Source organism: Candidatus Cryosericum terrychapinii (assembly GCF_003570925.1).
Taxonomy (GTDB): Bacteria; Caldisericota; Caldisericia; order Cryosericales; family Cryosericaceae; genus Cryosericum; species Cryosericum terrychapinii.
The window spans coordinates 1-49,136 of sequence record NZ_QXIS01000012.1; the positions used below are offsets into that span (position 1 = coordinate 1).

The 49,136-nt window shown below is 55.4% G+C and carries 50 protein-coding genes; 7 read left to right on the forward strand and 43 right to left on the reverse strand.

Annotation, left to right across the window (positions count from 1 at the left end; all coding sequences use genetic code 11):
• The coding region (locus SMC7_RS02110; protein WP_133298274.1) for a GntR family transcriptional regulator at nucleotides 1-342 on the reverse strand (342 nt) is incomplete at its 3' end.
• 305 nt (nucleotides 343-647) lie between these two features.
• Between SMC7_RS02110 and SMC7_RS02115 the strand changes: the two genes are divergently transcribed.
• On the forward strand, nucleotides 648-2,744 hold the full coding sequence (locus tag SMC7_RS02115) for a WG repeat-containing protein (RefSeq protein ID WP_119088732.1): 2,097 nt from the start codon (nucleotides 648-650) through the stop codon (nucleotides 2,742-2,744).
• A gap of 144 nt (nucleotides 2,745-2,888) precedes the next feature.
• Here the strand turns inward: SMC7_RS02115 and SMC7_RS02120 are convergent, their stop codons facing one another.
• From SMC7_RS02120 to SMC7_RS07350, 26 genes are all read right to left on the reverse strand, one after another.
• Complete coding sequence (locus SMC7_RS02120; RefSeq protein WP_119088733.1) at nucleotides 2,889-3,758, reverse strand: metallophosphoesterase; 870 nt, start codon at nucleotides 3,756-3,758, stop codon at nucleotides 2,889-2,891.
• Nucleotides 3,759-3,927: 169 nt separating this feature from the next.
• The gene (locus SMC7_RS02125; protein ID WP_119088734.1) at nucleotides 3,928-5,226 is read right to left on the reverse strand and encodes an acetyl-CoA hydrolase/transferase family protein; all 1,299 of its coding nucleotides are present in this window, start codon (nucleotides 5,224-5,226) and stop codon (nucleotides 3,928-3,930) included.
• A gap of 63 nt (nucleotides 5,227-5,289) precedes the next feature.
• The gene (gene fabG / locus SMC7_RS02130) at nucleotides 5,290-6,075 is read right to left on the reverse strand and encodes a 3-oxoacyl-ACP reductase FabG (RefSeq protein ID WP_119088735.1); all 786 of its coding nucleotides are present in this window, start codon (nucleotides 6,073-6,075) and stop codon (nucleotides 5,290-5,292) included.
• A 14-nt stretch (nucleotides 6,076-6,089) separates the two neighbouring features.
• Entirely contained in the window at nucleotides 6,090-7,280 is a 1,191-nt protein-coding gene (locus SMC7_RS02135) for a thiolase domain-containing protein (protein WP_119088736.1), read from the reverse strand.
• 47 nt (nucleotides 7,281-7,327) lie between these two features.
• Complete coding sequence (locus tag SMC7_RS02140) at nucleotides 7,328-8,278, reverse strand: branched-chain amino acid ABC transporter permease (RefSeq protein ID WP_119088737.1); 951 nt, start codon at nucleotides 8,276-8,278, stop codon at nucleotides 7,328-7,330.
• A complete protein-coding gene (locus SMC7_RS02145) occupies nucleotides 8,278-9,150 on the reverse strand; it encodes a branched-chain amino acid ABC transporter permease (RefSeq protein WP_119088738.1) in 873 nt (290 codons plus the stop codon). The genes SMC7_RS02140 and SMC7_RS02145 overlap by 1 nt, the downstream gene beginning before the upstream one ends.
• Nucleotides 9,147-9,854: an ABC transporter ATP-binding protein gene (locus SMC7_RS02150; RefSeq protein ID WP_119088739.1), complete on the reverse strand. Its 708-nt coding sequence runs from the start codon at nucleotides 9,852-9,854 to the stop codon at nucleotides 9,147-9,149. Before SMC7_RS02150 ends, SMC7_RS02145 begins: the two co-directional genes overlap by 4 nt.
• Nucleotides 9,841-10,587, reverse strand: coding sequence for an ABC transporter ATP-binding protein (locus SMC7_RS02155; protein WP_119088740.1), 747 nt, complete (start codon nucleotides 10,585-10,587; stop codon nucleotides 9,841-9,843). Before SMC7_RS02155 ends, SMC7_RS02150 begins: the two co-directional genes overlap by 14 nt.
• A gap of 76 nt (nucleotides 10,588-10,663) precedes the next feature.
• Nucleotides 10,664-12,241 (reverse strand): ABC transporter substrate-binding protein, encoded by a 1,578-nt coding sequence (locus tag SMC7_RS02160; protein ID WP_207798697.1) that lies wholly within the window; start codon nucleotides 12,239-12,241, stop codon nucleotides 10,664-10,666.
• A gap of 40 nt (nucleotides 12,242-12,281) precedes the next feature.
• Complete coding sequence (locus SMC7_RS02165) at nucleotides 12,282-13,649, reverse strand: TetR/AcrR family transcriptional regulator (protein WP_119088742.1); 1,368 nt, start codon at nucleotides 13,647-13,649, stop codon at nucleotides 12,282-12,284.
• A gap of 6 nt (nucleotides 13,650-13,655) precedes the next feature.
• Nucleotides 13,656-14,414 (reverse strand): alpha/beta fold hydrolase, encoded by a 759-nt coding sequence (locus SMC7_RS02170; RefSeq protein ID WP_119088743.1) that lies wholly within the window; start codon nucleotides 14,412-14,414, stop codon nucleotides 13,656-13,658.
• Between the two features lie 12 nt (nucleotides 14,415-14,426).
• Nucleotides 14,427-15,416 carry a 3-oxoacyl-ACP synthase III family protein gene (locus tag SMC7_RS02175; RefSeq protein ID WP_119088744.1) on the reverse strand — a complete coding sequence of 330 codons (990 nt, stop codon included), beginning with the start codon at nucleotides 15,414-15,416 and terminating at the stop codon, nucleotides 14,427-14,429.
• A 24-nt stretch (nucleotides 15,417-15,440) separates the two neighbouring features.
• Nucleotides 15,441-16,415, reverse strand: coding sequence for a 3-oxoacyl-ACP synthase III family protein (locus SMC7_RS02180; protein ID WP_165845063.1), 975 nt, complete (start codon nucleotides 16,413-16,415; stop codon nucleotides 15,441-15,443).
• Nucleotides 16,416-16,669: 254 nt separating this feature from the next.
• On the reverse strand, nucleotides 16,670-17,089 hold the full coding sequence (locus SMC7_RS02185) for a ferritin-like domain-containing protein (protein WP_119088746.1): 420 nt from the start codon (nucleotides 17,087-17,089) through the stop codon (nucleotides 16,670-16,672).
• 234 nt (nucleotides 17,090-17,323) lie between these two features.
• Nucleotides 17,324-17,731 carry a YlqD family protein gene (locus SMC7_RS02190; protein ID WP_119088747.1) on the reverse strand — a complete coding sequence of 136 codons (408 nt, stop codon included), beginning with the start codon at nucleotides 17,729-17,731 and terminating at the stop codon, nucleotides 17,324-17,326.
• 5 nt (nucleotides 17,732-17,736) lie between these two features.
• The gene (locus SMC7_RS02195) at nucleotides 17,737-18,009 is read right to left on the reverse strand and encodes a KH domain-containing protein (RefSeq protein WP_119088748.1); all 273 of its coding nucleotides are present in this window, start codon (nucleotides 18,007-18,009) and stop codon (nucleotides 17,737-17,739) included.
• A gap of 30 nt (nucleotides 18,010-18,039) precedes the next feature.
• The gene (gene rpsP / locus SMC7_RS02200) at nucleotides 18,040-18,309 is read right to left on the reverse strand and encodes a 30S ribosomal protein S16 (protein WP_119088749.1); all 270 of its coding nucleotides are present in this window, start codon (nucleotides 18,307-18,309) and stop codon (nucleotides 18,040-18,042) included.
• Nucleotides 18,310-18,337: 28 nt separating this feature from the next.
• Nucleotides 18,338-19,651: a signal recognition particle protein gene (locus SMC7_RS02205; RefSeq protein WP_119088750.1), complete on the reverse strand. Its 1,314-nt coding sequence runs from the start codon at nucleotides 19,649-19,651 to the stop codon at nucleotides 18,338-18,340.
• A gap of 9 nt (nucleotides 19,652-19,660) precedes the next feature.
• Nucleotides 19,661-20,083: a hypothetical protein gene (locus SMC7_RS02210; RefSeq protein ID WP_119088751.1), complete on the reverse strand. Its 423-nt coding sequence runs from the start codon at nucleotides 20,081-20,083 to the stop codon at nucleotides 19,661-19,663.
• A gap of 57 nt (nucleotides 20,084-20,140) precedes the next feature.
• Nucleotides 20,141-21,112, reverse strand: coding sequence for a signal recognition particle-docking protein FtsY (gene ftsY, locus SMC7_RS02215; RefSeq protein ID WP_119088752.1), 972 nt, complete (start codon nucleotides 21,110-21,112; stop codon nucleotides 20,141-20,143).
• Nucleotides 21,112-21,903 carry a ribonuclease III gene (gene rnc, locus SMC7_RS02220; RefSeq protein WP_119088753.1) on the reverse strand — a complete coding sequence of 264 codons (792 nt, stop codon included), beginning with the start codon at nucleotides 21,901-21,903 and terminating at the stop codon, nucleotides 21,112-21,114. The genes ftsY and rnc overlap by 1 nt, the downstream gene beginning before the upstream one ends.
• Nucleotides 21,900-22,889 (reverse strand): phosphate acyltransferase PlsX, encoded by a 990-nt coding sequence (gene plsX, locus SMC7_RS02225; protein ID WP_119088754.1) that lies wholly within the window; start codon nucleotides 22,887-22,889, stop codon nucleotides 21,900-21,902. The genes rnc and plsX overlap by 4 nt, the downstream gene beginning before the upstream one ends.
• Before the next feature lie 3 nt (nucleotides 22,890-22,892).
• On the reverse strand, nucleotides 22,893-23,105 hold the full coding sequence (gene rpmF / locus SMC7_RS02230) for a 50S ribosomal protein L32 (RefSeq protein ID WP_119088755.1): 213 nt from the start codon (nucleotides 23,103-23,105) through the stop codon (nucleotides 22,893-22,895).
• Nucleotides 23,106-23,127: 22 nt separating this feature from the next.
• A complete protein-coding gene (gene leuS, locus SMC7_RS02235) occupies nucleotides 23,128-25,602 on the reverse strand; it encodes a leucine--tRNA ligase (protein WP_119088756.1) in 2,475 nt (824 codons plus the stop codon).
• A 59-nt stretch (nucleotides 25,603-25,661) separates the two neighbouring features.
• A complete protein-coding gene (aspS, locus tag SMC7_RS02240) occupies nucleotides 25,662-26,966 on the reverse strand; it encodes an aspartate--tRNA(Asn) ligase (RefSeq protein ID WP_119088757.1) in 1,305 nt (434 codons plus the stop codon).
• 131 nt (nucleotides 26,967-27,097) lie between these two features.
• Nucleotides 27,098-27,238 (reverse strand): hypothetical protein, encoded by a 141-nt coding sequence (locus tag SMC7_RS07350; RefSeq protein WP_165845064.1) that lies wholly within the window; start codon nucleotides 27,236-27,238, stop codon nucleotides 27,098-27,100.
• A gap of 170 nt (nucleotides 27,239-27,408) precedes the next feature.
• Between SMC7_RS07350 and SMC7_RS02245 the strand changes: the two genes are divergently transcribed.
• A complete protein-coding gene (locus SMC7_RS02245; protein WP_119088758.1) occupies nucleotides 27,409-28,275 on the forward strand; it encodes an alpha/beta fold hydrolase in 867 nt (288 codons plus the stop codon).
• A gap of 48 nt (nucleotides 28,276-28,323) precedes the next feature.
• Here the strand turns inward: SMC7_RS02245 and SMC7_RS02250 are convergent, their stop codons facing one another.
• On the reverse strand, nucleotides 28,324-28,911 hold the full coding sequence (locus tag SMC7_RS02250; protein WP_119088759.1) for a nitroreductase family protein: 588 nt from the start codon (nucleotides 28,909-28,911) through the stop codon (nucleotides 28,324-28,326).
• A gap of 16 nt (nucleotides 28,912-28,927) precedes the next feature.
• Entirely contained in the window at nucleotides 28,928-29,395 is a 468-nt protein-coding gene (locus tag SMC7_RS02255; protein WP_207798698.1) for a redoxin domain-containing protein, read from the reverse strand.
• Between the two features lie 394 nt (nucleotides 29,396-29,789).
• On the opposite strand from SMC7_RS02255, the gene SMC7_RS02260 reads away from it, so the two are divergent.
• On the forward strand, nucleotides 29,790-30,248 hold the full coding sequence (locus SMC7_RS02260) for a WD40/YVTN/BNR-like repeat-containing protein (protein WP_119088760.1): 459 nt from the start codon (nucleotides 29,790-29,792) through the stop codon (nucleotides 30,246-30,248).
• A gap of 164 nt (nucleotides 30,249-30,412) precedes the next feature.
• Complete coding sequence (locus SMC7_RS02265; protein ID WP_126850706.1) at nucleotides 30,413-30,826, forward strand: hypothetical protein; 414 nt, start codon at nucleotides 30,413-30,415, stop codon at nucleotides 30,824-30,826.
• Nucleotides 30,827-31,501: 675 nt separating this feature from the next.
• Here the strand turns inward: SMC7_RS02265 and SMC7_RS02270 are convergent.
• The 9 genes from SMC7_RS02270 to SMC7_RS02315 form a co-directional block, all read right to left on the reverse strand.
• Nucleotides 31,502-31,819, reverse strand: a complete 318-nt coding sequence (locus SMC7_RS02270; protein ID WP_119088762.1) for a 2Fe-2S iron-sulfur cluster-binding protein — start codon at nucleotides 31,817-31,819, stop codon at nucleotides 31,502-31,504.
• Nucleotides 31,820-31,823: 4 nt separating this feature from the next.
• Entirely contained in the window at nucleotides 31,824-33,470 is a 1,647-nt protein-coding gene (locus SMC7_RS02275) for an FAD-binding protein (protein WP_126850707.1), read from the reverse strand.
• On the reverse strand, nucleotides 33,470-34,639 hold the full coding sequence (locus SMC7_RS02280; RefSeq protein ID WP_165845065.1) for a M24 family metallopeptidase: 1,170 nt from the start codon (nucleotides 34,637-34,639) through the stop codon (nucleotides 33,470-33,472). Before SMC7_RS02280 ends, SMC7_RS02275 begins: the two co-directional genes overlap by 1 nt.
• Nucleotides 34,636-35,775, reverse strand: a complete 1,140-nt coding sequence (locus SMC7_RS02285) for a M24 family metallopeptidase (protein ID WP_119088765.1) — start codon at nucleotides 35,773-35,775, stop codon at nucleotides 34,636-34,638. The genes SMC7_RS02280 and SMC7_RS02285 overlap by 4 nt, the downstream gene beginning before the upstream one ends.
• Nucleotides 35,768-36,307: a 3-isopropylmalate dehydratase small subunit gene (gene leuD, locus SMC7_RS02290; RefSeq protein WP_119088766.1), complete on the reverse strand. Its 540-nt coding sequence runs from the start codon at nucleotides 36,305-36,307 to the stop codon at nucleotides 35,768-35,770. Before leuD ends, SMC7_RS02285 begins: the two co-directional genes overlap by 8 nt.
• A 33-nt stretch (nucleotides 36,308-36,340) precedes the next feature.
• Nucleotides 36,341-37,597: a 3-isopropylmalate dehydratase large subunit gene (locus SMC7_RS02295; RefSeq protein ID WP_119088767.1), complete on the reverse strand. Its 1,257-nt coding sequence runs from the start codon at nucleotides 37,595-37,597 to the stop codon at nucleotides 36,341-36,343.
• Nucleotides 37,598-37,627: 30 nt separating this feature from the next.
• Nucleotides 37,628-38,164, reverse strand: a complete 537-nt coding sequence (locus SMC7_RS02300) for a 3-isopropylmalate dehydratase (protein ID WP_119088768.1) — start codon at nucleotides 38,162-38,164, stop codon at nucleotides 37,628-37,630.
• 61 nt (nucleotides 38,165-38,225) lie between these two features.
• Complete coding sequence (locus SMC7_RS02305; RefSeq protein ID WP_119088769.1) at nucleotides 38,226-39,497, reverse strand: aconitase/3-isopropylmalate dehydratase large subunit family protein; 1,272 nt, start codon at nucleotides 39,495-39,497, stop codon at nucleotides 38,226-38,228.
• 699 nt (nucleotides 39,498-40,196) lie between these two features.
• The gene (locus SMC7_RS02315) at nucleotides 40,197-41,660 is read right to left on the reverse strand and encodes an SLC13 family permease (RefSeq protein ID WP_119088771.1); all 1,464 of its coding nucleotides are present in this window, start codon (nucleotides 41,658-41,660) and stop codon (nucleotides 40,197-40,199) included.
• An 868-nt stretch (nucleotides 41,661-42,528) separates the two neighbouring features.
• On the opposite strand from SMC7_RS02315, the gene SMC7_RS02325 reads away from it, so the two are divergent.
• Complete coding sequence (locus SMC7_RS02325; RefSeq protein WP_119088773.1) at nucleotides 42,529-43,455, forward strand: LysR family transcriptional regulator; 927 nt, start codon at nucleotides 42,529-42,531, stop codon at nucleotides 43,453-43,455.
• A 199-nt stretch (nucleotides 43,456-43,654) separates the two neighbouring features.
• Here SMC7_RS02325 and SMC7_RS07600 read toward each other — a convergent pair whose 3' ends face one another.
• The 3 genes from SMC7_RS07600 to SMC7_RS02345 form a co-directional block, all read right to left on the reverse strand.
• Nucleotides 43,655-43,846, reverse strand: coding sequence for an IS3 family transposase (locus tag SMC7_RS07600; protein WP_413814580.1), 192 nt, complete (start codon nucleotides 43,844-43,846; stop codon nucleotides 43,655-43,657).
• 166 nt (nucleotides 43,847-44,012) lie between these two features.
• The gene (locus tag SMC7_RS02340) at nucleotides 44,013-44,303 is read right to left on the reverse strand and encodes a transposase (protein WP_119088776.1); all 291 of its coding nucleotides are present in this window, start codon (nucleotides 44,301-44,303) and stop codon (nucleotides 44,013-44,015) included.
• Nucleotides 44,304-44,379: 76 nt separating this feature from the next.
• Nucleotides 44,380-44,586, reverse strand: a complete 207-nt coding sequence (locus tag SMC7_RS02345; RefSeq protein WP_207798699.1) for a hypothetical protein — start codon at nucleotides 44,584-44,586, stop codon at nucleotides 44,380-44,382.
• On the opposite strand from SMC7_RS02345, the gene SMC7_RS07605 reads away from it, so the two are divergent.
• Entirely contained in the window at nucleotides 44,568-44,726 is a 159-nt protein-coding gene (locus SMC7_RS07605) for a stalk domain-containing protein (RefSeq protein WP_119088778.1), read from the forward strand. The genes SMC7_RS02345 and SMC7_RS07605 overlap by 19 nt on opposite strands.
• Before the next feature lie 245 nt (nucleotides 44,727-44,971).
• Nucleotides 44,972-45,961, forward strand: a complete 990-nt coding sequence (locus SMC7_RS02355) for an A/G-specific adenine glycosylase (RefSeq protein ID WP_119088779.1) — start codon at nucleotides 44,972-44,974, stop codon at nucleotides 45,959-45,961.
• Nucleotides 45,962-46,074: 113 nt separating this feature from the next.
• Here SMC7_RS02355 and proC read toward each other — a convergent pair whose 3' ends face one another.
• On the reverse strand, nucleotides 46,075-46,887 hold the full coding sequence (gene proC / locus SMC7_RS02360; protein WP_119088780.1) for a pyrroline-5-carboxylate reductase: 813 nt from the start codon (nucleotides 46,885-46,887) through the stop codon (nucleotides 46,075-46,077).
• Between the two features lie 89 nt (nucleotides 46,888-46,976).
• Nucleotides 46,977-49,136 (reverse strand): PAS domain S-box protein (locus SMC7_RS02365; protein ID WP_126850708.1); only part of this gene is annotated, 2,160 nt, incomplete at its 5' end.

Here is a 49,136-nt window from a genome sequence, read left to right on the forward strand (position 1 = left end):
AAGTCGTTCAATGAGGTCGTCAATCGTGAGGCCGGCGTTGCGAGCCTCGATGACCAGCATTTCCACCATGTGTTCCAAACGTTCTGTCTCGACGCCGACCCTGCCTTCCCGTACAAACGTTCCCTTGCCGCTGACGGTCTCAACCATACCCTCGCGCTCCAGGTCCCTATATGCTTTGGCGACTGTGTTCGGATTGACAGCCAGCTTGACGGCAAGTTCACGTACCGTAGGCAGCTGGTCGCCCGGGTGCAGAGTACCAAGAGCTACACCATTCCTGACCAGCTGAATGATCTGGAGGTACACGGGCACACCATCATACGGGTTCACATAGAATTCCATCATCACCCCTTATTGTACTATTACGATAGTACAATACGCAGGGTTGTCAAGAGTTGGCTGAGAACGGCGGAAAATCAGAACGAGGGGGAAAGTCCGGTCGTATGGGAAGCGAGTGCAGTCACTTGACGGAGAATGCCCCTGGCATTTCGGGTATTCTGTCCTGCCGATTAGCAAGAACATCGCCACCGCGTTACACTCATGTCAGGGAATGTGAGGACGACCCTGTCCGAGCCGCGGTACTACTCTGATTGTCGTTGGGGATTTTGCAGGAGAGCCGCAGTCCGTGTGATCTTCTGAGGAGGTATTCGATGTTTTGTCCAACGTGCGGGAAGGAAATCCCTGATGATTCAGTCCTCTGTCCCGCATGCGGGGCGAAGTTAGCGGGTGACGACAAGAAACGCGGATTCAAGGTCAGAATCATTCTGCCGGTCGTCCTTGTCCTGGTGCTGCTAGCCGCATCTCTTGCCATGTATCAAGTGATCAGGGCACATACTGGTATGACCCAGAAGGTTGCATCGCTTATCCCTTACAGGAAAGGCGATAAATGGGGATTCTGCGATTCAAGTAAAAAAATCGTAATACCAACCGTGTATGATGAAGTATATCCTTTTAGTGATGGGCTTGCGCGAGTTAATGTCAGCGGAAGTTATGGTTTTGTTAATACTGCTGGAAGCGTAGTAGTACAGCCCGTCTACGATCTTGCAGGAGATTTCAGCGAAGACGTTGCCTGGTTTGCAAGCGACGGCAAATACGGTTTCCTAGATAAGAAGGGGAACGTTGTAATAGAACCCGTTTACAGTGTTGCGAACAACTTCGAAGGGGGACTTGCCAATGTTATGCTTGGGAATATCGAGAGTCTCATAGATAAACACGGGAAGACGGTAATTCCATTAGTAATACCGGCTATTGATTGGAACAGAGGAGTCAGTGAGGGTCTTGTACGGGTAGAGACTCTTCCGAAGGACGGTTACATTGACACAAAAGGGACAGTAGTGATTCCCGCTGTTTATGATTTTGCAGAAGAATTTAACGAAAACCTTGCAGTTGTCTGTCTCGATGGAAAGTATGGTTTCATCGACACTAAAGGTACCATGGTAATTAAACCTGCTTACGAAAATGCATGGCAGTTTCAAGAAGGTCTTGCGGCAGTCAAGCTCAATAATCAATGGGGGTTTGTCGATACCAAGGGAAATCTGGTAATACAACCTCTCTATGAGGATGTAAGTCAATATTATTCATTCTACCCGGGCTTTAGCGATGGACTCGTGGCCGTGGAACTAAATGGACAATGGGGCTACATTGATACTAAGGGGAAGATGATCCTATATCCTGTCATCAATCCAGGAAGTTTCAGGGATGGTCTTGCTCCCTTTGGTCCTGGTGGAAAATGGGGTTTTATCGACAAAAAAGGAAACGTGGTGATAAAACCGGTCTATATCTTTGCAAAGAGTTTTAGTGAAGGACTTGCGCAGATTCGTACTGGTGGCAAGAGCGGTTTCATCGACGAAAAGGGGAATATGGTATTACCACCTATCTACGAAGACGCAAACGATTTTCATGAAGGCATTGCAGCGGTCAAAATCAATAAAAAATGGGGCTGGATCGATACCAGGGGGAAGATCGTGATACCGGCAATCTATGACAGCGCATGGGATTTCAACAACGGCGTGGCGCAGGTAGATCTGAATGGCAAGCGGTGTTACATCGACAAGAAAGGGAATCTCTCAACGCAACCTTTCCTTGGCTATTTCTACGATGGTCTTGCAAATTACTACGTTGGATCCAAGTACGGTTTTAGAAACACAAAAGGGAACATAGTGATACCCTTGCTTTATGAAAACGCAAATGACTTTTGCGAAGAGCTTGCAGCGGTCAAACTCAACAATAAATGGGGCTTTATTGACCAAAAAGGAAACATGGTAATACAACCTCTTTATGATGAAGCAGAAGACTTTCACGAAGGTTTTGCAGCAGTTGGACTCAGCGGTAAGTTTGGTTATATCGACAAGAATGGAAACGTTGTGATACCATTAACTTATGAATATGATTATGCGCACTGGTTTCATCTTGAAGAGTATGCACGACCATTTAGCGAAGGCTTCGCGGCAATTCTGGTTAACCATAAATGGGGTTTCATTGGAAAGAATGGGAAAAGGGTAGTAGAACCCGTCTACACTTCGATGAGCGATTTTCGAGATGGTCTTCTTGCTGTCGGCCTCAATGGGAAGTACGGCTTCGTTGACAAGAATGGAAAGGCAGTCATAGACCTGACCTATGACAAGGTGGAGGATTTTGAACACGGTATTGCGCCTGTCTATCGATTGGTTTACTCCGGTCCTCCAGGTGACGACTACGACACTCTGGGTTACATCGACACCAAGGGCACTCAGTACTGGGAAGATTGACAGAACAAGGGGAAGATCCCTGCCTCGCGAATAGTTACTATTGGTGCGCCTGTTATGGTACAACGTAGTCAGATGGAGGAGCCGAGGGAGCAGGGACCTCTTGCTTCCGAGAGGGTTCACTTGTGGTCTTCAGAGTAGCCTTTGTTACAGGGGCCTGGCCACTGTCACAGGTTTCTTGAGGGTCAGGACTGTCAACTCGGGCCGGCACAGGAACCGTATGGGAAGATGGCTCATACCCATCCCGGCGTTGACATAGAAGAACGTATCACCCAGCTTGAACAGCCCGCGCGCGAAACGTGTGCCGTATCGTGAAGGAACACGCACAGCACCGATGAACGGGAGGCGGACCTGGCCTCCGTGGGTGTGGCCGGCAAGAACCAACCGTGCAGCAGGGCGCTGTGCCAGCTCCTCGAACGCCTCGGGAGCATGCGTCAGCACCAGCGCGAATGCGGTGTCGGGGACTCCCCTGAAGCTGGCATCAAGATCGGCATGCCCAAAGTAGGGGTCGTCCGTGCCGACCAGCCACATGCGGTCACCATGCCGATGCAGTACAACGTTCTGATTTGCGAGGACCCGAGTACCGGTCTCCGCCTGGATGCGCTTGTGCCACGCCGCAATGCTCCGTTTTGTCGGAAAAGCCCGATGGTCCCAATTCCCAGGTACGACAACCACCGGTCCTCCGGCGGCGGCCCAAACCTTGCTCAGGAATGCGAGACAGGCCGATGTCTCCTCCGGGCGATCGACCAAGTCGCCCGTGATGACGACAAGCGATGGATGCTCTCTCCTGATGACGTCGATTGCCGTGCGGTAAGCCCGCGAAATATGGTGGAGGTGCAGGTCCGACAGCTGCACGATCTTCATGCCGTCGAAACCGGACGGCAACCATGGAGACGCGACCGTCAACCGAGTGACAACCAACTGAAACGGCTCGAGCAGAAATCCCTCCGTGAAGGCTGCGCCCGCGAGTGCACCGCATACGATACCCGTTGCCCTTCTTGTCGCTACTCTGTTCACGTGTTCTCTCTCCAGTGGCCGAGGTTGAAACGCAATACTGCGAGTATAGCGGTACAACAAAGAAGGGGCAACCGTGCAGAGCGAAAACCATGATGGCGGCGCTAATGCGCCGCCATCATGGTACAGGGAGGAGGATGACAATATCACCTCCTGCGTCGTTCGTCGCGCACTACAGCACGCCGAGCTTCTTCGCCTCCAATGACAGACTCTCTCTGAACTTCGGATGCGCTATCGCGATGAGGGCAAGCGCGCGCTCCCGCACACTTTTCCCCTTCAGATGTGCTACACCGAATTCTGTGACGATGTAGTCGGTATCCTGACGGGGTACCGAGACGAAACTACCCGGACTCAGCATCGGTACGATGGTCGAAATCTCATCATTCTTCACAGATGACCGCATCGCGATGATTCCTTTTCCTCCCCGCGACAATGTGGCGCCCCGGTGCATATCGAGCTGCCCACCAGTACCTGTATAGTGCCGGTACCCGATGGACTCGCTGCACACCTGTCCCGTCAGATCCACCTGAAGCGACGTATTGATGCTTACCATGTGGTCGTTTTGGGCGACGACGTATGGGTCATTCACGTACGAGCCTCTCAGGAGTTCGACGCCGACATTCTCGTCGATGAACTCGTAGAGGGCCTCACCACCCATGGCGAAGGTACCGACAATCTTGCCCTTGTGAAGCGTCTTCTGGGTATTGTCGATGACTCCAGCCTTGACCAGGTCGACGATGCCGTCAGTGATCATCTCGGTGTGGATCCCCAGGTGCTTCTTCCCCGACAGGAACTTCATGATGGCGTTTGGGATGCCCCCGATACCGATCTGCAGTGTAGCCCCATCGTCAATAAGTTGTGCGATGTTCTCGCCAATGCGCTGCTCGACGTCCGTTGCCTGAACGGCAGGGACTGTCAGGAGCGGAGCGTTGTTCTGCACCAGCAAGTCGACGTCGTCAACGTGCACCTGCGTATCTCCAAACGTCCTCGGTAAGTTCTCGTTGATTTCCAGTACCACAAGGTCAGCATTTTCGATCATGTCCTTTTCGTAGACGAGACACAGAGACAAGGACATGAACCCGTGGCTGTCGGGCGGCGTTGCCGTCCCGACAAACACATTGATTGGTTCCGCCTGGATCTTCTCCCGTCCAGCATTGTGCAAGTTGTTGGGGATGAACGAAACCAGTCCCTTCTTGTAGAGCTCACGTTCAGAGTTGCCGAAGTACCAGCTCTCCATCCTGAATGGAGCATCGGTATCGGCTCCAACGTCAGCCAGAAATGGGTAGTCCCTGAGCAGAAGGCAGGATATGACCTTCACGTTGTGGACACGCTCCCGGATACCATGCAGCGACGACAGGAACCCCTGTGGCTGGGCCGCCGCCATTCCCACGACAACCGTGTCATTGGACATTATCCTGCCAAGCACCTCGTCCATCGAGACGAGCTTCTTCATCCAGGATTCCTGCTGCATCGTTCCCTCCCTTGAGATCAATCTGCTCCGTGTTTCAGTCAACGTGCTGCCCGCCGGCCAAGTTCATGTCCCTAGGACGATGCCCCCGTCCACAGCCAGCGTTGCGCCGTGAATGAACGCAGCCTGGTCGGACGCCAGCCACACGTATGAATTTGCGACATCCTCAGGAGCCCCGATGCGTCCTACGGGCGTGTGGGCGACCATTCCTTCCAGGACCTTCTCCGGCATTGCTGCAACCATATCCGTCATGATGAACCCAGGGGCAACGGCGTTCACGCGTATCCCGTACTTGCCCAGCTCGCGTGCCCACGTCTTCGTCATTGCGATCAGGCCAGCCTTGGTCGCCGCGTAGTTCGTCTGTCCAAAATTGCCAAAAGCTGCGACCACCGAGCTGGCGCTCAGGATGACGCCATGCCCCTGTTTGATCATGTAAGGAGCAACAGCCCTCGTTGCAACGAACACGCCTCTCAGGTTGACGCCGATGACAGCATCGAAGTTGGCATCCGACATCGTCCCGGTAACGACCCCTTCCTTGAACTTGACCAGCTGACCATCGCGGGTGATGCCGGCGTTGTTGACGAGTACATCAATATGGCCCCATGTCTCGACAACCTCAGCAACTGCTTTCTCCACGGCCTCTGCGTCGACAACGTTGACGGCCTGGAACATCACAGGAGTGTCCAACTGCTTCAGGTCAGCCAGCGTCGCCGCCCCTGCCTCGGCATTCATATCCCAGATGCTGACGCGCGCTCCCTCCTCGGCGAATCGTTTCGCCGTCGCCCGGCCGATGCCGGCAGCTCCGCCCGTGACGATGACAACCTTGTCCTGCAGTCCATATCCCTTTGTCATGGCTTCCTCCCTCTCTACTTGACGCGTTTCAGTACTGATGCAAAGTTGCTGACGTTCGAGCCGCCGACGTTCATGACGACCCCTACCTCCGGATTCTTCGCGCCGAGGCCAAGTGGACGGCCCTCAAGCTGGCGCGCGACGTAGACGTGCATCGACACGCCGGTGGCTCCTACGGGGTGTCCCTTGCCGATAAGACCTCCACTGAGGTTGATTGGGCAGCCACCGTCCGGCTGTACGACGTCGCCACGCTCGATCAGCCGGCCCCCGTCGCCTTCTGCACACAACCCCATTGCCTCATAACTCAACAGCTCATTGATTGTGAAGCAGTCGTGGACTTCTGCGCAGTCAACGTCTGATACGGTGATGCCGGCTTTGCGGTAGGCTGACTCGACAGCCATCCTGCCGGCAACGTTGTGCCACAACTCGCGTTTGCTGGACTGCATGTGATCGGTGACAAGCACCTGTGAACTGATCTCCACGACATTCTGCTTAAGAGCCTTGACGTCTTCGACAGGTCCCAGCACCATGGCAGCCGCTCCATCGCTGACCAGAGAGCAATCCGTCAACTTGAGCGGGTCGGCAACGAGAGGGTTCTTTTCAGATACGTGCAGTGCAAACTCCAGACTGCTCGGCTTCGTGTACATATGCGCAAGCTCGTTGTGTGTCGCGTTGTCGCGGTTCTTGGCATGCACCATGCCCTGCCACAGGTCCATCTGGTCGTCACTGTATCCGTAGTGCTCGCGGTATGCCTTCGACCACATACCGAACAGGCCCGGGAACGTCATGCCCTTGCTCCCCTCTTCTGGCCAGTACGATGCCATGGCAAGCGCATGAGTAACGCCGTCCCGGTCAAGCGATGTCATCTTCTCAACCCCGATGACCAGTACAAAACGAGCCTCCCCCGCGCCGATGGCCAGACGCGCTGCACGCACAGCGGCAGAGCCGGAAGCACATGCCGCCTCCTCTTTGACACATGGCTTGTAGAGCAATGCCGGGTCGATTTCGACCGCCCATGGGGCCAGGTGTTCCTGGTTGTTGAACGACCCTGAGCTGAAGTTGCCGACCCACACCCCGTCGATGTCTCTGGGATCGATTTGTGCATCTGCAATTGCTCCACGCCCCGCATCGGTAATGAGGTCATACACACTCTTGGTTTCCAGCTTACCACACTTGGAACAATAACTGCCTAGAATTCCGACACTCATGGTGTCCCCCTTTGTTCCGGATTGTATTTCGCCGTGCGCCTGCTGCGTTACAGTTTCAGACGAGTCTGTACGCGCGTGACCAACTCCGACAGACCCTTGGGCAAGAACACGACTGAACCGATGATGCTGAGACCGAAGATGACAGTGGCGAGGTACGTCAGCTTGGCCCCGATGATCAGAGGAAGCATGACCCAGAACAATGCCCCCAGAATGGGACCGATGATCGTGCCCAAACCGCCGATGATACTCATAGAAAGCAACCCGATGGAGAATGTCAGCCCAAAATTCGTCGGATGCAGGTACGAGATCGTGAACGCATACAGTGCTCCTGACAGACCAGCGATACATGCCGCAAAAATAAAAGTGATCAACTTGTAAGCCGCGACGTTGATGCCCATTGCCGCAGCCGTCATCTCCGAGTCGCGCACAGCACGCACCGCCCGTCCGCTGCGACTGTTGAGGAAATTGCGGACAGCAAGGAACACGAGCGTAAGAACAACGACAAAGAAGTAGTACCTGGATGCGTCAGAGGCAAGCGTCCATGGTCCAAGCCGGAGCGATGGGATGTTGGACAGTCCATAATCTCCACCCGTAATGGCGAGCCTCTTGATGACATCGGCAACGGAACTCCCCAGCGCCATCGTCGCCACCGCCAGGTAGAACCCGGACAGTCGCAGCGATGGGAAGCCGATGACAAGTCCAAACAAGCCCGCACCGGCTACGCCGGCGACGACGGCCAGGAACATGTTCACGTGGTAGGACATGACCAGCACGGCCGCTGTATAGCCACCGATAGCCATAAATGCGGCATGCCCCAGCGAGACAAGACCCCCAAACCCCATAAGCAGATTAAGTCCCTGTGTTGCCAAGGCATACAACATGGCGATGTTCAGGTAACCGATAACCGATGGCTTCGTCCGGAAGACCAACGGCACCATGAGTACAAGCACAATGAGCGCCGCGTTAGCTGTCAGTCGTCTGCGCCTTGAAGGAACCATCAGAACCTCCTCTGCTGGCGTTTGCCAAACAGTCCCTGTGGCATGACCAGCAGGACGATGACCACAACGATGAGCATGAAGCTGTCCTTGATGGCCGGGAACTGGTAAGCGACAAGGTTCTCCACGACGCCGATGATAAGCCCTCCGACAGCAGCGCCGAACACGGAGTCCATACCGCCGAGGACGATGGCTGAGAAGGCCTTTACCTGGATGAGGCCCATGAACGAGGGTTCCAGCGAGAATCTTGGGACAATCAGCAGGGCCGCCAGCCCTGCGAGTGCACTTCCAATCGCCCACACCAGCATGTAGATCGACGGTGTGGGGATTCCCAGCACACGAGCTGCATATTCATCCTGTGAGATGCTGCGTGCTGCGGCACCCTGTTTGGTCCGATACAGGAACAGGTAGAGGACACCGAATACGATGATGGTCGCCAGCAGCACGACAATGTCCTGCCTGCTCAGGACCACCGGTCCCAGCTTGATAGAATCACCGGCTACAAGTGGTGGGAAGAGGCGCGGCTCAGTGTTGAACAGAAACGCGGCAAGACCCTGGAAGACCAGCGACAGGCCGAGCGTCAGCATAATAAGCGAGAGGTGGGACCGCGAGCGAACAGATCGCATCATGAAGCGTTCAACGATCAACCCAATGAGAGCTCCTGCGACGACGGTCAGAACGAGAACGAGGGAATAGGGTACCTTAGCCGTCGTTATCATGAAAAACGCCAGGTATGTGACGAACATGCCAGTGTCTCCCTGCGCGAAGTTCATTACGTTAGTCGTCTGCAGAATGACGACTATGCCCATACCCACGAGAGCATAAACTGCACCAGTTGCCAACCCACGGAGGGCGAGGTTCGCCAAGATGTTCATTGAATCCCTCCAAGATAGAGCTGCTTGACCATATCATTCGACGCAAGGTCGTGAGCCGTGCCTTCAAGCGCAATGCGCCCTGTTACGAGGATGTAGGCCCGGTCGGCCACTTCAAGAGAACGCTTGGCGTTCTGCTCGACCAGGAGAACAGAGACCCCTGACTCCCTGAGATGCACCAGCGTTTCAAACACGGTCCCGATAATCTTCGGCGCGAGGCCCAATGACGGCTCGTCCAACAGCATCAGGCGCGGATTCGGCATGAGCCCGCGAGCCAGCGCCAGCATCTGTTGCTCACCGCCTGAAAGCGTGCCACCTGCCTGCCTGCGGCGTTCGGCAAGGATACTGAACATGGTATACATGGCCTCGAGCCTGCTCTTCTGCTGGCTGCGCGGCATAGTGTATGCTGCCAGCAGCAGGTTCTCCTCTACCGTCAGGTCGGGGAAGATGTGTCGCCCCTCTGGAACATGGGAGATGCCGCATCGGACGACCTCGGCGGGCGACAGTCCATTGAGGAGCTTATCGTCAAACGTCACCGAACCCTTGCGTACCCGGATGAGTCCCGTGATGGTTCGCAGCAGGGTCGTCTTGCCGGCCCCGTTGGCACCGAGCACGGCGACAATTTCTCCCTTCTCGAGACTGATCGTGACATGATTCAGGACATCGATGGGTCCATACCCCGAAACTACTTGATCAACTCGCAGCATGGATTTCCTCCCCAAGGTACGCCTCGATCACACGCTTGTCCGCCGAGATCTGGGCGGGCGTTCCTTCGGCGATCTTCTCACCAAAGTCCATCACGGTGACTGAGTCCGAAATGTCCATCACCAGTTCCATATCGTGTTCAACAAGAAGGATGGTCGTTCCAGCGTCGCGCATTCTCTGAATAACACCTTTGAGCGTACCTTTCTCAGACGTCGGGATGCCCGCAGCAGGCTCGTCAAGCAAGATTAGCTTGGGGTTGCTGATGAAGGCACGCGCCAATTCCACTGTCTTGAGCGTACCATATGGCAGGACGGCAGCATACGTCGGAGAGAGCGAACTTAATCCAAAGAAGTCGAGGGTCTCGGCGAGCCGCTGTCGCGGTTCCCCAGACAGTCCAAGCAGCTCCGCCACAAACCGACTCTGCGTCTTGCTGTGCGCTCCGACGAGGATGTTCTCCCGCACCGTCATGCTGGGGAAGATGCTGAGGTTCTGGAACGTACGGGTCACCCCGATCTCTGCAAGGCGATAGCGTGGCAAACCACGCAACTCCCTTCCAGCGAACTGGATGCCTCCCGTATAGGGCACGACCTGGAAGATAGCGTTGAACACGGTCGTCTTGCCCGCTCCATTGGGACCAATGAGCGCATGAATCTCGCCTTCCTCCACTGTCAGGTTAAGTCCCTTGACAGCGACGACTCCTCCAAACCGAACAGTCAGGTTTTCGATTGCCAGCATGATATCCTCGCTTTGTGTCCGGGGGCCGAAGCCCCCGGACAGGATGCCACCACTTGGGTGGCCTGTTGCAGCAGTACTACGGCTTCAGGACGCTGATCCAGTCGCTGACTTTGACCAGTGCTCCCTTCTGAATTTGCATGAAGAACAGGGAGTACTTACCCGAATGTGCCGTCGGACTATAGCTGATATCTTTGGCGAGGACCCCTGACCAGCCGTCAAAGGTCTCTAGCGCCCACACCAGGGCTTCGCGTGTCGGATATGGTCCTGCCCTGCGCACAGCCTCCGTGAAGACTTCAGCGGCGACCCAGCCGGCACACGCGTACGCATACAAGGCTTGGTTGCCGTTCGGGTAGTACTTGTTCCATATCGAGAAGAACTTCACGACGTCCGGGTTCTTGGCATCCGAGAAGTCTACCCAGCCGGGTACGTAAACGCCCTCTGCGGCATCTGCTCCGGCAGTTGCAGCGATGCTAGCGGCGACATAGGAAAGGAGGATCTTCTGGGTAAGCCCAAGTGATTTCGCAGTCTTGACGGCGAGGCCGGCGGTTGCGACGGAGCTCGAATAGAAGATGAGAGCATCTGCGTTGCTAGCCTTGATCTTGAGCAGGTACGCAGTGAAATCGGTCTCGGTCACAGGGAAGGGCGATTCAAGAACAATGGTACCGCCGAACTTGGCGGCGCCCTGCTTGGTTCCCGACAACCACTCGTTGCCCGCCTGATCGTTGCTGTAGAGAACCGCGATGTTCTTAAGACCGAGCGTGGTGCTGGCATATTTCGCAAGGACCTGGCCCTCGTTGATGTAGTTGGGCTGAACTGCAAACACGTATTGCTTGGCCGGAATCGACAGTGAGGACAGGCCGGATGCCTGGTAGATGAACGGCACCTTCTGCTCGTTCAGATAATCCACGACGGCAGCGCAGTCAGGACTACCAACACCTCCAACCACGGCAAACACTTTGTCCTCCGTGACAAACTTCTTGACAACGGTCACGGTGTTGGCCGGGTTGAACTGATCGTCCACGACCTCAAGGCTGATCTTGCGCCCATTGACGCCGCCAGCGTCATTGACCATGTCGAAATAAGACTGCATGCCTTGCGAGAACGGAACGCCAACCACGGCGTACGGTCCCGTCTGCACAGAGAACGAACCAATAAGAATCCGGTTCCCTGTGATCCCGGGGACCACGCCTGTCGTCGCGGACTTGATGGAAATGGTCTTCGCCTGGGAATCATAGTAGACGGACAAACCAAAGGCCTCGCTGATGAGACGCACAGGCACCATGGTACGGCCCGCCTTGATGTAGGGAGCTGCTTCGAGCGACTTGGTGTCGGATCCAATAATAGCTTTCTTCGAACCGATCGTCAGGTTGACTTCGACGTCGCCAAGTTTGATCGTTACTGTGCGCGAAGCTGGAATCCATTCCACTGTGGCACCGTAGGTCTCCGCGATGAGACGAACAGGGACGAACGTACGTCCATTGATGATCTCGGGTGCAACATCCGAAGTGAGAGGAAGCCCGTTGAGAGCATATTGCTTGAACCCAACCTGCAGCACCATGAAGAAATCCTTGGTTTCGGCGCTGGCCGGCCGCACGCCCGCAAATAACCCGACGACGAGGGCAATCGTAAGTGCTAGTGATAATACCTTCTTCATTGTCATGCCTCCTGTTCCGTAAGAATGAGACGCCACACATTCAGTCGTTCTGTCTACCGGACGCGGCCACTCTATGGGCCGTGTTCGCTCGCCCGCGTCTGCCAGTCAGTTTCACCCCCTTGCGTTGATCGTTGTCAGCTTTCGAAGCCGCCCGACGGACCGCTCCTTCAAGTCCGTGCAGAACAAGTCGTACAGAACTTGTGAGCGCAGCAGGTGACACCTCGGCATCGAGATGGTCACTCCACAGAACCCACCGCAAACCCAACCAGTGACCCACGCCCATAAGAGCAAGCGCGGTGATCTCAGGATTGCCCGGCCGAATCTCGCCCGCCACCATGGCTCGCTCCAGCACAATCGTGTATGGTTCGGACAGCCGCGTGTAATACCATCTGCCGAGGTCTTTGTCGACAAACTCCGCCTCGCGGACGACACGATATGAGTCCCTATGCTCCCGAATGTAGTTGCAGAAGGACTCAAGTGCCGCCACCTCGATGATGCGCCTGTCACTGAGGCCCCGCACCGCCTGGGCCGTGTGGCGCCGAAGGCCCTCGTTGACTTCGACGACCAGTCGTGACAGCAGCTCCAGCTTGGACTCAAAGTACAGGTAAGTCGTCCCGGGCGCAACCCCCGCAGCCCGGGCAATGCTGTAGATATCGGCATTCCAGTAGCCCTGATCACCAAAGATGTGCTCCGCAGCTGTCAACAGGTTCTTCTGGGTACGCTCGCCTTTCGACAGGCGCACTTCGGGTTCCCGCCGAGGGGAAACTTCGGGAAGCCGCACGAGACCTTCCGGGGCGTCGCCACGCGCGTCTATGCCATACAGTGCGAAATCCACCAACTGCGTGCAGAACCCGTCGACCGTGAACAGGCTTTCCCACAGCGTCTTTTTGACTGCCACCAGATATACCGATGCGAGAAGGTAATAGCCTACGTCGTCGAGATCGAACTCCGCAGGCACCAGCCCACGTAGCTGGTCATGCACGATAGCCACAACCCGGGAGTAGAAATCACGGACAAAGGCATATCCGTTGAACTCGGTCTCCGTGAAAACTCTGTACAGGCGGGTATCGCGCCCGACTACCTCCAGAATCGTCGAGTAGAACGCCCGAAGCTTCGCTTCCAAGCCCTCTGCTCGTTCCATCCCAACCGACAACGCCCCGGTGAAATCCTCCGAGAACGTCTCGAGGACTGCGAACAGTACTCCTTCCTTGGACTTGAAGTGACGGTAGAAAGCTGAGTTCGAGATGCCGACGTCGCGAGCTATCATCGCCACAGAGGTCTGCGAGTAGCCGTGGATAAAGAATAGCTTCAGCGCCGACTCGACGATCCGCTCGGACGTCGAGAGTGTCGTCGACGCCGAGGGTTTTGGCGACTTCACGGCTGTGATCTGTGTGCGATGCTCAACCATCACTCTCTATAGCTCCTTCTCGAGGGTCGCACCGAACTGCTCCGGTCCCACGAGCATCGGAACGTGCACCTGCCCTCCCATAATAACGAGCTTGCCATGCACAGCCGTGACGGTTGGACGGATCCAGTCGACTGGTACAACGCTGTCCCGGTCACCATGGAGGAACGTGATCGGCATGGAAAGAGTACCAAGCTGCGTAGACATCCGTACACCTGCCAGTGAATCGGCCATTTCCGTATAGCCCTGAGGAACACACCGGACTGCATCGGCAACGAGTTCGTCCACGATGTCATCTGCAAGGCCGAACGGCTCATTGTTCTTGCGCGTCATCGCCTCGATGAGGGGGGGATTCAGCGTCAGCATCAGAAACGAGGCCCGCATCTGATCCGTCATGGGATAACCATCCGCAGGTCCGCAGCCAATCAGCACCATCTTGGAGAACTGTGCTCCCTTGAGCGCAGCCATCAGACCGATGACGGCACCCATGGAGTGGCCGACATAGATGGCTGGCTCAAGCTTCCAGTACCGCTGCCAGGCAATCAGCGCATCGGCGCAGTGTTCCACGGTCGTGGGCGGGACATTATCCGACTTGCCGAATCCCGGGAAGTCGATAAACACATTCTTCCGATCAAGCGGAAGAAAAGGCATCATGAGCCGCCATGAGTTGGTGGAAGCCAGATTCCCGTGTCCAAAGATGACCGTCTTGCTGCCGTCTCCCAACCGCTCGGAGAAGATCCGTCTTCCCTCAAATGGTGCATACGCCATCTCGAACCTCCCCTACAGCCAGCGCATGGCATAGCACGCCATGGCATATCCTCCGCCAGAGGCGGTCATGACAACAACGTCGCCGCTATGGATGAGGTCCTGCTCGAGTGCGTCGTGCAGAGCCATCGGGACGCAGGCTGAGCCCGTGTAGCCGAACTTCTCCATAACGGTGTGCGTCTTGGTCATCGGCAGACCCAGCGTGTTCATGACCCCTTCAATGGTGTTCCTGCGAACCTGCGTGAACAGCAACATGTCAGCGTCCTGCGGTGTCAGGCTGGCCTGTGCCAGTGTCTCCCGCACCAAGCGGGGCCAATGGACCGAGTTGACATCCGGGAACCTCTTGTTCTGATTGTACCGCACTTTGTGTTCCTGGTTCGCCACTGACTCGGCCGTCGGCAGTCTAGCTGACCCTAGATTAACGCTCAGGTAGTCCCAGTAGTACCCGTCAGCGTAGAGCATTGACCCGAGATACCCGCCCGTCTCGGACTCATCTTCGACGAGCACAGCAGCGCCAGCACCGTCAGAGAACGTTGGGGCCGTGACCTTGTCTTGCCAGTTGAGGAACCGCGTCATGGCGTAGGTGCCGATGACAAGTGCCTTGTGGAAGTGCTGGTCCGCCATGATGTACTTGGTGGCCGTGTTGAGCGCAGTGACCCAACCGGCACATGCGACGTTCGTGTCGAACAAACCTGCGTTCTTCGCCAGCAGACGGTGCTGTACGATCGATGCAGTACACGGGGAGATGTAGTCAGGCGTATCGGTGCTGACAATGATGAGGTCCAGCTCTGAGGGCTTGACGCCGGCATTCTTCAGTGCCTGCATCCCTGCATAGACGGCGAGATCCGATGCTTCCTCATCGTCTGCCATGATCTTCTTGACCTTGATGCCGCCGGTCAAAATCTGTTGCGTCAGGTCCAGTTTCAGCATTGCACCGACCTCCTCGGTCGGCATGGAACGTGTCGGCGTGTAGATGCCCGTACCGGCGATACGTACTGTCCTCATGTAACCGCTCCCTGTCCTGATCGACTACAGACGGAGCGCGACTGCGCCCATCGCCTGCCCTGCGCCCGATGCCACCAGCACGACCAAGTCTCCGGGCTTCACCTTGCCCTGCTTGCGAGCATCATACAATGCCATTGGAATGCAGGCTGAACCGGTGTAACCATACCTGTCCATGATCCAGTGCGACTTTGACTCTGGGATGCCCAGAATCTCCAGCACTTTCTTGATGACTGCAAGGTTGATCTGAGTGAACAGGATCAGATCGATAGCATCCAGAGGCTCACCGACCTTCTCCATAAGGCTCTTCACCAATCCCGGCCACGCAACCAGGTTGGGATTCTCGTCGTATTTCTTGAGGATGCGCAGCTTGTGCAGTCCCTTGGCCAGTGTATCGTCGTTGATGGGATACTTGGTTCCCCCGCCAAACACACCCAGATAGTCATGATAGGTGCCGTCGGCGATGAACTTCGACGCCATGAGACTCTCGCCTGTGTTCTCGATGATAAAGGCTGCCGCACCATCGGCAAAGAGAGACGCGGTGTACTTGTCATCCTTGTCCACATACTTCGTCATTCCATATTCGCCAATCAGCAGCGCATACTTGAAGTCCGAGTGAGACCTGAACCATGAGTCCACTGTCACGAGAGCAGTAACAAACGACGCACAGGAAGCCGACAGATCGAAGATCATGGCATTGATAGCACCAAGCTTGCCTTGGACGACAAGCGACGTCGGTGGTGAGATGTACTCGTGGGTGTCGGATGCGACGACGACCATCGAAAGGTCCTTTGCCGTAATCCCGGCTTCTGCCATCGCCTCCTGGGCGGCGGGAAGACAGAGGTCAACCACGGACTCGTCGTCAGCAAGCCAATGACGCTCCTTCTGTCCAACTATTCCCTCGAGGAATCCACTCAGATCTTCTTTGAAGTACTCGCTGAAGTACTCGTTCGTCAGAACTTTGTCCGGAACCTTCAGTCCCATTCCCACAATGTGCGACATTCCCGCCTCCATTTCAACAAAATGCCGAGCACAAAAACTGAATCACCTCTCACTGAATGCAGTATTCATGAACCCAATTCTTTGTCAATACCCCCTCCAGTTCCACCGACCACAAGCGCTGTCCCATGCGGCATTGCCATTCTTTCGACCGTGCATGCGCAGCCCCTTCAGAACCTGCGACTACCGGACTTCCCCGGCAACGAAAAAGGCGCCGGCTTTCCCGGCGCCTTGTGTCACGTACTGTGGTTAATCTGTTATATCTCTTCCAGCAGGCTCTGGAAAGTGTCGAGGTGTCCTTCCTCGTCCCCCAGGATCTCGGTGAAGAGATGTGCCGTCGTGAGGTCTCCCTCCTTGGTGGCCAAGGCGATGATCTCCTTGTACATCTTGACCGTTTTCTCCTCGGCCTTCATATCCGCGGTCAGCATCTCTTTGAGTGACGATCCCACAGTGATGGGTGCAGGGTTCGTCGTCGGAGTCCCTCCGAGGTAGAAGAGCCGTTCGGCAATTGCCTCGGCGTGTTTCATCTCCTCGATACCTACCTTCTCGAACTCATCTTTGACCGCGAAGTGTTTCACACCCTTCCACTGCACGTGCTGCCACATATACTGGAGCGAGACCTGCAGTTCGCCGGCAATCGCGTCGTTCAGCATACCGAGCAACTTCTTGGATGCCATCGTTGTTCCTTTCGGCAGCTCGCCGGATGCTTTCCAGGCACCTCGGTGCCGCCTGCCAGTAGACCGCCTCTTAGCCGGCAGTCCACTCCTGAGTCTGAATGTGACCAATGTCTCTGCCTACTATATACGCTATCAAACTATACCACATAACGCTGGAAGATGTCAACCCGAGTGGGCATACAAAAAGGGCAGAGCGCTGCCGCTCCGCCCTGAGTCGTGTACCGTAGTGAGCTCCTAGTCGATAGAAAGGATGATGCCGTCCTGGACGAGGACCGAAGTCGAGCCGATCTTCTGGAACAGATTGTCCCCGACCTTGACTTCGACAGTCCCTTCAAGGGCACCCTGAATGTAAACAGAGCCGAGTTCCAGTTTGGATACCTCGGCCTTCTTGGCCTCGAGATCCATGACCATCTGCTCCTGCTTTGCCTTCTCGTCCTGCAATTGCGCCTTGACAAGATCATCGTACTGACCACCAACGCCGCCTCGAAGGATAACCTGCGACAGTGAGGACTTCAGTCTTTCAAGGTTCTGTTTCGCCCCAGTATGCGCTCCGTCCAGCTCCTTGAGATAGCTGTCTTTGAACTGCTGGGTCACGACCGTCTTTATGAGAACGTTCTGTTTCATCCAAACGCTGGTTGCCATCGATTCTACTGCTCCTCTTCCAGGCCAGTCTCGGCCTGTTCGTCGTTCATGCTGTCGATTTGGACTGTGGCGCTCTTGCCAGTCTTGGCAGAAGCCGCTCTGATGATGGTGCGAATTGCCTGGGCGGTATGGCCCATTTTTCCGATGACTTTGCCGGTGTCCTTCTGGCCGACCTTGATCTCATAGGTCACGGACTGTTCTCCGGCAATCTCAGTAACAACCACTTCTTCAGGGCTATCCACGAGAGCCTTGACGATGGTCTCGACCAACTGTTTCATCGGGTATCTCCTGATGCGCGCAGAGCCGGCTTACTTTGCGACCTGGCTCGCGACGAATCTCTGCCAGATACCGTTGTGCTTGAGGAGGTTGCGCACGGAATCGGTTGGCTGCGCGCCAAGTCCGAGCCAGTAAGCGACACGCTCTTCGCTGACCTCGATCTTCGGTTCCTTGGGATTGGGATCATAGTAGCCGAGCGTTTCGATGACCGCGCCATTGGTCGGTTTCTTACGGTCGAGCACGACAAAACGATAGTGAGCCTGATGCTTGGTTCCAGTCCTTGCGAGCTTGATGCTTACCATGTTTCCTCCTGTTGCGTACCTGCGAGTATCAAAATCCGGGCAAGCCAAAGCCCCCGGCATGCCTGTTGTTAGCCATCTTCGCCATGCGGCTGAACAACTCGAACTGCTTGAGCATTCTGTTGATTTCACTGACATCCATGCCTGCACCACGAGCGACACGACGCTTACGGGACGCGTTCAGGATGGCAGGACTGCGTCTTTCGGTGTCGGTCATAGAGTCAATGATGGCCGTGAATCTCTTTGCAACGCCCTCGTCGGCAACAGTCCCCTTCGGGACCATATTGGCAGGGAGACTCTCAAGCATCTTATTTATACCACCAACTTGACCTATTTCAAGCAGCTGATCGCGGAGGTCGTAAAGGTCAAACTTCCCCGTTTGGACTCTCTTGGCGACGCCTGCTGCCTTCGCCATGGACTCGGCATTATCGTACCGCTTTAGCAGTCCCTCGATATCACCATAACCGACGATACGCGCCGCATGTCTCTCCGGCACAAAATAGTCGAGGTCCTGTAAATGCTCTCCGACTCCGACATACCTGATAGGTTTGCCAATGGACTCTTTAAAAGACAACACGGCACCGCCCTGTGCGGGTGAATCGAACTTCGTGAAGATCGCCCCAGTAAGCGGCGCAACCTTGTTAAAGCTCTGCGAAAGCGGAATAGCTTTTGATCCGATCATCGAATCGAGAACAATCAGCGTTTCGTCAGGATGGTACAGCGCAGTAACCGTCTGCAGTTCATCCATGAGTTCGGTGTCGAAATCATGGCGCCCCTGCGTGTCCAGAAGCTGAACATCCAGGGATTTCTCCCTGGCAAATCGATCAGCACCATGAACAAGATCCGCCAGACTCCCGGCATGTTCGCCATAGAATTCAACCCCCGCATCAGACGCCAGCTTCTGTAGTTGCTGGTAGGCAGCCGGCCGGCCGTAGTCTCCAGGAATCAGAAGAGGGTAGTGGCCTTCCTTCTTGAGGAGGAGCGCCAGCTTGCCCAGTGTCGTCGTCTTGCCAGACCCCTGAAGGCCCACAAGCATAACCCGATACGGGATGTGCGTTATGGCGATGCCTTTGCCGCCCTGTCCTCCGAGTGCCTGCGTCAGCTGTTCGTAGAGGACCTTGACCACCTGGTCACCGGGCGTGATACTCTTGAGGACCTTCTCGTCCAGGCATGCCTCACGCGTCCGAGCGATGAATGACTTGACAACTCGGTAGTCGACATCGGCGCCGAGCAGACCAAGCTTGACCTCAGCAAGCGCTGCATCGATGTCTCCCTGCGACAGCAGACCCTTGCGGCGCAGCCCATCAAAGACCCCACCGAGCGCTTTCTTGACAGATTCGAACACTCGGCAGGCCTACAGCTCGTGGCTGTTGCGGTTGATCAGCTTTTCGAACAGGGTCTTCAACTCTTCGAGGGTCCGTTCACCTTCCATGTTGTGTGACTGTGCGCAGCACTGGTCGAGTTTGGACATGATCTTCCGGAACATCACCACGTTCTTCTTGTAATTGGCGATAAGCTGCAATTTGCTCTCGCAGCGCCTCATGCGTCCAAGGGAGCGACGGATGTGGTCATGGACCGCCTGCCGTGAAATCCGCAATTTGCGGGCGACCTCGGCGCCGGAGCAGCTCGGCTGGATGTACAGCTCCAGAACTCCGAGTTCCTTCTTGGTGAGCAGTCCCGAGTAAAACTCAAGCAACTCGCCGATCTCTTCCTTGCGCTTGATCTTCTTCTCGTGACCAGGAGTGATGTACCCCTTTTCCTTCGACTTGCTCTGCATAGTTCAACTCCTTGTTGGCATGTAACGGAATAGTTACGTTCTCGCTGCTATTGATGCTTACTCTGACAGCAATATCATGTCCACAATATCGTCTTTGTCAAATGGTTTTATGCTCATAAGTGTTTCACCATTGCATACCAGCTTTATCGGGATGCGCAGTTCACGCGCAATGCTCACGATACTGCCGCCTTTCGCGCCGGAGTCGACCTTCGTGAGGATGATGCCTGAGATCGGGATCGCCTCACTGAAGGCGCGGGCTTGCATGAGAGCATTCTCACCGGTCGTCGCGTCGATGACCAGCAGTGTCTCTGACAATGGCAACCCGAACTTCGTCTCAATGACGCGCACAACCTTCTGCAGCTCAAACCTAAGGTTCTTCTTGTTCTCGAGGCGACCCGCCGTGTCGATCACCACGACGTCCACCCTGTCTGCTACAGCTTTCTGAAGTCCGTTGAACACGACACTGGACGGATCCTGACCCTCCACCGAGCGCATCACTGGGACGCCGGCGCGACCACCGAGGATAGCGAGCTGGTCAACCGCCCCAGCGCGAAAGGTATCGGCGGCAACCAGCAGGACAGTACGGTTCTCCTGCTTGAGCATGTTTGCCAGCTTGGCGATCGAAGAAGTCTTGCCTGCGCCGTTGACCCCTGTAACGAGGATGACGGCAGGTGAACCCGTTGTGTTCAGCGCGCTGTCCAAGTCAAACACGGAGCTCAGCTTGCCACGAATGCGCTCGATGACCTGTTCTGCCGTGGGGCGGCCCAGCAGTCCACCCCTTCGTACTTCCTGCAGGATAGCCATTGTCGTGTCGACGTCGATGCCGGCGTCGATCAGAAGCTCCTCCAGAGCATCGGAATCTGCCGCCTCGCGGCGAGCGCCCCCGACCTGCTGCGGTATAGTCTGTGCGGCACCTGACACTACCGACTCCTGTGCTTCGGCTCCGATTTCATGTGCCTCGACCGGAGATTCTTCCTCCTCAGGCTTGTCCCCGCCAAGAAGTTGTTTAACGCGCGAAAGGAAGCTCACTAACCAGACTCCCCTCGATGCGGGTACTCGGAAACAAAAGTCTCAAGGGCCACACGAGCGGCGTCCTCTTCGGCCTTCTTCTTCGATGACCCACGGCCCTCGCCATACAGAAAGCTGCCGATATGCACCTGCGACGTGAATACGTCCGATCCGTCCTCGCCCCGCGCGACCTCCGTATCATACGACGGCAGCAGGCGGACGCTCCGCTGCGTCTCTTCCTGCAGAGCCGTCTTGTGGTCCAGGACCGCCCCATTGTGCAGGTCGGCTATGGCCTCGTGGAACACGATGCTCACAAATTTTTCGGCCGCGTGCATGCCACTGTCGAAGTATATGGCGGCCACAAGGGCCTCGAAGCCGTCTGCAAGAATAGCAGGCTTGCGCTCATCGCGCATCTTGTCCTCGCCCTTGCCCAGCAATAGATATCTGTCAAGCCCCACATCCAGCGCACGTTGATAGATACCCTGCTCTTTGACCAGTGCGGCGCGCATCTTGGACAGATCGCCCTCCCGGGCGTCCGGAAACTCGAGGAACAACAGTTTGGCAACGATGAAGTTCACGACACCGTCGCCTACGAATTCGAGCTTCTCGTTCGACGTGTAGCTGTGGTGCTCACTCGCGAATGAGCTGTGCGTGAGAGCGACAACCAGATAACGGAGATTCTTGAATGATACTGGGAGCGTCTTGTTGAACTCCTCGGTCCGCTCCATCACGAGAGCGCCAGTGAAGTCCTCTTTCGGAACGACGATCCGATGAATAGCAGTCCTGCGAGTCCGATGCACGCTGTCTGTCACTTCCAGAGTGCCTCCAGCTTCGTCACAAGGCCTTCGTCACTGACATTCCTGGCGACACGGATGGCGTGATAGATGGCCGTGGCGTCGGACCTGCCATGACAGACGACGCTGATACCCTTGACTCCCAGCAGCGGGACGCCGCCGTACTGGCTGTAGTCGAGTTTCTGCTTGACGAGTCGCAGATTGCTGTGAGCCAGCGCACCACCGACCTTACCCTTGATGGAGCTGCCGAGCGCCGTCTTCATCAAGTCAAACAGTGTTTCTGCCGTACTCTCCATAGTCTTTATGAAAATGTTGCCGGTGAACCCATCGCTGACCACGACATCCGCAACATGTCGAAAAGCCTCTTTCGGTTCGACGTTGCCTATGAACCCGGGGGTTCTGGCCGCCAGAAGCTTGTGCGCCTCGATTACCTGGCGCGACCCCTTCTCGGCTTCCTCGCCGATGTTGAGGAGGCCAACCGTCGGCGTCTCCTTGCCCGTAACGAGGCGACAGTAGACTTGGCCCATGCGCGCAAACTGCAGGATGTTCTCTGGAACACAGTCAGCAACTGCTCCAACGTCGATGAAATAGAACGGCTCGCCCGTCACGGATGGTACGGGAGTAATCAGCCCCGGGCGAAGCACGCCGCGAATGCGGCCGAGGACAAAGAGAGAGATTGCCATCTGTGCGCCGGTACTGCCGGCGGAGACGATCGCCTCGCACTTCTTCTCGGCAACGAGCTGGATGGCCCGATAGAGCGATGAGTCCTTGCGCGTCCTCAGCACTTCGGATGGGTGGTCGTGAAAAGTGATGACCTGAGTCGTCGGGACCACTTCGTACAAGAAGGGCTGACCTTGACGATACTGGGACAGTTCAAGATTGATGGCGGCCTCGTCGCCCACGAAGACGACCGTGGCACCAAACTCGCGGGCAGCCTCTACAGCCCCCTTGATAATCTCATGGGGGGCGTAATCGCCCCCCATGGCATCAACTGCAACTCTCATACGTTAGGCAGCAGGCTTTTCCTTCTTCTCTTCCTGCTTGACCACGAGCTTGCCATCGTAGTACCCACAGTACGGGCAGATGTGATGTGAACGGATAGGCTTGTTGCAGTGCCCACAAGGAACAAGGGGGCTATGGTTGTTCCTGAAGCGCATCTTGACTTTGCTGTATCTATTGCCCTTCCTGCTGTGGGTTATTTTCTTCTTTGGATTTGCCATTCAACTTCCTCCTGATCGAGAGTCACTGAACTACAATATTAACGATTTTCCCCTTGATTGCAACGACACGCTTGACAATGTGTCCGGCCGTGTACTTGACAACGTAATCCTGACCGAGCGCCAGGCTTCCCAGTTCCTCGTCGGTCGAGTCGGAAGGAATCCGCATCGAGCCGCGCACCTTGCCATTGACCTGCACTGCAACCTCTACTTCGCTTTCGGCAAGCTTGCTCTCGTCCCAGGCAGGCCAGAGCTGTTTGTGAATGCTCTCTTCGCAACCGTACTCCTCCCATAGTTCCTCCGTCATGTGGGGAGCAAAAGGGGCCAGGACGACAAGCAGCTGCCGCATCGCGGTTTGCCACTCGACTGTCGACAGCACAGTCTCGTCGTTCCGCACGGTCTCAGACAAGAAGTTGAAGTATTCCATGAACGCGGCCACTGCGGTGTTGAACTTGAACTTCTCGATGTCCCCGGTGATCTTCCTGGTCAGCTTGTTGATCAGCAACTCGAGTCTGGGGACACACACATCCCTCTGCACTCCATATGACGCCTCGATGGTGCGCTGGGCGAGCTCCCACAGACGCTTCATGAAGCGGTGCGCGCCTGAGATACCTTCCTTGGACCAGGCGACCTCCTGCTCAAACGGTGCCATGAAGAGTTCATACAAGCGCAAGGTGTCGGCACCATACTGCTCGACAACCTCGTCGGGGGTAATGACGTTATGCTTGCTCTTGCTCATCTTCTGCCCGTCGTAGGAAAGCAACATTCCCTGGTTCATGAGGCGAGCGAAGGGCTCTGTGAAACCAACGAGGCCTTCATCGTACATGACCTTGGTCCAGAACCGGGCATACAGCAGATGCATGACCGCATGTTCCGCGCCACCAACGTACAGGTCGACAGGAAGCCAGTAGTCTATGGTCGCCCTGTCGAAGGGTGCCTTGTCGTTATGAGGGCTGGTATATCGCAGCTCGTACCACGAGGAACAGGCGAAACCATCCATTGTATCCGTCTCGCGCCGGGCTGGTCCGCCGCACACGGGGCATGTCGTTTCGACCCACTCCTTAATGCCGGCCAGAGGCGACTCGCCCGTGCCGCTCGGTTCATATCCCTGCACATCGGGCAACACCACCGGCAGTTGATTCTCAGGAACCGGGACCGTCCCACATGTTGGACAGTGTATCATTGGTATCGGAGCTCCCCAGTAGCGCTGGCGGCTGATGAGCCAGTCACGCATGTGGTAGTTGGTCTGCGCCTTGGCAAACCCTGTTGCTTCACCCTCTGCGACCATTGCCGCGAACGCAGCCTCCGTCGTCAGACCGTCGAAGCGGCCGGAATGCACCAGTGCGCCGCGCTCGGAATATTTATCATTCCAGGCCGCTACTTCATACGCGACACTTGACCATCCGACCACTTGACGGATCTGGATGCCATATTTGGTGGCAAACCCAAAATCGCGGCTGTCATGAGCAGGCACAGCCATGATTGCGCCCGTGCCATAGCCCATGAGAACATAGTCGGCAATCCAGACCGGGACCTTCTCACCAGAAAACGGGTTGATCGCATAGGCTCCCGTGAAGACTCCGGTCTTTTCCCTATCCATCGACATGCGGTCGATCTCCGTCTTCGTCTTGCTGGCCGCACTATATGCATCGATCTTGGCATGCTGTTCGCTCGATACAATCTCGGCCACCAGTGGGTGCTCAGGGGCCAGCACGAGGAATGTGGCCCCCATGATTGTATCCAGACGGGTCGTGAAGACCGCTACCGGATGCTTCGAACCATCGCCGGCCGACACAATGTCGAAGACGACCTCGGCACCAACTGACTTGCCGATCCAGTTGCGCTGCATGATCTTGATGCGCTCGGGCCAGTCCACAGTATCAAGGTCGTCGGCCAGACGATCGGCATAGTCGGTGATTCTGAAGAACCACTGTTTCAACTTCTTCTTCTCCACAGGAGTCCCACAGCGCCAGCACTTGCCATCCTTTGCCTGTTCATTGGCCAGGACAGTCTTGCAACTGGGACACCACCACTGCTCCGACTCCTTCTCATAGGCAAGGCCCCGTTTGTACAGAAGCAGGAAGAACCACTGAGTCCATCGGTAGTATTCGGGATCGGACGAGTTGATCTCTCGCTCCCAGTCATACGAAGTCCCGATGAGTTTGAGCTGCCGCTTGAAGTTGGTCGTGTTCTTAATGGTAATCTCGCGCGGATTCTTCTTCAGCCTGATAGCCTCGTTCTCGGCAGGGAGCCCGAATGCGTCCCACCCCATGGGGTGCAGGACATTGAAGCCCTTCATCCGGTAGAACCGGCTGATGACGTCCGTGGGGATATAGTTGCGGCAATGGCCGACGTGCAGGCCGTCTCCTGATGGATAGGGAAAGTAGTCCAGACAGAAGAGCTTCGGTTTGACGGAGTTCTCTTCCGTCCGGTACGCCTTCTCGGCCTCCCAGAGGTCCTGCCACTTTGGTTCGATGCTATGAAAGTCGTATTCTCTCATCGGTCACTCCAATTGTGAATGCCTTGGTGCCTGGCACCACGATGTTCACATTTCAGGGGTCAGGGCTGCAGCCTCTCCATGTCGCGCGGAAACAAGACGGCCTCGCGCAAGTTCGTCAGACCCGTCAGCTGCATGATGAAACGCTCCAGCCCAATGGCAAACCCACCGTGCGGTGGCATGCCAAAGCGGAATGTCTCCAGGTAGCCTGCTACGGCTTCCTGTGTCATGCCACGAGACTCCAGAGCCCTGGCATAGTCTTCGAACTTGTTGAGACGCTGCCCACCGGTGACCAGCTCAGTTCCCCGGAACAGAAGGTCGAATGAGTTGGAGTACTTGGGGTCGTCCGGGTTCGGCGCCGTGTAGAAGGGACGCTTTACCATTGGATATCCGGTGACGAACAGGAAATCAGACTGGAAGGTCTCCTTGGCCCACTCGCCCAGCCACTTCTCGTGTTGAGGGGCAAGATCGGGTTCTCCCCGGCAATCCTCGCCGTGATGCTCGAAGATCCACTGCTGTGCGTCCGGGAAGTAGACGTGTGGAAAGCTCTCGGGCGCCAGCGGCATCTCGACCTTCAGAAGCTCCAGCTCCCTGGCGGAGTGCGTCGTGAGGTAGGAAAGGATCCCCCTTATGACGTCGGTCAGTAGGGCCATGACAGTCGTATGGTCCTTGATGAATCCCATCTCGGCGTCCATGCTGACGTACTCGTTGAGGTGACGGATGGTCTGATGAGGCTCGGCTCTAAAGACAGGGGCCACCTCGTACACGCGTTCGAAGACACCGACCATCATCTGCTTGTAAAACTGGGGGCTCTGTGCCAAGTAGGCCTGCTTCCCGAAGTACTCGATTGCGAAAACGTTGGCACCTGACTCAGAAGCTGAGCCGATGATCTTAGGTGTCGCTACTTCGGTGAAACCCTTGCCGTCAAGGACCTCCCGAAATCCGTGGGCGACTGCAGCGCTGAGTTTGAAGATGGCCTGTTTGGAAGGAGCCCTGAGACCGACCATGGCATTGTCGAGAAATGTATCCAGATGTGCATTGATGACCGGCTTGTTGATCGGAAATGGCAACGCTTCGGTGACAGGAGACAACACCGTGAAGGAAGGGTCGTGCACTTCGTATCCGCCGGCAGCCTGAGGTTCGGCGACGACGGTGCCCTCGACCTGGATGACGCTCTCGACAAGCAGTCCGTCGATGGAAGCCACTGCCTCGGGAGCCTCCACGACGATCTGACAGATGCCAGAGCGATCGCGCAGGTGAACAAATACCATACCACTTCCCAACCTGCGAATGCGGTGCATCCACCCTGCCATCATGATGCGTTCACCTGCGTGAGAGGATAGTTCGCTACTCAGCACACGTTCCATGTCAACCTCCACATATGACAATGGCCGCTCTCAGGGCAATCGCCCAGGACCGGCCCTCGATAACCCTATAAGGTTACTTCCTGACTGTCTTCCTGTCAACAGGGAACTGCTGATGAATCGACACGGCAAGATCATGGTGCGCCCAGGAGCTCCTGAACGTCATCATCATGAACCAGAGCAAACCGACGTCCAGTGCCACGTTCCAGTCCGGAACACACGTCTCGTTCCCACCTGTCGAGAAACCTGCTGTCGATCTTGCGTCCAGTAAGCATGGTCGGCCTCCATCATGTTGCCGCGCACGTTATAGGTCTCAGACCGGAGATGCGCAACCGACGTTTCACACAGATTCTGTTCGCCGTATGACAGTTGATTGGCTGTCGCTTCATGGTAAACTTAAAGTTTGGAGATCTGCAGACACATCTCCGAGCCGAGTGAGGCGCAGATGGCATTGAGTGATCAGACAATCAAACTCGTGGATGGACGTGCCTTGGGGTATGCGGAATTCGGCGACCCATCAGGGAAGCCGGTGCTCTTCTTTCATGGGTTCCCGGCGTCGCGCCTCGAGGGTATGGCCCTGGACACTACCGCACAGGCAGTCGGTGTTCGACTCATCGCACCCGACAGGCCAGGGTTTGGTCTTTCGGATTCCAAAGTTGGACGCTCGTTTTCAGACTGGCCGGAGGACGTCATTCAGCTTGCTTCGCACCTCCGCATCTACGATTTCGCAGTTCTCGGCACCTCCGGAGGAAGTCCCTACGTCGTCGCGTGCGCAGACCGCATCTCTGAGAGACTGACCGCTGCGGGGATCGTCTCAGGCATTTCTCCCCTTCGCAACCAGGCTGTTCGCCTGACAATGAACCCTGATCAGCGCCGGATGTTCGTCTCGGTAGCGCGCTTCCCCTGGCTTGCTCGCCGTATGCTCGCTCATAGCATGCAGGAGGTACAGGCCGACTTCCCCTCAGTGCTCAGCCGTATGGCAGCGGAACGACCCGATGTCGACAAGTCCGTACTCGAGCGACCAGACATCAAAGATATGCTCCGCGAGAATCTGACCGAAGCGTTCAGACAGGGTGTAGCCGGCGCCGCACAGGAGCTGGCTCTCTATCCCGGCTCCTGGCGCATCGCGCTGAAGAAAGTCACATACCCGGTCCAGATATGGCAGGGACGCAAAGATGTCATCACACCTCCATCCATGGCGGACGAACTTGCATCTCTCCTTCCTCACACCCTGACACGGTGGTATCCCGACGAGGGCCACTCCTTGCTGTTCGCTCGTTCAGAGGAGATCCTGAGACAACTCGTGTCCTGACGCGCGAGTCCACCGTGCCGTTGCGACAGACACGCCTGCATCGGGCGGTCAGTGAGGAATAGGCTCCCCAACCGGCTCTCCGTCCGGCACCCTGTCTATAAAGGCGATCCGTTCCAGCGGAAGGCGGGGCGGCCGCTCAACTTCATCATGTAACTGCTTTTCGGAGAGAATGGGGTTGGGGACCGTCGTGTGCTTGCCTACGATGACCAGCGTCAGTAGTCTCATGTTCTCCGGTATTCCCAGCATCGGCTTTACCTCATCTGGACGAAAACCGGCAATCGGGTGCGCGACCAATCCCAGCTCAGTCGCCCGCAGAATCAGCAGGGCCGTTGCCATACCCGTGTCAAACCAGTTGTACTCGCGCTCCTTGATGACACAGTCCAATTCGGGCCGACTGAAGACGGCGATGATCATGGAGGCTCGTTCCGTCCATTGGTTGCCCTTCGTCATCGCCGTACACACTTTCGCCAGCATGTCGGGATCGCGAACGAACACATATCGCCACGGCTGGTTGTTGAAACACGACGCCGAGAGACTTGCGGAACGGGCCAGGTCCCAGATCAGGTCGTCAGTGATAGCTACAGGATCAAAAGAACGATATGCCCTGCGGGCCTCGATAGCATTCTTTACATCCATAGGTGCCTCCAAGTGATCACTCTGCACAGTGCCCCAGTACTTCGTCGATGTCGGGCAGGTCGTGGACGGGATAGACCTTCACCCAGGTGACATTGCCCGATGCGTCAATGAGCACGTTGGCACGCTCGGAGTATCCCTCAACGTCGCGGAACAGCCCATACGTAAGCGCCACGCCTCCATGGGGCCAGAAGTCGGACAACAGCATGGTCTCGGCGATGAGCAACTGTTTGGCCCATTGATTCTTCGACGGAACGGGATCGATGCTCATACCGAGTGCGACCGTGTTGAGGCGGGAGAAGTCCGCGAGGTGAGCTTCGAGCGCTTTCATCTGCTCGGCACACACTTTCGTCCATGCAAGGGGGTGCCAGGACAGCAGAACCTTCTTTCCCCGATAGTCGGCCAAGTGAATAGGCCGCTTCCGGTTGTCGTTCAAGGTAAAGTCAGGCGCGATATCACCGACGGCAATTCGTTTGATCTCTTCCATATGTTCCTCCTGTGTCTGCTGTCGGTCATTCAAGCGACCGGCCGTGTTCTCAGTATGTCCGTCTGCGCCGCATGTGTCAACGCAACAAGTTGGCGATCCTTTCCGTTTCACCACAGCATCCATGAAGCACGTCTACGCTGACTCTGTTGTCCATGTGAACGCATTGGATTGTGTCATTCGTGACCAATATGGCGATGAAGTTGGGACATTATTGTACTACGATATGAATATCTCATTCGTGACCGATGTAGTCATGCGGTGAGAGGATGTGAGGGGATAAATGGATGACATGTACGGACCCCCAGACCGCGGCGCTCTGCAAGTCTGTAGCAGAGAAGAGAACCAGAAGCGAAGGGTCAAGTACGTTCTTGGCACATCCAAGAGGAGGAGAGCAATGAAACAACTGAGAACTCAAAAGTGGGTCACGTGTCTGTCCGTCATGTTGATTCTGGTCTTATGTCTTGCCCTGAGCCTTTCGAGTGCGCTGGTTCGTGCCCCCGCCGTACAGGCAGCAGAGACGGATACTTGGATACAAGTGCCACTGTATGGAGGTCCTGTCTCGGTTCTTGCCATCAACCCCAAGGTGCCATCGACGCTGTATACCAGCACTGGTACCCAAGTCTTCCGCTCCACGGACGGTGGTGACATGTGGACAGCGTTGAACACCAGTTTCGCCACCACGAGTTCGCCTGTCACCGCTCTTGTCATTGATCCTGTCACGCCCTCCATCCTGTACGCTGGTACGTACGGCAGCGGCGTCTTCCGTTCTGCAGACAGCGGTGATACCTGGGAGCCGGTGAACGCTTGGCTCACCGATACTGGGAAAAGTGACCGCTGGGAAGGAGGGCATTGATTGCCAGCGGTCTCTTGCATGATAGGGAAGCTTCCCTGGTTTGCAATTCCCCCGCGTCGACTCATCAATAATGGACGTGAAATGTCTCCGTCAACTCATGAGAACAAAGAGGTGAAGGGTAACAGAAGAGTGCCGGTCCTTCAGATGAGAACAGAGTGGCGGGAATGGAGCTCACAAGAGAAGGGAACTCCGTCATCCGGAAGTTTGTTGGATATGACCGGCATGACACCTATGCTGAGATTGATCTGGTGAAACGGCCGTACAAGGCACTGCATCTCCTGGTGAACTGGTTCCTTCCCAGCCAGAAGCTCCTCCACATGGAGAGGGGTGGAAGCCACATTACTAAGGTGTATGACCAAGCACAAACACCCTGTGCACGCATGCTGACGCGGGAGGATGTCTCAGAAGAGACAAAGAACAAGCTACGATCAATAGCGACAGAACTAGACCTGGCAAGCTTGTATCATGAAATCCTCCTCTGCCAGGAACAGCTGGATGAAATTGCCAAGAGAAGACAACCCCCGTCGATCAAGAAACGTGGGAACTATGCGTACATCCTAGATGGGTCTACGGCGTGATGGTCCACCGACGTTCTCTGGCGACTTGACGCGCAACAACTAGGCGTGACATGAGCCGGATACTGTCCCGACACAACCATGCCCCACGTTACTACGGAATGTGCAGCGGCACGTCGTGCAGCAATACACAGGAACAGACAGCGAAGACCCTCTACTGAAAGAGGGAGACGTTCGAGCCGCAATTGAAGCCCGGCTGAGGTTGAAGGTACGGCACTCACGCGAGGTAAGAGCAGGGCGAGCGGACGTAACCGACATAGTTCGGCAGCTTGCTGGTTCATTCCCAACGAGTTGCGCCTACGTACCTTATGAGGATCGACACCACGCAGGTGCAAAGGTGAGCAAGAATCCGTCGCAACGATCGTAACCGGCCAAGCAGTATTCGCGGCCTGAGACAATCTCAGGGGGTATGCGTCTGGCCTCTCTATGCTGAAACTGTCCGCACGGAAAGTCGGGGCGTCAAGAGTGCCCGTAAAGCTTTGAAGGAACGAATACGCTGGCCGCACGCTGTCTCAGAAACACGGCTCGACAACTCATCGCTGCAAGCAGAACGGGCACTCATCAGAATCTCAAAATGCACTTTTGCGTTCACAACAGGGTGGAGACAACTGCAAGACATTTTCGGTCTTCTAAGCCTTCATCCGTGATTGAGGCTGTTGGAGGACGTATCTGTCTCACCTACTTATCTACTATTAGGTCTCTAGCTACCTTACCCTCCAACGGCTTCACGCGCGTTGTTCTCCCACCCTCGACCAGAGTATGGCACGCCGGCGCGGCCTTGCCATCGATCTCCATTAGACATGAGTTGCAGGATTGCAGTCCACAGCAATAGCGCCTGAAACCCAGACTGCTGTCAAGGTTCATGAGAATGTATTCCAGCGCCTCGAGAACTGTCGTCTTGTCCTTTTCGTCAAGTGGAACCTTGAAGATGTCAAAATGTGGCGCTATTCCCAACGAAGCATCTTGTCTAAACACTTCCAGAGTGGCATAGGTCATCGCACTACCTCCTCGCGGGAGAGACTGGAACTAGACGTACATCCCAACCATCGTCCATGCTCCGCAGGACAGTGTGGTTGACTTCAGTGCTGAGCTCAGGGTAGTCGGTCCGGTAGTGTGCTCCTCTTGACTCCTTACGAGCTAAGGCCGCCGTCAAGACCGCGCCCGCTGTAGTGACCATCGCTCTCGCATCAATGCAGCCGACCAGATCAAGGTTATAGATCAGCCCCTGACCGCAAGCGAGCTTCGGCAGCATGGCTTTGACTTCATCAATACGCTGCAACCCCGCAGTAAGGTCCGTCTCATTCCTGAACATGTGAGCATCCTTGTACATGATATCGCGCACCTCTTTGCGGATTTCCCGATGGTCGACGCTCCCCGTCTTTGAGCCCTCAACTAAAGTGTTGAGATAGTCAACCTCGCTGTTTACCTGATCTTGGTCAGCCTCAGGAACAGAGAGCATCGCAAGAGCTTCCTTGGAGGCCGCCTCACCGGCTCTGGCACCAAACACGATCATCTCTGGGAACGCGTTCCCGCTGACTCGTCGCCCGCCGTGCACGTTCCCGGAGACCTCGCCTGCGGCAAACAGGCCCGGCAGCGAAGTCTGTGTGTCCTTGTTGATTCTCACGCCACCCATACAGTACAGGGATCCAATTCCGACCTCAACGGGCTTCTGCCACGGCATAGCTTCCATATCGTCAAGAATCTTCCCTCGGAGCTCAGTGACCGGGTCCATCTTGCGGGACGTATCCCTCAATTCACCTCTCAGATCCATGATGACTGGCCCGCGGCCCTCCGAAATCTCTCGCCAAACATCACGGGCAACGATATCAGAGTAAGGCCCCTCCCCAGGGGTCACGAATTCTTCGCCTTTTGCGTTGACCATCTTGGCCCATGGCAAGCAGCGCATGCCCCGATTCGGTCCTCGGGCAGGCGTAATCGCGAATTGAATCTCCTCCATGTCCACCAGTTCGGCGCCAGCCCACGCGGCCATGGCGTATCCCGTCCCCGTGCTTCCAGTGGGGACACCCATCGGCTCCTGCGAGGTTAGAGGGTATAGCTCTCCGAGGCTTCCGGCCGCCAAGACGACCGTCTTGGCGGTACAGACACGTATCGTCCCATCCGACAGGCCGAGCGTCACGGCACCGACCACCCGACCCTTGCTAACCAGAAGTCTCGTTGCCAGATGGTTTTCGAGGATAGTAACATTAGACATACCCCTCAACTTGCCGTTCAGCGTACGCAATATCTCCCGCCCAGGGCAGAATAGTGATCTTGGGAATCTCATCTGGGGTTCGGCAGGCTTGGGCGGAATGTTGAAGTTGACCTTGGCGCCAAACTCAGCCAGTTCCTTGGCTCTCATAGGCGCCTCTGACGTCATGGTGTACACCAAGTCGGGATCATTCAGGTAGCAGCCCATACTTATGAGGTCTTCAGCGTGGATTTCGGGTGAGTCGCCGGGCCACATGGCTGCATGGTACCCTCCGTTACCAGATGGAGTGAGTCCCCCTTGTCCCAGGGGAGAGCGGCTCACGAGGGTGACGGCGGCCCCGGCCATGGCAGCCGCAAGAGCCGCTCTGGCACCAGCACCACCAGCGCCGATAACAAGCACATCGCTCTTCTTGGTGTCAATGTGAAATCTATCACTCACTACAGCCACCTTCCATCCTTTGCTCCGCAGAGCAGCATGCCCGACGTCATCATCGTCCCAACGCTCTTACCGAATTCAGAACATAGAGAGACAAGGAGCACAGTATCTTCTTCCACCTTGTCGGTCTCCTTGGACGGGTACTCGTCCATATCGAACCCAATGCCTTCAGCCGCGGGTACGTCTGAGACCAGCGTCACGCCAATTTTCTTCGCTACGCTCTCCGCAGCAACCCTTACCTGTGCCAGGGTCATCCCGGCCTTGACTTTCGATGGTAGCGTTGTTTTCAGACTCTCCAGAGCACTTAAGGCCTCTACCTCCTTGTCAGTCATGGGGCCCAGTTTGAAGACCTCGGCAACAACTCCCCAGTGCCTAGCGTACTGGGCTCCGACGAATGCCATCACAATGTCGCCCGCGTGGAGGTTAGAGCCGTCGGGGTAGCCGACTCTCTGCCCAACCCGTGAGCTAGGACTGCCAGCAATGCTGATGAGGATGTTAGTGTCCTCACATCCCTCGCGTCGAAGCACATAGTCCACGTACGCCGCGAGCTGAGTGGAGTCCCGGGCGACATCAGCACCCGTCTGAGCCTTCTCTCTCAGTGTATCAAAGCCCATTCTTGCTCGTTTGAGAGCGGCACCGATGCACTTGAGACTCGTAGAGTCCTTAGACGAGATACTCTTCTCAAACTCGGCAGTAACGTCCACCACAGATCGCCCTTCTAGGTTCTTCTTTACAGCGCCCGATCGCCTGACGGGCATGGCACTCGTACCGACGAGGCCGATCGCACCTCCCTCCCCTGCGAGCTCTTTCGCTTTGGCGCAACCGTCCGCGATGAACTTGCTGGCAGGATTGACCTTCTCGACTGGGCAGGTGGTAAAGCGGTCGACTTTGGGAAGATTTCGCAGCGGCTCGGTAGTGAAGAGAAACGGTCCTTCGTTCAGCCCAAGGACTGTCACACTCTCTCTGCCAAGGCCGTAGCACGGGTAGTTGGTGAGGTAACATCCTGGCGCGTTGTGGATGGCGTCCGAAAATATGACCAGCGCCTGGACGTTGTTGGACATCATCATGGTCCTTACGACCGAGTTGCGGACCACGATTGCCTCATCTGGGATCAGGTGAGGGTGGCGGGCCATATACCCATGACGTAGTACGGGGAGTTTCGTATAGCTCATTGATTTCCACCTCCACATGTGTAGATCATCGGTTTCGTCTTGAGAAGCCGTTCGAAACCGGTCTCGGTGACGATGATGTGGTCACCCAAAGCCAGGTAGCCGGTCTCGGGGATAAATTGGTTCGGGTGGATCACGAGACTCATGTTCTTCTGGAAAGTGAGAGGGCATTCGTCGTCCACTTCAACGCGACCGAGGCCGAAGCCGTGACCTCTCGACCGCATGTAAGGCGGACGGCAGTACTCAGCGTATCCGGCTTTGCCAATGATGTCGTTCTGGATCTTCGCAACGTCAGCAATCCTGGCCCCTGGCTTTATGATCTTCAGGGATTCTTCCAAGGCCCTTACCAAGATGTCATACTTCTCGTAAAACAACGGAGGTAGTTCGCCGTACACGGCTGTCCTGCAAAGCTGGGCGGAATACGTAACCGACCTATACGCCGGAGTCATCTCGAACAGGAAGATGTCGCCTTTCTCCAGCTTCTTCCCATACGGGAGGAGCATACCGGTGCTGTCCCGCCCTATAGACGACATCTGGAAGTTGTCGGTCGCGCCCATCTTCTTCATCGTGTAATCAATCTCGGCCATGATGTGATAGTCAAGCATACCTTCCTTGGCGGTCTCCACCACTTTCAGAAAAGCCGCATCCGCCATTTCGGCAGCCTTTCGGATCAGACCCAGTTCAAAGTCGGTCTTCACCAAAGCAACCTCTTCTAGGAGGTCCGTGCCTTGGACAAAGTTTTCGCCGAACTCAGTCTTGAATTCAGCCAGATCCTTCTCGTTGAGCATCTCCATCCCGGCTACGGCAGTCTTGCCTTTCGTCCCCGCCTTCACGACCGAGATGATCTCCTTGTTGCATCCATGCATCAGCGGCCGAACATCCGAGAGCCCCGATTCCGACACTGCATGTTGGAGATCCCACGCTGCCCCGATCAGAAGCGTAGGTTCGCCGGTCATCGGCAGAAAGAAGTAGCTCCTGTCCCCCAGCAAAGTATAGTTGGCCGCGTAGTGAATGTACGTCTGGTTGATTTGGTTGGAAAAGACCAATAGACCATCGAAGCCGTCGGCAGCAGCCCGTTCTCGGAGTCGTTTCCAGCGCAGCTCCAGTTCTCCTTCAGGTACCGACATGTGATTACCCATCTTTCAACACCTTCGTCGGCGGTTCAGATTGATCGAGCGTTTTGTACTCCTTCCGCCTGCTGCGGATCCACCCGACCATCCCGCCAGCCTTGTAGATATCCTTCAGAATCCAGGGAATTTCTTCACACTTGAGCACCTCGCCGGTCTTCACTACTCGAACGAGCCCAGCATCGATGTCGACCTCTATCTCGTCGCCTTTCTCGAACTTCGACCGAACTCCGGGGCAGACCAACACTGGGAGCGCCATGTTCCAAGTGTTTCGGAAGAAGACACGACCTGCACTTTCACAGATGATGGCCTTGATACCCTTTTCTCGAATCACCTCGCCCGCAGGCCTGCCAGACGAAGCTCCAAAGTTGCGGCCCCCAACGATAAAGTCGCCTGGTTTAGCAAGCTTTGGGAACTCAGGATCGTAGTACTCGAGCACGTGCGCCAGCGCAAGGTCCATCTGTCCCTCGTATCCCGACGCCATGATGCTCTCCGAGTTGACGTGATCGCCGAACGTCCACACTTTGCCTCTCAAATAACCCATTCTAGTCACCTCTCAAGTGTATTTGATCCGGGGTCAAGAAAGGAAGACCCTGGGATCTGTAATCTTGCCCTCGACAGCCGAAGCAGCTACCGTGTAAGGTGAAGCGAGGAAGATCGACGTAGCCGTACCCGCGCGGCCCGGCAGGTTGCGCGGATGAGTGCCAATCTCGGTGTCCCCGTCAGCCAGATTACCTACACAAAGCTGCTGGCACGGTCCGCAATATGCCGGAGTGACCACGGCACCCGCCTGATTGAACACATCCACAAGTCCTTCCTTGATGGCCTGCCCATACATCTCTCGAGTCCCAGGAACTATGAGGAGCCTCACGTCCGGATTGACCTTCCGGCCCTTCAACACTTCAGCAGCCATCCTCATGTCTTCGATGCCTCCTCCCGTGCACCCGCCGACATACGCCTGCTGGATTGGCTTGCCCACGACCTCTGCAAGGAGCTTCGTGAAGCTGGGCTGCGGTGGTACAGCTACCTGGGGCTCCAGGTCAGAAACATCGATCTCGATGACCTTGGAGTACTCGGGATCGGGATCGTTATAGACAGGCTCGAAAGGCTGTTTGGCGCGGCCTTTCATGAATTCCAGCGTTGTCTCGTCGGGTTCGACCAGCCCGTAGGTGCCGCCAGCTTCAATAGTGAGGAGACTGAATATCATGCGCTGCCAAACAGAGAGGCTGTGGATGTAAGAGCCACCATATTCGACCGCAGACCACAACGCCCCATCGGCACCCAACTGTCCCAGGACGTACTGGGCAACATCTCTGGCACTGACTCCTCGCTTGGTCGTCCCTTCAATCTTCACGAAAATGGTTGGAGGAGTTTTGAACCAGGCCTTTCCTGAAAGCATTACTTCGGTTATCTCGAAATTCATGGGCGAAGACAGGCATCCGATGCAGCCATAGGCCGTAGTGTGCGAATCCGACCCAACCGCAATTGCGCCGGGCCACACGTGCCCCTGCTCAACCATGAGGTAGTGACCGATTCCAGTGCCTGGTCCATATATATACTTGACGCCATAGCGCTTACCTTGTTCGACAATATACTTTACCGTGTTCGCATCCCTCTGGTTCGCAGGTAGGAAATGGTGGTGATCCGGGCAAATAACGACCTTCTCACCGTCGAAGACACCCTTCACCCCACCGATCTGCTCAAAGTGTTTGAACTTGTAGTCCGGAGAATGCATGAATACAGCATCCACGTCAACGATGACAATCTCACCTGGAACGACTTCCTTCTTTTTGGCGCCACGTGCCAGAATCTTGAGAGCCATAGTACGACCCATAATCTCACCCCTTTTGTTTGTTTGGTTGGCTTATGAAGAAGTCTGTTTCTCGTGCTCCATCTCAGCCTTTAGGAGCGCTAGAATCCCGCCGGCCTCGACGACTGAACGCATCACTTCTGGGATAGGCTTACCGAAAACCTTGGCTCCCGTCGTGATGTTTGTGACTTCGACGGCCTCTTCGGTTACTTTTACCTGCACTTCGTCGCCCTCATTGACGATCTTGCTGACGCCCGGAGCCGAGAATACCGGTATACCCATCGCGATACCGTTGCGGAAGTAAAGCCGCGCCACCGAGTCAGCGACGATTGCTGAAATCCCCAAGACCTTCATAACTGAGTTGGCAGGCTCTCTGTGTGAACCACACCCGAAGTTCCGACCAGCTACGATGATGTCTCCCGGGGTAACATCTTTGTAGAAGTCCTTTCTAACTGCTTCCATGGTGTGGAGCTTGAGAACCTCCAGACCCTCTCTCATCCAACGTCCGGGGGAAATGACGTCCGTGTTGATGGAGTCGCCGAACGTGTGTGCCTTGCCCTGATAAATCTTTGTTCCTATCTTTGTTTCCATAACCTTCACCTCGCAGAGTCTCCCCACAGTCAAAGGTAGCCGTAGGGAGGTTTACTTGTCTTTACAGGAAGCATCGGGGATCAGTGATGTGCCCAGTAACTGCGGAAGCTGCCACCGTGGCTGGCGAAGCAAGGTAGATAAATGCTTCAGGGCTACCCATGCGACCCTTAAAGTTCCTTGAAGTAGACGTGATACACACCTCCCCGGGAGCTAGTGTGCCCATCACGCCTGTGCATGGTCCACAGTGAGGGTGAACAACGAGGCATTCAGCCTCGATCAGAGTCTGAAGATATCCGGCATTCATTGCTGCCATATATATCTCCCAGGAAGCTGGTCCGATGATGCAACGGACATCATGGTGGACCTTCCTGCCCTTGAGTATCTTTGCCGCCATCGCAATGTCCTCAAGCCTACCATTGGCGCACCCGCCGACGATCGCCTCATTGATGAGTACGTTTTCGTACTGATCTGCAGGCTTCACGACCTCAAATCCATGTGGTTGGGCCACGAGCGGAACGATCTTCCCTCCGTCAATCTCTATGACGCTCTCGTACTCCGCATCGGCATCGGGAGCCACGGGGGTGAACGGTCTGCGGGCTCTCGGAGTCACAAAATCGAGGACCTTCTGATCACACTCAAACAGGCTGAACTTTGCTCCGAGCTCGACCGACTGGTTCGCAATACAAATGCGACCGTCCAGACTCATTGCACTTATGGCGTCACCGCCCCATTCCATGGATTTGTACGAACCCACCTCGACACCATAGTCACCGGAGACCTTGAGAAACACGTCTTTGCCCATGACCCCAACCCCGAGTCGTCCACTCACGTTCATCTTCACTGCCGGCGGCACCATGAACCATAGACTCCCCTTGGCCAGAACCCAGGCAAGCTCCTGCTCACCTACGCCGGTCCCTCCACAGTTGATGCCGCCGTAGATGGTGGTATGGGAGTCCGCCACGAGAACTAATTCGCCGGGGGCTACAAACCCCTTATCGAGCATGACCTGGTGACAGATGCCGGCCTTAACGTCGAAGAAATGGGGAAGCCCCAGTCTCTTCACGATTTCGCGTTCCTTGACGTGCTTGATTGCACTATTAACGTTCTTGTCCATGGCGGGGCAGGAGTGATCAATCAGCACCACTATCCGATCCTTGTCCCAGATTCTGGTGAGACCGCCCTCAAGTCCTGCGTGTTCCATGTCCTCATTCAACTCAACAATGCTGTCATAGATACAGACCTGGTCTACCTCAGCGGTAACATAGTCGCCTGCACTCACTACTTTGCGCCCGGAGTGTCTAGCCAAGATTTTCTCCGCCATCGTCATACCCATCGTCGATACCTCCAGTCAGTTACGCGAGGCCTACTAATGGAGCAGGGGAGAACTGCAAGGGGAAGAACCGTGGGAAAAATGCAATGAATAGTACAGCCAGAACAACCATCACGCAGTACAGCCCAGTTCCCAAGATGACTTCCTCCGTCCTCTACGCGCATACTCCTCAGTGCCTCAGTCGTTGCGGAACACATCCGCCATACTCCCATCGACATTCACATGCAAGTACCTTCCTTCTGTCCAGGAACTTCCGTACCATCTGACTTTGCCTAATACTCGACAGAAATCGGCCAAGTACCGGATCACATCCCCTCCGTGCCAGCGGCGCGCCTCTGCGGGATCCTGCCACCTGGGATCTCCCGCTCTGCAGTTTTCCGGTACCGTCTCAGTCATCGTGGCGATCGAGTAGCTGTCGTTCAGCACGTTCTCCATGCGGCAGCCCTCGACCACGTATCCACCTTTGACATCCTGAATTAGGTTCTATCCAGCCCATACAGACCCCTGTACCACAATTCTGTGGCAAATCAACGGTGGCAAAGAATCTGCATGGGCAACCCTCTTCTTCAGGCGGGGCAGTTCAAGTTACAAAGCTCTGCCTACAAACAAGTCTGTTTTGCCTTTCAGCCAATTCATAGTTGAACCTAGCGGTGTAAAGTTAGCCGACGGTGTCTATAGAAAACTGTCTACGAACTGTGGGGCTCAAAGACCGATCGCCGTCAGATACAAAACGACAAGAGGGGTCATGAGTAACCAAAGCGCAGCCGTAACAAGCCCCGGTTTCAGTAAATCTTGGGTATCAAACTGTTTGAAACCAAAGGCAATGACCGTCTGTGTCTTCTGATAAACCATTATTGCCGCATTAGAAGCCATAATGAACACGACCACCGCTGTGATGACACTAAAGTTCTGCGCTTTAGCTGAAGCCATAATAACTGGCACGAAGGTAGCTAGTACTGCCAGCGGAGCAGGGATAAGGATGTGAACCACCATGGAAAGCAAGGCAAGTTTCAGGCAAAAAACGAGCAAAGAGCTCGAAACCATTACTGGACTACTTATCTTCACCAAAAAGCCGGTTAATTTGGTCGCTTGCAGAACAGAGCCCAGAGTCAAACAAAAGCCAGTAAAGAAGACGGCCGGCCAAGGAATCTTCTTGCTGAAGTCATCAGCAGTCACTGTGCCAATGAAAGGGAACATGAGCAAGACTCCGCCGAGCACACCTACGGTAATGAGATTCAGTTTGATGAAGCTACCGATGATCCACAAGAAGATTGTGATCGAAACGACGATTGCAGCCTTCTTCTCTTCCACACTCATCGGCCCTAAACCGTGCAGTGTTTCTTGGAACTCTTTATATTTTTCGACACTAATTTTCTTGACTTCTGGTGGAAATAACCGTGGTATAATTACTGCCACTATTATGGAAACGATCAAAGATGCCGGCAGGAACATTGTCAACCATTGCAAGTAGTTTAGGGTATATCCACCCTTTGCCAGAATACCGACTACCAAGATGGCACCCACTCCAGTGAGATAGCAATTTGCCGAATTAAGCGTGCTGAGGCCCAACATAGTGAAGAGCCCCCGTCCAATGTTACTTTTCGTATCTTCTGTTTGACCGAATACGGGTAGGATCATCAATCCAATCGTCCCCAACACGACAACACAAGCGTTCGCGAGTGGTATGACAGCAGCGAGAAGCACTCCGATTAGCACAAAGGTAACCATTATGCCAGTATACGTAGGCTTACTCCTAGCTATTACCGCATAGGCTATCCTCTTACCAAGACCAGTCTTTGTCACCGCGACGGCTATGGTGAAAGCGAAGATCATGAATATGAAAATGTTGTTGGAAAAACCGGAAAAAATGGTCGGCATGTCCGCAACTTGGAATAGAAGCATCAAGAGCATTCCGACGAAACCAGTGACGAGGAAACTGCAGATTTCGGCAATCCACCATGTAAGCAAGAAGAACAAGATTCCCAACATGGTTTTCCCAGCTTGGGTAAGACCAAAGCTCGCCGGGGCGTACGCGGCAATCAGAGCGAAACCGATAGCGCCGCACACTGCCAAGACATAACGCCAAGTAGCGATTTTCTTGTCCATCTTCTTTTCCATCTTCTTTTCCGAGCCTGCATTTTGCACGGTTGGAGCATTCATACTCATGAAATCCCCCTATGTATAGTCTCGTATCTGAAGTTCAATCGCGGAACGGCTGCAGCAGCAGAGATGGAAAGCGTACTCGACACAAGTACACGAACGCCTATTGCCTTAGTAGCTACTGTCGCTGGTCGTGGTCAGATAGTTGTCAAGCACACTATCATTGCTGGTCGCTGCACGTTTAAGGATCTCGCTTCCGTAGTCCGTCATAGACACACCAACTAGAGGAAATAGCTCTGTAATCCATAGCACAAAAGCAGCTAAACATAGAGCTAAGGAGGCTCTCCCCGCAACTTTGAGTCCTCCCTTGGAAACCGAGACAAGCGTCATGGTAAGAACAGAAATGAGAATATTGAGAATTGTCACGAGCGCTTTTGGTTCGTTGTCTCCCCTTATGGCCACATTTCACCTCCCCATCAGCATGGTTGATATAGCTGACAAGAAATGCTACGACGGCCATATGTATTTGTCAAATTAATTATCTTAATGTGTTCGATAAGGACACCTTATACATCAAATAGGGAATAGTCAGGAATACCGAAAATTCCTCAAAGACCGTGAGACTACTGTATCTGCGAATTGCCCATCATCCTCGAAAGACACTTACAATGTCTCGTGGCAACACGACTTCTCTCAAGATGTAACCTATGCAGCCGGTGCCTAAGGCTCGCGCTGGCACTTGGCCTGGCGTCTGCGATGGAGAACAATAGGCAAATCACCACGGATCAGCTGTTCGTCGCCCTGCGTTTTTCTGATGAAGTGAAGCCGTATCTGAACCATCCAAGGGTCCTGATAAGCAGAGTATAATGTAGGAGGTTTCCGCTGAGAAATCTGTACAGCGTTATATGTAGAGGATAGAGGAGGTTGGGTGCTTATGGATAGGCTTAAGATATTTTACACCGTTGCACAGTACAGAAGTTTCACAAAGGCAGCGGAAGTCCTTGGTTTAACACAACCTGCAATCAGTTTTCAAATAAAGGCACTTGAAAATGAGTACTGTACAGAGCTATTTGAAAGGATAGGTAGAGACATCTTCATCACAGACTCCGGCAAAACACTGATGATCTATGCCGAGAAGATACTATCAGCATTGGAAGAAGCTGATTTAGCCCTTAAGGAATCCAATAACCCTCTAAAGGGAAGGGTAAATTTCGGGGCAAGTATAGTGGCCGGTATCTATATCCTTCCCCGAATACTTGGAAATTTCAAGAGGAGGTATCCAAACGTTGCGTTGTCCATGAAAATGAAGTATGCAAGTGCAAGAGATATTATAGTAGGGGACATTGCACGCAATGAGATAGATTTCGGCATCATGGTGGAGGACAATCAAGCGCAAAATGAAAAAGACCTCCTATCAATTCCTCTGCTCAAAGATGAGTTGGTCTTCGTAATGTCTCCAAGACATAAATTCGCTAACAGAAAGATACTTCCAGTTAATGAGATATTGAGTGAAAATCTGATATTAGGGGCAAGGAATTCTGCAACACGGAATTATATGGACAGCGAGTTTGGCAAACTCGGATTCCATATCACACCGTACCTTGAAGTCGAAAATCTTGAGGTAATTAAAAAGATGGTTGAAGAGGATTTTGGCTCAGGTATCCTGTCATGGGCTTCTGTAAGAAACAACGTAATGAATAAAGAGCTTTGCGCCAGAAGACTGGAAGGGGTGAGACTCATAAGGAACATCTCGCTTGTTAAGAGGCAGCAAAAGACTTTCTTTCCTGCCACCAATCTTTTCATTGATTTCCTGAAAGATGCAATAGAATTGACCGCAAAAAGCTTCATATTCGAACAGTGATTTCATTACCTGTGAACAGTACCCCAATCGTTGGACAGAAAGCCGGGTATATGAAGGTGGGTTCCTACCCTGTCCTCTTTGCTAATTTGTCTTAACGTACCTCCTCTTTATGTCAAGCACCTCTCGATATATCTTTCCCGCCGTTTTACAGCCCAGACTCTGGTGCGGTCTTACCTCGTTGTAAAAGATGAAGTATTCCTTAAGCGATCTCTTCAACTCCGGTCCGCCCATGATACGGGTATTTCTTCGAGTCCTTGCCTGGAGCGCTCAGTTTCGGGCCGGGATAGATCGCCCAAAGACCTAGCTCGCCCATCCATCTCGAAACCCTTTTGCGATTGATCTGGTAGCCGCACTCGTTAAGGTACTCGGTCATCTTCCGGTATCCGTACAACGGATGACGGGTCTATTCCTCGTCGAGCCTGACCATCAACTGCGGATTCAGCGAGGTTTTACCCGCTGGCTGAAAGTAGTAGGTCGAGCGTGGCAATTCCAGCAACTCACATTGGCGACTGACGCTGAGCGTAGCGTGTTCCGGATTGATCAGCACTTTCTTCTGCTCAACGCAACAAGCCAGATTTGTTCTTGAGAAAGTCGCTTTCGACGTTCAACTGCCCGATCGTCTTCAGAAGTTCTTCCCGATCCGGTTCTTCGCTTGCCGGCTTCTTGCCCCGCTTTCGATCAAAGATGTCTTTTGCGCCTTCGATCAGTTCCGTTTTCCAGATGGATATCTGCTTCGGATGGATCTCGTACTTCTTGGCGATGCTGTTGATGGTCTCGTCGCCCCGGATCGCCTCCATGGCGACCTTGGACTTGAATTCGGCGGTATAGATCTTTCGGTTCTGTCCCACGGTTGCCTCCCATAGTATCGCAACTTGCACGCGGGCGCAAATCCACCTTATTCAACTGTCCAATTTTCGGGGGTCACTATACTTCTTGTGTTTTCTCATGATCCTCTGCATATGCTTCCATTTCTTTCTCAAGCTGTTCCGCTATCTCGTCAATCTCCGGGATACGGAAGTCTTCTTCCGTGAGCAGGACATGGAGGGTGTACAGCATCTTGGCATCAACGGCACCTGTCTTCGATCTGTTCCCCAATACCTTTGCGAAGGTCAATGGTACGTCGGTCAACATCGAGCGCCGATTCCAAGGTCGTGCCGATCATCAAGAGTGGAAGAACACTCCTTCCTCTCCGGTTTGTCGCGGAAGCACTCGCACTGGATGTCCAATGGGATGGGACTACCCAGGTGATAACGATAACGTACACACCGTAGGATAGAATGATAGACAACCCCTGGTCAGTGACCGTGATCGGGGATTTCGTTTTCTTCGTGCCGCAGAAATTTCATCAAGAGCTCAACCCCAGTGAGTCCCTTTGTTGAGAGAATGGGGGGCTACAACGGGGCGTTGACTCTTTGCTTTCATTGCCCTGCGCGGCCGGCAACACGGTCCACGTTGTCTTATCCATGATCGCTGCCTGGACTATCGCTGCAAACAGTTGTCCTGCTATACTACATTCATGAAACGCCCGGATGACACGTCGTACATCGAGACTGCCGCCACTCGAAAGACTGGAGGGAAAGCAGGCCCTGATCTCCCGGTCGATCTGACGACCGTGGAGCGCGTGCAAGCAATGGTTCTGGGCTGGTACGCGGCTCACGCACGTCGTTTTGTGTGGAGAGTCCCCAATCCCGACCCCTATGTCGTTCTCGTTTCCGAGACGATGCTCCAGCAGACTCAGACAGCTCGCATCCAGGAGAAACTACCCCTCTTCCTTCGGCAGTATCCTGACTTCAGCGCGCTCGCAGCCGCGGACAACGCGACCATTATCCGTGCATGGCAGGGCATGGGTTACAATAACAGGGCTCTGCGGCTCCGAGATTGCGCACGCGCCGTCGTCGAGCGCTTTGGCGGGCTTCTCCCGGACACCGCCGATGACCTGCGGTCACTCCCGGGTCTCGGCCCCTACACGGTGTCGGCCGTCCTCTCATTTGCATTCCACCGAGACGTCGTCGTACTGGATGTCAATATCCGCAGGCTATACAGTCGACTTTTCCTGCAACTCACGACAACACTCGAGGTCATGCCTGAATCCCTGCTGCTGCACGTCGCCGGTGAAGTGTATCCCCGCGGGCGCAGTTCGGAGTGGCACCAAGCGTGCATGGATATCGCGGCGCAGTACTGTACGGCACGTGCCCCCCGGTGCCTGTTCTGCCCCGTCACCAAGGCCTGCCGTTCAGCGTTCAGGCTTGCCGAGGCTATTCCGCCCCGAGTTTCCGAGCCCTCTCACCGGGGCAAACCGAACCGTATCTGGCGTGGCCGCATCGTCGAGCTTCTGCGCGGCCTTCCGTCTGACCAGACAATGGGGCTCACAGAACTTAAGACCCTCCTGTTCCCGACGGAAGAAGAAACCGATGGCCCCTGGCTGGAACGCATTGTGACTGCACTCGAACGCGATGGACTGATCGACCGTGGCCAAGCAGTCGACAGTATTCGGCTGCGTTCCTGACTCCCCGGCATCTGCCGGCAGATTATCCAGCAGCCAGAGAGGTCGTGATGTCTCCGCCGGCCCATACGTGACTGCCGGGAATCGACATTCCCAACCGACCCCCCGAACAGCGGTCAGTCTTTGAGGGTGAGGGTACGCTGGTAGGCTGCCCAGACGGCCTTCGACAAGGCCGTTCTGAACCCGCCCTTCTCCAGCTCATAGAGTGCTTCCGCAGTGGTCCCTCCCGGCGACGTAACAGAGTTCTTGAGCTCGGCAACATGTTTCTGGCTGGACCGAGCGAGCTTGAGCGAGCCTTCCATTGTCTGCAACACCAGCTCCAACGCCATGTCGCGCTGGAACCCAAGGTGCACGGCTGCGTCCATGAAAGCCTCGATGAACAGGAAAACGTACGCAGGTCCGGTGCCGCTCACTGCCGTCGCCATGTCCACGTATCGCTCTTCGTCGACTTCGATCTCGAGACCCACTGCGCCAAGTACCGAACGAACCAGCGTCCGGTCCTCCTGCACCACCTGGGAGCTGGCCATCCAGACACTCACCCCTGCACCGACCTGGGCGGGTGTGTTGGGCATGCATCGCACGATACGGTCATGACCTGTGCCTTCCCTCAGCTTTTCGATGCCGGCTCCAGCAACAATGGACAACAGCACCTGTTCCGGCCGCATGGCTCCCTTGATGTCGGCAAAGACGCGCTCGAGATTCTGGGGCTTCACCGCCAGGAGAACAATATCCCCGAACTGGACTGCCTCACAGTTGGAGAGTGTCGTGTGAACGTGGTGTCGCTCGCGCATGACCTCAAGCGTAGCCCAACTACGAGAACTGACCATCACGTCATCCTCGGACGCAATACCCTTGGCGAGGAGCGATTCGACGAAGGCATTGGCCATGACACCTCCGCCGATAAACGAGATTTTTGTCCTGTCACTCATGCGGCAACCTCCTTGACCGATACTAAATCATACCGCCTTTCGCTGCATTATGCCATGAGCGCATCGACTCATTGTGTCCAGCAGACCGATCAACCTCTGGAGATCAGCTTCTGCACATTCTTCACCAGCTGGTGCAGGTCATATGGCTTGCCCAGGAACCCTTGGACACTGCCCTCCGCGAGCATCCGTCTGACGGCGTCGTTGGAGGTGTACCCGGAGTTCAGCAGGATAGGGACCGTTGGATCCACGGCTCTGATGGCCTGCACAATCTCGTTGGTGGTCATGCCCGGCATGGTCATGTCCAGCAGAATGAGTCCGATGTCCGCCAGGTGCTCCCACAGAACGCTCAAGCCTGATGCCCCGTCCGGTGCTGTCAGGACCGTGTACCCACTCCTGCTCAGGAGAGCCTGAGCGACCGTCCGCACGACCGGCTCGTCCTCGACTACCAGAACTGTTCCCCTGGCTACGTTCACGGAAGGGGAACTGGGAAGGAGCGACTGTGGGGGTTTTTCCAGGCATCGAGGCAGATAGATGTCGAAGGTCGCCCCCGAGGATGTTCTCTCAATCCGAGGGGTGTTTCTCCCTGAACATGTTTGTCCAATGAGAGGGGTGGGTTCCCCCGAGGATGTTCTTTCAATCCGAGGGGTGTTTTTCCCACCAGCGTCCGTGGACACTGCTGTGATCCAACCGCCGGCCTGCTTGACGGCTCCGTAGACGATGGAGAGGCCCAGCCCCGTGCCGGATCCAACCGGCTTGGTCGTATGGAAGGGCTCAAAGAGGTGCTCCAGGATTGCTGGTGGAATCCCCGGACCCGTGTCCGTGACACTGAGATGGACGAACTCCCCTGCGCGTGCGAACGGATGGGTCTGGAGGTATCCCTCTCCCACAATCTCGTTCCTGGTGCATATCGTCAGTGTCCCCTCGCCCTCCATGGCATCGCGCGCGTTCACCCCAAGGTTGAGCAGGATCTGTGTCATCTGCGACTGGTCCACCAGGACGTTCCAGACTGTCCGCCCGTAGTCGCGGACGATCTCCATCGTGGCCGGCAGAGACTGCTTCAGCAGTGCCAGGGTCACGTCCAGCGCGTCCGTGATGCTGATGGGCACCGGTAGGATCATAGCGCTGCGGCCGAAGGTCAGCAGTCCTTTCGTGAGATCGGCTGCCTGATAGGCGGCGGTCTCGGCTGCGTCCAGGTTCTCCAGCAACGGGTCTGCTGGGGGAAGGCTGCTGCGCATGAGGGAGATGTTGCCCAGGATGCCGGTCAGCAGGTTGTTGAAGTCGTGCGCCACCCCTCCTGCCAGTGTCCCGATGGCCTCCATCTTCTGGGACTGACGGAGTTGAGCCTCAGCGTATTCGCGCGCCTCTTCTGCCTGCTTGCGCTCGGTGATGTCGCGGATGTAGCAGCCCAGTCCCACGCGCCCGCTCGGGAGGGGCACCGGGAACTTGATGGTCTGGTAGGTTCTCGGGCCCACGGACTCCTCTGTGGTGATCCTCTTCCCCTTCTCCAAGGCCTCTTGATCGCTGGCTCGGCAGTGTTCGGCGGCCTCGTTGGGCATGAGATCGAAGTCCGTGCGGCCGATCACGTTCCCTTCGGATGCGCCTAGGAAGGAGTCGTTCGCCTCGTTGCTCATGAGGTAGCGGAAGGACTCGTCCTTCAGAAACACGAGATCGGACGTGGCGTTTATAAAGGTGCGGTAGCGCATCTCGCTTGCCCGCAGCGCCTCCTCCGCCCGCTTGCGGTCCGTGATATCACGGTAGATGGCGTAGACCGCCGCCTGCTTCCCTGCAACCAGAATAGATGCGCCGATGAGGGATACATCAACGAGGGTGCCGTCCTTCCTGCGCCGCACCGTTTCCAGAAGGTTCTTCCCGCCTTGAATGGTAGACCTTGTTAGCGCCTCGGCTTCTTCCTGGCGTGCGGGAGGTGCCACCAGGTCGTCGAGATATTGTCCGACGGCCTCATCAACCCCATAGCCAAACATGCGCACGAACTCGGCGTTCACTCGCATGATCCTACCTTGGGTATCGGCGATCGCAATGCCTTCCGGGGCTGACTCCACCAATCGGTCGAAAAACGCTCGTTCCCGCTGGTTCTCTTCCTCCGCCTGTTTGCGCTCGGTGATGTCGCGACCGATACCTACCAAACCGATAATCCGGCCTTCCTGGTTCCGCAATGGCAGTTTAGAGGTGAGCAACCAATGTTTCTGTCGTTTCTCGTCAAGGATGTACTCTTCCCTATTGAGCACTGG

What these genes read in the sequence shown, in the direction of transcription:
- leuS (WP_119088756.1), bottom strand. Translation starts at nt 25,602, where the DNA reads ATGAGAGAATACGACTTTCATAGCATCGAACCAAAGTGGCAGGACCTC.
- SMC7_RS02160 (WP_207798697.1), bottom strand. Translation starts at nt 12,241, where the DNA reads ATGAAGAAGGTATTATCACTAGCACTTACGATTGCCCTCGTCGTCGGG.
- SMC7_RS07605 (WP_119088778.1), top strand. Translation starts at nt 44,568, where the DNA reads ATGGTACGTCGGTCAACATCGAGCGCCGATTCCAAGGTCGTGCCGATC.
- SMC7_RS02190 (WP_119088747.1), bottom strand. Translation starts at nt 17,731, where the DNA reads ATGGCAACCAGCGTTTGGATGAAACAGAACGTTCTCATAAAGACGGTC.
- SMC7_RS02195 (WP_119088748.1), bottom strand. Translation starts at nt 18,009, where the DNA reads ATGAAACAGTTGGTCGAGACCATCGTCAAGGCTCTCGTGGATAGCCCT.
- SMC7_RS02165 (WP_119088742.1), bottom strand. Translation starts at nt 13,649, where the DNA reads ATGGTTGAGCATCGCACACAGATCACAGCCGTGAAGTCGCCAAAACCC.
- SMC7_RS02345 (WP_207798699.1), bottom strand. Translation starts at nt 44,586, where the DNA reads ATGTTGACCGACGTACCATTGACCTTCGCAAAGGTATTGGGGAACAGA.
- SMC7_RS02250 (WP_119088759.1), bottom strand. Translation starts at nt 28,911, where the DNA reads ATGGATGTAAAGAATGCTATCGAGGCCCGCAGGGCATATCGTTCTTTT.
- leuD (WP_119088766.1), bottom strand. Translation starts at nt 36,307, where the DNA reads ATGGGTTATTTGAGAGGCAAAGTGTGGACGTTCGGCGATCACGTCAAC.
- SMC7_RS02140 (WP_119088737.1), bottom strand. Translation starts at nt 8,278, where the DNA reads ATGGTTCCTTCAAGGCGCAGACGACTGACAGCTAACGCGGCGCTCATT.
- aspS (WP_119088757.1), bottom strand. Translation starts at nt 26,966, where the DNA reads ATGGAACGTGTGCTGAGTAGCGAACTATCCTCTCACGCAGGTGAACGC.
- SMC7_RS02295 (WP_119088767.1), bottom strand. Translation starts at nt 37,597, where the DNA reads ATGGGTCGTACTATGGCTCTCAAGATTCTGGCACGTGGCGCCAAAAAG.
- SMC7_RS02115 (WP_119088732.1), top strand. Translation starts at nt 648, where the DNA reads ATGTTTTGTCCAACGTGCGGGAAGGAAATCCCTGATGATTCAGTCCTC.
- SMC7_RS02135 (WP_119088736.1), bottom strand. Translation starts at nt 7,280, where the DNA reads ATGAGTGTCGGAATTCTAGGCAGTTATTGTTCCAAGTGTGGTAAGCTG.
- SMC7_RS07350 (WP_165845064.1), bottom strand. Translation starts at nt 27,238, where the DNA reads ATGCTTACTGGACGCAAGATCGACAGCAGGTTTCTCGACAGGTGGGAA.
- SMC7_RS02325 (WP_119088773.1), top strand. Translation starts at nt 42,529, where the DNA reads ATGGATAGGCTTAAGATATTTTACACCGTTGCACAGTACAGAAGTTTC.
- SMC7_RS02300 (WP_119088768.1), bottom strand. Translation starts at nt 38,164, where the DNA reads ATGGAAACAAAGATAGGAACAAAGATTTATCAGGGCAAGGCACACACG.
- SMC7_RS02285 (WP_119088765.1), bottom strand. Translation starts at nt 35,775, where the DNA reads ATGGGTAATCACATGTCGGTACCTGAAGGAGAACTGGAGCTGCGCTGG.
- SMC7_RS02150 (WP_119088739.1), bottom strand. Translation starts at nt 9,854, where the DNA reads ATGCTGCGAGTTGATCAAGTAGTTTCGGGGTATGGACCCATCGATGTC.
- SMC7_RS02185 (WP_119088746.1), bottom strand. Translation starts at nt 17,089, where the DNA reads ATGGCATCCAAGAAGTTGCTCGGTATGCTGAACGACGCGATTGCCGGC.
- SMC7_RS02260 (WP_119088760.1), top strand. Translation starts at nt 29,790, where the DNA reads ATGAAACAACTGAGAACTCAAAAGTGGGTCACGTGTCTGTCCGTCATG.
- SMC7_RS02265 (WP_126850706.1), top strand. Translation starts at nt 30,413, where the DNA reads ATGGAGCTCACAAGAGAAGGGAACTCCGTCATCCGGAAGTTTGTTGGA.
- proC (WP_119088780.1), bottom strand. Translation starts at nt 46,887, where the DNA reads ATGAGTGACAGGACAAAAATCTCGTTTATCGGCGGAGGTGTCATGGCC.
- SMC7_RS02155 (WP_119088740.1), bottom strand. Translation starts at nt 10,587, where the DNA reads ATGCTGGCAATCGAAAACCTGACTGTTCGGTTTGGAGGAGTCGTCGCT.
- SMC7_RS02145 (WP_119088738.1), bottom strand. Translation starts at nt 9,150, where the DNA reads ATGAACATCTTGGCGAACCTCGCCCTCCGTGGGTTGGCAACTGGTGCA.
- SMC7_RS02255 (WP_207798698.1), bottom strand. Translation starts at nt 29,395, where the DNA reads ATGGAAGAGATCAAACGAATTGCCGTCGGTGATATCGCGCCTGACTTT.
- SMC7_RS02355 (WP_119088779.1), top strand. Translation starts at nt 44,972, where the DNA reads ATGAAACGCCCGGATGACACGTCGTACATCGAGACTGCCGCCACTCGA.
- SMC7_RS02210 (WP_119088751.1), bottom strand. Translation starts at nt 20,083, where the DNA reads ATGCAGAGCAAGTCGAAGGAAAAGGGGTACATCACTCCTGGTCACGAG.
- SMC7_RS02305 (WP_119088769.1), bottom strand. Translation starts at nt 39,497, where the DNA reads ATGGGTATGACGATGGCGGAGAAAATCTTGGCTAGACACTCCGGGCGC.
- SMC7_RS02315 (WP_119088771.1), bottom strand. Translation starts at nt 41,660, where the DNA reads ATGAGTATGAATGCTCCAACCGTGCAAAATGCAGGCTCGGAAAAGAAG.
- SMC7_RS02125 (WP_119088734.1), bottom strand. Translation starts at nt 5,226, where the DNA reads ATGCAGCAGGAATCCTGGATGAAGAAGCTCGTCTCGATGGACGAGGTG.
- rpsP (WP_119088749.1), bottom strand. Translation starts at nt 18,309, where the DNA reads ATGGTAAGCATCAAGCTCGCAAGGACTGGAACCAAGCATCAGGCTCAC.
- SMC7_RS02175 (WP_119088744.1), bottom strand. Translation starts at nt 15,416, where the DNA reads ATGAGGACAGTACGTATCGCCGGTACGGGCATCTACACGCCGACACGT.
- SMC7_RS02245 (WP_119088758.1), top strand. Translation starts at nt 27,409, where the DNA reads ATGGCATTGAGTGATCAGACAATCAAACTCGTGGATGGACGTGCCTTG.
- fabG (WP_119088735.1), bottom strand. Translation starts at nt 6,075, where the DNA reads ATGACAAAGGGATATGGACTGCAGGACAAGGTTGTCATCGTCACGGGC.
- rpmF (WP_119088755.1), bottom strand. Translation starts at nt 23,105, where the DNA reads ATGGCAAATCCAAAGAAGAAAATAACCCACAGCAGGAAGGGCAATAGA.
- plsX (WP_119088754.1), bottom strand. Translation starts at nt 22,889, where the DNA reads ATGAGAGTTGCAGTTGATGCCATGGGGGGCGATTACGCCCCCCATGAG.
- SMC7_RS02270 (WP_119088762.1), bottom strand. Translation starts at nt 31,819, where the DNA reads ATGACCTATGCCACTCTGGAAGTGTTTAGACAAGATGCTTCGTTGGGA.
- SMC7_RS02170 (WP_119088743.1), bottom strand. Translation starts at nt 14,414, where the DNA reads ATGGCGTATGCACCATTTGAGGGAAGACGGATCTTCTCCGAGCGGTTG.
- SMC7_RS02280 (WP_165845065.1), bottom strand. Translation starts at nt 34,639, where the DNA reads ATGAGCTATACGAAACTCCCCGTACTACGTCATGGGTATATGGCCCGC.
- SMC7_RS02180 (WP_165845063.1), bottom strand. Translation starts at nt 16,415, where the DNA reads ATGTCGCACATTGTGGGAATGGGACTGAAGGTTCCGGACAAAGTTCTG.